The organism is Bradyrhizobium sp. STM 3566 (assembly GCF_045571445.1).
GTDB classification, from domain to species: Bacteria; Pseudomonadota; Alphaproteobacteria; order Rhizobiales; family Xanthobacteraceae; genus Bradyrhizobium; species Bradyrhizobium vignae.
Genome location: NZ_CP120692.1, coordinates 5,939,785 through 5,997,455 on the forward strand (window position 1 = coordinate 5,939,785; position 57,671 = coordinate 5,997,455).

The 57,671-nt window shown below is 59.1% G+C and carries 49 protein-coding genes and 6 pseudogenes (2 of these 55 only partly in view); 17 read left to right on the plus strand and 38 right to left on the minus strand.

The window, feature by feature from the left end; genetic code table 11:
• Positions 1-603 carry the 5' portion of a sigma-70 family RNA polymerase sigma factor gene (locus P6U27_RS28630; RefSeq protein WP_407192910.1) on the minus strand. It extends 15 nt beyond the left edge of the window, so only the first 603 of its 618 coding nucleotides appear in the window; the start codon lies at positions 601-603; its stop codon lies beyond the left edge, outside the window.
• A 701-nt stretch (positions 604-1,304) separates the two neighbouring features.
• Between P6U27_RS28630 and P6U27_RS28635 the strand changes: the two genes are divergently transcribed.
• The 5 genes from P6U27_RS28635 (at position 1,305) to P6U27_RS28655 (ending at position 7,157) form a co-directional block, all read left to right on the plus strand.
• The gene (locus tag P6U27_RS28635) at positions 1,305-1,502 is read left to right on the plus strand and encodes a hypothetical protein (protein ID WP_244607743.1); all 198 of its coding nucleotides are present in this window, start codon (positions 1,305-1,307) and stop codon (positions 1,500-1,502) included.
• 130 nt (positions 1,503-1,632) lie between these two features.
• Positions 1,633-2,883 (plus strand): HlyD family efflux transporter periplasmic adaptor subunit, encoded by a 1,251-nt coding sequence (locus P6U27_RS28640; RefSeq protein ID WP_122404967.1) that lies wholly within the window; start codon positions 1,633-1,635, stop codon positions 2,881-2,883.
• Positions 2,884-2,886: 3 nt separating this feature from the next.
• Positions 2,887-5,283, plus strand: coding sequence for a peptidase domain-containing ABC transporter (locus tag P6U27_RS28645; RefSeq protein WP_407192911.1), 2,397 nt, complete (start codon positions 2,887-2,889; stop codon positions 5,281-5,283).
• A 459-nt stretch (positions 5,284-5,742) separates the two neighbouring features.
• Positions 5,743-6,015 (plus strand): hypothetical protein, encoded by a 273-nt coding sequence (locus tag P6U27_RS28650; RefSeq protein ID WP_122404969.1) that lies wholly within the window; start codon positions 5,743-5,745, stop codon positions 6,013-6,015.
• Between the two features lie 986 nt (positions 6,016-7,001).
• Entirely contained in the window at positions 7,002-7,157 is a 156-nt protein-coding gene (locus P6U27_RS28655) for a hypothetical protein (protein WP_160118875.1), read from the plus strand.
• A gap of 1,576 nt (positions 7,158-8,733) precedes the next feature.
• Here P6U27_RS28655 and P6U27_RS28660 read toward each other — a convergent pair.
• The 10 genes from P6U27_RS28660 to P6U27_RS28705 all read right to left on the minus strand — a co-directional run bounded on the left by P6U27_RS28660 (position 8,734) and on the right by P6U27_RS28705 (position 14,893).
• Entirely contained in the window at positions 8,734-9,126 is a 393-nt protein-coding gene (locus P6U27_RS28660) for a hypothetical protein (protein WP_407192912.1), read from the minus strand.
• Between the two features lie 960 nt (positions 9,127-10,086).
• Positions 10,087-10,248 (minus strand): hypothetical protein, encoded by a 162-nt coding sequence (locus tag P6U27_RS28665; RefSeq protein ID WP_407192913.1) that lies wholly within the window; start codon positions 10,246-10,248, stop codon positions 10,087-10,089.
• 836 nt (positions 10,249-11,084) lie between these two features.
• Positions 11,085-11,345 (minus strand): hypothetical protein, encoded by a 261-nt coding sequence (locus tag P6U27_RS28670; RefSeq protein WP_160118877.1) that lies wholly within the window; start codon positions 11,343-11,345, stop codon positions 11,085-11,087.
• Between the two features lie 191 nt (positions 11,346-11,536).
• A complete protein-coding gene (locus P6U27_RS28675) occupies positions 11,537-11,830 on the minus strand; it encodes a hypothetical protein (protein ID WP_129145641.1) in 294 nt (97 codons plus the stop codon).
• 86 nt (positions 11,831-11,916) lie between these two features.
• A complete protein-coding gene (locus tag P6U27_RS28680; protein WP_245163417.1) occupies positions 11,917-12,012 on the minus strand; it encodes a hypothetical protein in 96 nt (31 codons plus the stop codon).
• A gap of 83 nt (positions 12,013-12,095) precedes the next feature.
• A complete protein-coding gene (locus tag P6U27_RS28685; RefSeq protein ID WP_407192914.1) occupies positions 12,096-12,308 on the minus strand; it encodes a GcrA family cell cycle regulator in 213 nt (70 codons plus the stop codon).
• 38 nt (positions 12,309-12,346) lie between these two features.
• Positions 12,347-12,571 carry a PilZ domain-containing protein gene (locus P6U27_RS28690; RefSeq protein ID WP_407192915.1) on the minus strand — a complete coding sequence of 75 codons (225 nt, stop codon included), beginning with the start codon at positions 12,569-12,571 and terminating at the stop codon, positions 12,347-12,349.
• A 663-nt stretch (positions 12,572-13,234) separates the two neighbouring features.
• Complete coding sequence (locus tag P6U27_RS28695) at positions 13,235-13,696, minus strand: hypothetical protein (protein ID WP_407192916.1); 462 nt, start codon at positions 13,694-13,696, stop codon at positions 13,235-13,237.
• Positions 13,693-14,241: a hypothetical protein gene (locus tag P6U27_RS28700; protein ID WP_407192917.1), complete on the minus strand. Its 549-nt coding sequence runs from the start codon at positions 14,239-14,241 to the stop codon at positions 13,693-13,695. The genes P6U27_RS28695 and P6U27_RS28700 overlap by 4 nt, the downstream gene beginning before the upstream one ends.
• Positions 14,234-14,893 carry a hypothetical protein gene (locus P6U27_RS28705; RefSeq protein ID WP_407192918.1) on the minus strand — a complete coding sequence of 220 codons (660 nt, stop codon included), beginning with the start codon at positions 14,891-14,893 and terminating at the stop codon, positions 14,234-14,236. The genes P6U27_RS28700 and P6U27_RS28705 overlap by 8 nt, the downstream gene beginning before the upstream one ends.
• Positions 14,894-15,912: 1,019 nt before the next feature.
• Here P6U27_RS28705 and P6U27_RS28710 point away from each other — a divergent pair.
• From P6U27_RS28710 to P6U27_RS28725, 4 genes are all read left to right on the plus strand, one after another.
• The gene (locus tag P6U27_RS28710; RefSeq protein WP_407192919.1) at positions 15,913-16,725 is read left to right on the plus strand and encodes a YqaJ viral recombinase family protein; all 813 of its coding nucleotides are present in this window, start codon (positions 15,913-15,915) and stop codon (positions 16,723-16,725) included.
• Positions 16,726-16,795: 70 nt separating this feature from the next.
• Positions 16,796-17,020, plus strand: coding sequence for a hypothetical protein (locus P6U27_RS28715; RefSeq protein WP_407192920.1), 225 nt, complete (start codon positions 16,796-16,798; stop codon positions 17,018-17,020).
• Between the two features lie 23 nt (positions 17,021-17,043).
• Complete coding sequence (locus P6U27_RS28720) at positions 17,044-18,225, plus strand: ERF family protein (RefSeq protein ID WP_407192921.1); 1,182 nt, start codon at positions 17,044-17,046, stop codon at positions 18,223-18,225.
• 159 nt (positions 18,226-18,384) lie between these two features.
• The gene (locus P6U27_RS28725) at positions 18,385-18,672 is read left to right on the plus strand and encodes a hypothetical protein (RefSeq protein ID WP_407192922.1); all 288 of its coding nucleotides are present in this window, start codon (positions 18,385-18,387) and stop codon (positions 18,670-18,672) included.
• Positions 18,673-18,807: 135 nt separating this feature from the next.
• Here P6U27_RS28725 and P6U27_RS28730 read toward each other — a convergent pair whose 3' ends face one another.
• From P6U27_RS28730 to tnpB (P6U27_RS28785), 12 genes and pseudogenes are all read right to left on the minus strand, one after another.
• Positions 18,808-19,353, minus strand: a complete 546-nt coding sequence (locus tag P6U27_RS28730; protein ID WP_407192923.1) for a hypothetical protein — start codon at positions 19,351-19,353, stop codon at positions 18,808-18,810.
• Positions 19,354-20,388: 1,035 nt separating this feature from the next.
• Complete coding sequence (locus tag P6U27_RS28735; RefSeq protein WP_407192924.1) at positions 20,389-20,640, minus strand: hypothetical protein; 252 nt, start codon at positions 20,638-20,640, stop codon at positions 20,389-20,391.
• Positions 20,637-21,748 (minus strand): annotated as a pseudogene (gene tnpC / locus P6U27_RS28740) (IS66 family transposase); the annotation flags it as partial. The pseudogene tnpC and the gene P6U27_RS28735, both read right to left, overlap by 4 nt.
• Before the next feature lie 67 nt (positions 21,749-21,815).
• Positions 21,816-22,679, minus strand: coding sequence for an IS21-like element helper ATPase IstB (istB, locus tag P6U27_RS28745; protein ID WP_407120139.1), 864 nt, complete (start codon positions 22,677-22,679; stop codon positions 21,816-21,818).
• Positions 22,676-23,935: an IS21 family transposase gene (gene istA, locus P6U27_RS28750; protein ID WP_407192925.1), complete on the minus strand. Its 1,260-nt coding sequence runs from the start codon at positions 23,933-23,935 to the stop codon at positions 22,676-22,678. The genes istB and istA overlap by 4 nt, the downstream gene beginning before the upstream one ends.
• Before the next feature lie 147 nt (positions 23,936-24,082).
• Positions 24,083-24,619: pseudogene (locus tag P6U27_RS28755) on the minus strand (IS66 family transposase zinc-finger binding domain-containing protein); the annotation flags it as partial.
• Positions 24,620-24,673: 54 nt separating this feature from the next.
• A complete protein-coding gene (gene tnpB, locus P6U27_RS28760) occupies positions 24,674-24,955 on the minus strand; it encodes an IS66 family insertion sequence element accessory protein TnpB (protein ID WP_407192926.1) in 282 nt (93 codons plus the stop codon).
• Between the two features lie 61 nt (positions 24,956-25,016).
• A complete protein-coding gene (gene tnpA / locus P6U27_RS28765) occupies positions 25,017-25,370 on the minus strand; it encodes an IS66-like element accessory protein TnpA (protein ID WP_407192927.1) in 354 nt (117 codons plus the stop codon).
• Between the two features lie 940 nt (positions 25,371-26,310).
• Positions 26,311-26,715 carry a hypothetical protein gene (locus P6U27_RS28770; protein ID WP_407192928.1) on the minus strand — a complete coding sequence of 135 codons (405 nt, stop codon included), beginning with the start codon at positions 26,713-26,715 and terminating at the stop codon, positions 26,311-26,313.
• Between the two features lie 1,036 nt (positions 26,716-27,751).
• Positions 27,752-27,919 (minus strand): transposase domain-containing protein, encoded by a 168-nt coding sequence (locus P6U27_RS28775; RefSeq protein ID WP_407192929.1) that lies wholly within the window; start codon positions 27,917-27,919, stop codon positions 27,752-27,754.
• A gap of 7 nt (positions 27,920-27,926) precedes the next feature.
• Positions 27,927-28,135, minus strand: a pseudogene (locus tag P6U27_RS28780) (integrase core domain-containing protein); the annotation flags it as partial.
• Positions 28,136-28,189: 54 nt separating this feature from the next.
• Positions 28,190-28,444, minus strand: coding sequence for an IS66 family insertion sequence element accessory protein TnpB (gene tnpB / locus P6U27_RS28785; RefSeq protein ID WP_407192930.1), 255 nt, complete (start codon positions 28,442-28,444; stop codon positions 28,190-28,192).
• Between the two features lie 1,604 nt (positions 28,445-30,048).
• On the opposite strand from tnpB (P6U27_RS28785), the pseudogene P6U27_RS28790 reads away from it, so the two are divergent.
• Positions 30,049-30,213 (plus strand): annotated as a pseudogene (locus P6U27_RS28790) (putative HNHc nuclease); the annotation flags it as partial.
• Positions 30,214-30,873: 660 nt separating this feature from the next.
• Here the strand turns inward: P6U27_RS28790 and P6U27_RS28795 are convergent.
• Positions 30,874-31,614: pseudogene (locus tag P6U27_RS28795) on the minus strand (GDP-L-fucose synthase family protein); the annotation flags it as partial.
• A gap of 69 nt (positions 31,615-31,683) precedes the next feature.
• Between P6U27_RS28795 and P6U27_RS28800 the strand changes: the two are divergent.
• Positions 31,684-31,887, plus strand: a pseudogene (locus tag P6U27_RS28800) (NAD-dependent epimerase/dehydratase family protein); the annotation flags it as partial.
• A 652-nt stretch (positions 31,888-32,539) separates the two neighbouring features.
• On the opposite strand, the gene P6U27_RS28805 reads toward P6U27_RS28800, so the two are convergent.
• Entirely contained in the window at positions 32,540-33,472 is a 933-nt protein-coding gene (locus P6U27_RS28805; RefSeq protein ID WP_407192931.1) for an ABC transporter substrate-binding protein, read from the minus strand.
• A 372-nt stretch (positions 33,473-33,844) separates the two neighbouring features.
• On the opposite strand from P6U27_RS28805, the gene P6U27_RS28810 reads away from it, so the two are divergent.
• From P6U27_RS28810 to P6U27_RS28820, 3 genes are all read left to right on the plus strand, one after another.
• Positions 33,845-35,287, plus strand: a complete 1,443-nt coding sequence (locus tag P6U27_RS28810; RefSeq protein WP_407192932.1) for an undecaprenyl-phosphate glucose phosphotransferase — start codon at positions 33,845-33,847, stop codon at positions 35,285-35,287.
• Between the two features lie 27 nt (positions 35,288-35,314).
• On the plus strand, positions 35,315-36,277 hold the full coding sequence (locus P6U27_RS28815) for an NAD-dependent epimerase/dehydratase family protein (protein WP_407192933.1): 963 nt from the start codon (positions 35,315-35,317) through the stop codon (positions 36,275-36,277).
• A gap of 338 nt (positions 36,278-36,615) precedes the next feature.
• Complete coding sequence (locus P6U27_RS28820) at positions 36,616-37,629, plus strand: acyltransferase family protein (protein ID WP_407192934.1); 1,014 nt, start codon at positions 36,616-36,618, stop codon at positions 37,627-37,629.
• Positions 37,630-37,793: 164 nt separating this feature from the next.
• On the opposite strand, the gene P6U27_RS28825 is transcribed toward P6U27_RS28820, so the two are convergent.
• The 12 genes from P6U27_RS28825 to P6U27_RS28880 form a co-directional block, all read right to left on the minus strand.
• Positions 37,794-39,920, minus strand: coding sequence for an Ig-like domain-containing protein (locus tag P6U27_RS28825; protein ID WP_407192935.1), 2,127 nt, complete (start codon positions 39,918-39,920; stop codon positions 37,794-37,796).
• A gap of 298 nt (positions 39,921-40,218) precedes the next feature.
• Positions 40,219-41,430, minus strand: a complete 1,212-nt coding sequence (locus tag P6U27_RS28830) for a glycosyltransferase (protein ID WP_407192936.1) — start codon at positions 41,428-41,430, stop codon at positions 40,219-40,221.
• Between the two features lies 1 nt (position 41,431).
• Positions 41,432-42,667 (minus strand): lipopolysaccharide biosynthesis protein, encoded by a 1,236-nt coding sequence (locus P6U27_RS28835; protein WP_407192937.1) that lies wholly within the window; start codon positions 42,665-42,667, stop codon positions 41,432-41,434.
• 236 nt (positions 42,668-42,903) lie between these two features.
• Positions 42,904-44,379, minus strand: coding sequence for an O-antigen ligase family protein (locus P6U27_RS28840; protein ID WP_407192938.1), 1,476 nt, complete (start codon positions 44,377-44,379; stop codon positions 42,904-42,906).
• A complete protein-coding gene (locus P6U27_RS28845) occupies positions 44,369-45,658 on the minus strand; it encodes a cellulase family glycosylhydrolase (protein WP_407192939.1) in 1,290 nt (429 codons plus the stop codon). Before P6U27_RS28845 ends, P6U27_RS28840 begins: the two co-directional genes overlap by 11 nt.
• Positions 45,659-45,694: 36 nt before the next feature.
• Positions 45,695-46,741, minus strand: coding sequence for a glycosyltransferase family 2 protein (locus P6U27_RS28850; protein ID WP_407192940.1), 1,047 nt, complete (start codon positions 46,739-46,741; stop codon positions 45,695-45,697).
• A gap of 317 nt (positions 46,742-47,058) precedes the next feature.
• Entirely contained in the window at positions 47,059-47,868 is an 810-nt protein-coding gene (locus tag P6U27_RS28855) for a hypothetical protein (RefSeq protein ID WP_407194549.1), read from the minus strand.
• Positions 47,816-50,077, minus strand: coding sequence for a polysaccharide biosynthesis tyrosine autokinase (locus P6U27_RS28860; RefSeq protein ID WP_407192941.1), 2,262 nt, complete (start codon positions 50,075-50,077; stop codon positions 47,816-47,818). Before P6U27_RS28860 ends, P6U27_RS28855 begins: the two co-directional genes overlap by 53 nt.
• Before the next feature lie 255 nt (positions 50,078-50,332).
• Positions 50,333-50,941, minus strand: coding sequence for a hypothetical protein (locus tag P6U27_RS28865; protein WP_407192942.1), 609 nt, complete (start codon positions 50,939-50,941; stop codon positions 50,333-50,335).
• Positions 50,942-51,051: 110 nt separating this feature from the next.
• Entirely contained in the window at positions 51,052-52,539 is a 1,488-nt protein-coding gene (locus tag P6U27_RS28870; protein ID WP_407192943.1) for an O-antigen ligase family protein, read from the minus strand.
• Between the two features lie 29 nt (positions 52,540-52,568).
• The gene (locus tag P6U27_RS28875; RefSeq protein ID WP_407192944.1) at positions 52,569-53,144 is read right to left on the minus strand and encodes a hypothetical protein; all 576 of its coding nucleotides are present in this window, start codon (positions 53,142-53,144) and stop codon (positions 52,569-52,571) included.
• A 170-nt stretch (positions 53,145-53,314) separates the two neighbouring features.
• Positions 53,315-54,517 (minus strand): polysaccharide biosynthesis/export family protein, encoded by a 1,203-nt coding sequence (locus P6U27_RS28880; protein WP_407121654.1) that lies wholly within the window; start codon positions 54,515-54,517, stop codon positions 53,315-53,317.
• Between the two features lie 278 nt (positions 54,518-54,795).
• Here P6U27_RS28880 and P6U27_RS28885 point away from each other — a divergent pair, with 278 nt between their 5' ends.
• The 3 genes from P6U27_RS28885 to P6U27_RS28895 all read left to right on the plus strand — a co-directional run bounded on the left by P6U27_RS28885 (position 54,796) and on the right by P6U27_RS28895 (position 57,124).
• Positions 54,796-55,368, plus strand: coding sequence for a hypothetical protein (locus P6U27_RS28885; RefSeq protein WP_407192945.1), 573 nt, complete (start codon positions 54,796-54,798; stop codon positions 55,366-55,368).
• Between the two features lie 76 nt (positions 55,369-55,444).
• Positions 55,445-55,720: a hypothetical protein gene (locus P6U27_RS28890; RefSeq protein ID WP_407192946.1), complete on the plus strand. Its 276-nt coding sequence runs from the start codon at positions 55,445-55,447 to the stop codon at positions 55,718-55,720.
• Positions 55,721-55,978: 258 nt separating this feature from the next.
• Positions 55,979-57,124 carry a hypothetical protein gene (locus P6U27_RS28895; protein ID WP_407192947.1) on the plus strand — a complete coding sequence of 382 codons (1,146 nt, stop codon included), beginning with the start codon at positions 55,979-55,981 and terminating at the stop codon, positions 57,122-57,124.
• An 11-nt stretch (positions 57,125-57,135) separates the two neighbouring features.
• On the opposite strand, the gene P6U27_RS28900 is transcribed toward P6U27_RS28895, so the two are convergent.
• On the minus strand, positions 57,136-57,671 hold the 3' portion of the coding sequence (locus P6U27_RS28900) for a transglutaminase-like cysteine peptidase (RefSeq protein WP_407192948.1). It continues 91 nt past the right edge of the window; the window shows 536 of its 627 coding nt (coding positions 92-627); its start codon lies off the right edge, out of view; its stop codon occupies positions 57,136-57,138.

The following is a 57,671-nucleotide window of genomic DNA, read 5'->3' on the forward strand; positions in this document are numbered from 1 at the left end:
GCGCATGGCCACGAGCTCTCTCCGGATCCACGCCTTGACGGTTCCGACGGGAACCCGCAGACATTCGGAAATCTCCTCGTGCGTGCGCCCGTCGACGATCGCCAGAAGCAGGCTCGCGCGACGCTGTGGCTCAAGCTGGTCGAGCATGGTTCGCAGCGTCATGCTGTCTGGGATACAGGACGCAGGGTTCGGAGTGGTCTGTTCGCGCGCGCAGATGGCATTCAATGCATCATCCTCGAGCGCGAGTTCGCGCCCGGCGTTCTGCCGCATCTTGAGCGCTGTGTTGCGGACGATCGTGTAAATCCAGCCCCGGGCGGATCCTCGCGCAGGATCGAAGTCTTTCGCACATCGGAGAATCTGCGCGAATGCGTCGTGGATGACGTCCTCGGAACGCGATCTGTCGTGCACGATCCGGTGCGCCATCGCGCGCAGCTGTTCCTTCTCCCGGGCGTAGATCTTGCCGACGGCCGACTGCGATCCGGAGGCGCACTCCAGCAGAGCGGTTTCGTAATTAAGCGCCGTCTCGCAATTTGAATAACCCTCGTGCCGCGCTGCGGCGGAGCGAGGCGTTCCCTTCGTCACATCGGCGCATGGATGGGGCATGGTCGAAGTAACCCCTCACAAAGCAGATTCGCGACTGCTTTCACCTGCAGGACTGCCCGTGGCATTTAATGCCCTGCATTTAAAATTAATTTAAATGACCTGTTTTAAAAAAATACGAAATCGACCGTCGGCGAACTCAAGTCAACAGCATCAACTTCGTTCCCGACGTTTTCAAACTTTTCCCGACCGCCAAATGGCCAACGGTCGTCACCGGCGCAGGCGGGTAATGCGTCGTGCGCGTCAGCCAGGCAAGTCGCTGTGCGAAGCGACGTTATCCCTTTCGTCGACTTCGAAAATGGAGGCTTCAAAAACGGTCGCTAAGTCGCATTCATAACTTTAGCGCACACATCTCCGACTACGTCTAAGACCTTTGCGCAGCGATCATGCAGCCAAAAGGCTAAGGCGGTTCTTGGACCGAACTCCGCTATAGCGTCCCAGCGCGCGTTCGTTCGAAACGCGTCGCATCTCCGTCACGCCGTCAAGAAGATCCGAACGTCCAATTCGTTATGACGAAACCGCACCGTCACCCGCTTTGACTCACCTCGCATAAGACGTTGCAAAATCAGGATGCGGCAAAGCGTCAAACGCGTGCCGCTCACAAAATTTGCGCGGCCGTGCATCCAAATTGGCGTCTTGCACCTAGTGATGACGTGGCAACAGTTACATCAATGTTCCGCCACTTACATCGAAAGGAGGCCAACATGCTAGAGATGACCAATCTTGCTCACCCTATCGAACTGTCAGATGAGGAGCTCGACCTCGTGGCCGCCGGCACCGGCGGCTGTGGGTGCCATGATGGATCACTGATCCGAACTGGCGACATCAATGTCCTCAGCGGAAACCAAGTTCAGGTGGGCCTGCTGTCCAAGCAGTCCCAGTCCCAAATCTTTGTTGGGTAAAGCCAAGATGCGTCGGCGAACCGCTTCTCCATAAGGGGAAGCGGTTCTCCGGTATCGACCCGCAGTCTTGCTGCGGCGGAACGCTACTCCGCGCAGCGCTGATGAGTAAGAGCACAGCAAGGCGCGCCCCATGGCGACTCGGCCAGCTCTATTTCGCAAGGAAGCCGTCGACTTTTTGCATCAGCGCCACAGCTGGGGTGAGGTCGTATTGCTGCAGCCGCTATCGAGCACGCTCCTTAGCTGGAGCCTGGTGGGGCTCGTCATACTCATTCTGTGCTTTCTCTCCATCGCGCAATACGCGCGCAAGGAGACCGTCTCCGGGTATCTCACGCCGACCTCCGGCACAGCCAAGATTTTCGTGCCACAACAGGGCTTCGTTAAAGCGATACAAGTGAAGGAAGGGCAAGAGGTTGCGGAGGGTGACCCGCTCCTGACCGTAGTCACTTCCCAAATCACCGCCAGTGGCGATGACGTCAATGCCACCGTCCTTGCAGTTCTGACGCAGCAACGCAATGTGGTCGAGCGACAGATCGATGCGGAAGATCGACGAACCGCCTCGGAACAGGATCGCCTCGCTTCCACGATCAAGGGGATTGAAGGAGAGATTGCCCAGCTCGAGGACCAGCGGAACATCCAAAACGAGCGGCTGAAGCTTTCCGAGAGCTTCGTATCAACGGGCGCTAAGCTAACCGCGAGCGGCGCATTGCCAACGATTGAGCTCAAGCGCCGCGAGCAGGCCGCCCTTGAGCAAAAGCAGAGCGTGGTCTCGCTGGATCAGCAGATCACCGCACGGCGCACCCAATTGACAGACGCTCGGCATACACTCGAGCAACTCCCCACCGTCGCCGCAGAGCGGATCCGAGGACTGCGTAATGAACTCTCCTCGATCGAACAGCGCGCGGCCGAGGTGAACGGGCGGCAGGCTTACGTTATCAGGGCGCCAACGAGTGGCCGCGTGTCCACGCTGCAGGCGACTGTTGGCCAGATCGCCGATCCAAGGCATATGCAGCTCGAAATCATTCCCCTTGATGCGCACTTGCAGGCGGAGCTGTTCTTTCCGACACGCGCGTTTGGCTTTGTGCGCCCCGGCCAGCAGGTTAGAATACTTTATGAGGCATTTCCTTATCAGAAATTCGGCACCTACCGCGGCAGCGTGACAAAGGTCTCCCACACGATTCTGACCGGCAACGAAACGACCGGGCCGATCACCCTCAAGGAACCAGCTTACCGTGTGACGGCGGCTCTCGAGCGGCCCGACATCGACGCCTATGGCCGCAAGATGCCGCTTCAGCCGGACATGCTGCTGAGGGCCGACGTGATCCTTGAGCAACGGTCCCTGATGAGGTGGCTGCTCGATCCGGTGTTGAGCGCGAGGATGTAGCGCATGCAGGGACTTTTGAATTTCAGCGGACGCAGATCCCTCCCAGTCATCCGGCAGACGGAGGCGACGGAGTGCGGGCTCGCATGCCTCGCCATGGTAGCATCTTATCATGGTCATCGAACTGACCTGAACAGCCTGCGGCGCCGGCATCCGGTGTCCCTGAAGGGCGTCACTCTTCGCGACCTCATGCAGATTGCAGCTCACCTCGGGCTGGCATGTCGGCCGCTGCGAATCGAGATCGACCACCTCTGCCAATTACGTGTGCCGGCCATTCTGCATTGGGACATGGCTCATTTCGTTGTTCTGAAAGCATACAGGAGGAAAGGGATCGTGGTGCACGATCCGGCAGCCGGCGAAAAATGGCTCCCCCTCACTGAAGCGTCTAGACACCTCACCGGGGTCGCGCTCGAACTCTCGCCCACTGAAAAGTTCTGTCGCACGGATGAAAGAGTGCGGCTGCCGTTCTCGGTGTTCTGGAGCGGAATGAACGGAGGCAATTATGCTCTCGCCCAAATATTAGTTCTGTCGGTAGTCATCGAAATTCTTCTACTCGCCGCCCCTTTCTATATGCAACTCACCGTTGACGAGGTCATCGCCAGAGGAGATGTCGATCTGCTGGTCGTACTCGGGCTAGGATTCGCGCTCCTTCTCCTGATACGGGTCGCGTCGACCGCGACCCGCTCGTTCATCATTCTTGTTCTGCAGAACACGTTGAGCTTTCAAATCGGCGCGCGGCTGTTTCATCATTTGGTGCGCTTACCACTCTCATTCTTCGAAAAGCGGCACATCGGCGACATCCTGTCTCGCTTCAACTCGATCGAACCCATCCGCAACGTGCTCGCGGAGGGATTGATCACGGGGCTGATCGACGGTCTCATGTCGGTGTTGATGCTGGCGTTGATGTTCACCTACAGCGTCCAGCTCGGACTTGTCGTCCTGCTGGCGTTCGCGTTGTATGCCGCCCTGCGGCTCGCTCTCTTCGGCATGTTCCGACAACGGAGCGAAGCCGCCATTCACAGCAAGGCAGACGAGAACTCCACCTTCATCGAAACCGTGCGAGCGGTGCAAAGCCTAAAGTTGCTCAACCGAGAGAACGAGCGGGAGGGCCAGTGGCTGAACCGCTATGCTGCGTATATTAATGCCAACGTGCGGCTAGGGCGGGCGAGGATCAGCTTCAAAGCCATGAACGACACGATATTTGGCTTGGAGAACGTGATCACGATCTACCTTGCCGCTCGTCTCGCACTGGACAACCTCATCACGGTTGGCATGATATTCGCGTTCGTCAGCTACAAGCTGCAGTTCGCTGAGCGGACAGCGCTGTTGATCGAGAAGCTGGTGGATGTCCGCATTCTCGGACTGCACCTGGAGCGTCTTGCCGACATTGCGCTCACCCCGCTCGAGCGGGGGCACGACCTGGACCCGTCCTATGTCCGACAGATTCGCGGCGCGATCGAACTGCGTAACGTGTGCTTCCGGTATGCAGAAGGAGAGCCTCTGATTCTCAACAACGTCAATCTGTGCGTTGCTCCCGGACAATTCGTGACGATCATGGGACCCTCGGGCTGCGGCAAGTCAACTCTTGTCAAGATTATGCTTGGGCTGCTCGAGCCGACAAGCGGAGAGGTTCTGATCGACGGCCTTCCGCTGAGCCAGATCGGAGCGCGCGTCTATCGCGAGCAAATTGGCGCGGTGATGCAGGAGGATCAATTGCTGTCGGGGTCGATTGCCGACAATATCTGCTTCTTTGATACGACATTCGATCTGCAGGGGATGATCGAGTGCGCGCGGATTGCCGGGATCCACGACGACATCATGGCAATGCCGATGAGCTACAACAGCCTCATCGGCGACATGGGAAGCTCGTTATCCAGCGGGCAGAAGCAGCGAGTACTACTTGCGCGTGCGCTCTATAGGCGACCGAAGATCCTGTTTCTGGACGAAGGCACGGCACATCTCGACACCGAGAAGGAGAAGGAAATCAATGCGAATCTTCGGCATCTAAACATGACGCGGGTGAGCGTGGCGCACCGACCCGAGATCACCCACGGAGCGGATATGTTCATCCGTCTTGGCGCGGCGGCGAAGCCATTTCGGGTCGGAACGACAAGCGACAGACCAGCAGCGGCGCCTGAGCGAGATGTCGGGGCCGCCGAGTTTGCCGCCGAAGGTGCGAAATCGACCGAGACCGCGCACGCTCACGATGCCTGCCCCGGGGGTGCCACGGACGATTGCACGAAGCGCGATCCTGGCTCGAGGGACGCCAACGACGACTGCCATCCACGCAAGGACTACGGCCGGCCGTCGAAAGACGACTGCAATCTCAAGCCGTCCGGCGACTGCGGCAAAGCCGATAACCCGGGTGAAGCGCTGGCCAAGATCGACTTCTCACGATGCTGATTTCGGTTCGCGCCGTCCGGATCTCGGGTGACGTCGCTTCGATGTCGTCCCACGACGGGCTCGGATGTGGCATCGGCCGGCCAAACGCGAGACTGATTAATCCGCCTGAGGGTCAAATTCCGGGAGGGCAATCGAGAGAAGGGCCGTGGCCACATAAGATGAGGCTCGCGCGCACCAAGTCGGAGCCCGCCAGGCGCGGGCTCGCCATTGAAGGTCACCAGCACAGTCCGCTTATTGAGTTGGGCTGCGAAAGGCGCTCCGTCGCAGCTTCAGCATGCGGCTGCGCATGGCCAAATTTGCGCGACGGTGCGTCCAGATTGTCGGCTTCCGACTAGAAACAACATGGCAACCGCTACAGCAGGTTCGTTCGCAGGGTGGCCGAAAGCAGGCAGGATGCCCACCACGTACATCGACCAAGAAGCGAGCGATGCCTGGGCTTCTCCGATTGGAGGGTGAACGATGGACGTGCATGACGAGACAACCGATGATCTAATCGGCGAAGGGACCATCATCATAGACGGGCGCAACGAGAGAGTCTCTTACTGGCTCACCGTTTCTCCTGAGGGTGATCCCGTACTTGCTGAGGGCTCAATCTCGGGATCGGAACGACTCATAAGAAGCCTTACTAACGCAAGAAATGTCAAGCTTGCTCTGGGCGACGGGCCGGTTGTCACCCTCGAATGCGAAGGCGGCTCAGGCGAAGAGCAGTGGGTCAAGGCTCTGACCGGCTGAGAATCACAAGACTGGTATTTGGCTCGCCATAACAGGGCGTTCCGGCGAGTCCTATATTAGACCGGCCTAAGACCGAGGCCGAAGCAGCCCGTTGAGACACGCGTTCCAGTGCAATGATTGACCGAAAGCAGCTCCAGGATATGTCCATTGACGAGTTGTGGGAGCTGCACCAGGACGTCGATTCAGTGCTGGCCGCGAGGATAGCCGCTAAGAAGGAACTCCTCGAAAGCAGGCTCGAGCAACTTCGCGACCAAGGGCAGCAACCAGGAAAGGGCTCAGCCGATTCCTCTGAAAGCTAACGTGGAGGCGCCTTCAAGACGGCGAGCGTGCCGACCTCAGCGCGCCCTTGTCTAGTGCGTTCGTATCCAGGCTTGGCACTCCGCGCAAACGTGTGAAGTTGTCTTTTTTGCTTTCGTCATCGACCATTTCCCTTTGTCGAAATCGGGCAGCCGGCGCTACAGGGATTTGCCGACAGCCAAATCGCGCAGGGCCTAACCTACCTTGTGAATACCAATGCCGCCGGCGATCGCCGGTGGCTCTGTTCAACTGGTGTTCCGGTCGAAGGCCGTGTTCGGTGCGTCAGGTCTGTCGCTTCTCTATTTGCCAAAGTGTTCGAGCCTCGTTGCAAGCCTCGCCTGTCTCACCTCAGCCAAGCCGCGAGCAACGCACTCAACGGTATTTGCTATATGTGGTGGGATGCGTTTCCGAGCTTGGCTCTTGCCGAATGGATCGTGCTGCGCCTAAACGGCTCAGAGATCGGGCCGAAGAGTGCGCGGGACTGGCCGAGATCATGAAGGCCGAGATGGCCCGCGACAGCTACTGAAAGCTCGCTGAGGCTCACGAAGCTTGTGGCGAACAACGACGAATCAATTCGAGAATAAAGTAACGGGGGAGTCGGCACCTCTTTCACTCCATCTCGGCGGGAAAAAGTGGCACCGTTTTTTATTTCGCGCTAGCCTTGTGCCATACGCGAGTCGGGGGGATTCATGGAACGGAAGCCTTTCGAGAGCATGGCTCTTGAAGAGCTCTGGCAACTTCACACCCTCGTCAATGATGTTCTGGCCGGGAGGCTTTTGGCGAAGAAGGAAGAGCTAGAGCGCCGACTGGAGCTCCTCAAGCGCGAAGACAAAGCTCCCCATTAAGGCCTCGCAATCCGCTCGCCGGTTCGCCTGGCAGGACTAGCTGCTTGAGGGAACCTTGATTGCTGGCGCGAACCGCTCGGAGAATGTTGCGGCCTTTGCATCCCGTGCTGCGGAAAGGGCAGCCGAAATAAACGTCGAGCATCCGATGGTTGCGAGCACTAGGAGAGCCGCACCGAAAATCAGGCTACGCATTGAGCCTCCCGCAACGGGCGTTACCAGCACAGCATCGGATTGCGTTGTTTCAGCTTCGCTTCGTTGGCGGCCTCAAATGGCTTCATACACGCGGCCGTGAATGCGCTCCATAACCTCTCAGGCGATTTGAGCGCTCACCCTCATCGTCCCGCGCGGCGACCCTGGCGCGCTCCTGCTGCTCCACAGTCGCGAGAAGGTCGAGCTGGCGGAAAGCAGGTCCTGGTCGTGCATAAACTTTACGCCGTTCTGCTTTCTGCCGGCGCTTGGACACCTTACGCACGGATCGAGAATACGCGGTTGACAGGATGCTGCAGTGTTCCCTCCGGGAACAAATCGACCTGGCTGGGACGCGGTAGTCGTCGTTTAAATTTGTTAAGGACTAGGTTCGCCGAAAAGGGAAGACTTCGAGCGGGTGCCCAACGGCGGCGCCAAAGAAGAATAGTTGGGGGCGTCCATGAGCACCCGCGGTCGAGCGGTGATACCTGCTGCTGCAATTCGCGAACGTCTTCAGAGCATCGTTTCTGCACTGGTTGAATTAGAGGAAATCCGAGCCCGAGTTCTCGCGGCTGAACAGAGCGATAAACCAATAAGGCCCAAGCCGAAGAAGCGCCCCCGCCGAGGCAAGCCCACTAGCAGGAAGCGCTAGCCGCGTCGCCCATGGCTTGCGACCGCGGCGGGCGGCCAGGAGCGATCCTGCCTGCTCTCAGTTCGACTGTTGGTCTTGCGTGCCATCGTTCCCACGACCTGTTGCCAGCTCGTCCCCACGGGCAGAAATATGCCATGGACTCGGATTCACAAATTTGAATCCCAAGCGGACGATTTCTTGGGATGAAGCTGTGTTTGCCGACCAGACAGCGGCAGACCTCTCGGTCCCAGCTCCGTTTTTCGATCCGGAAAAACCTCCAGGCTGGGGCCGATGTGGTCTACTCCGGAAGCGAGCCTTTTCCTCCCAGCAGCCGCGCATAGTGCAGCTCGAGCCAACGTCCGGCCCGTACACGCCGGCCGATGATGGGCCTGCTCATCGATCTATCGCAATGGTCTCCTCGGAGGGATGGTCCTCCCAGGAAGCTTGCGATGGGCACGGATTACATGGCGGAAGCTGCCCGGCATCGGCACGTAGCCGAGGAGTACCGAACCCTAGCGTTTGGTACGTCAGATGAGGGCTGCGTGGGATGTACCTTAGACTTGCAGACAATTACGATCTGCTCGTTGCAACGAAGATAGGATTGCCAGCAATCGCAAGCTCGTAAACTAGAGGTCGCTCCATTGCGACTTTATGCCGACTTGGCATTGGCCCATCTCGGATTTCTAGGCCCTTATGCTCGAGTGGTACCGACCTCGGCAGATGCCCACACTTCGACTGCTGTTGGAGCTTGAGCGGACATCAGCCGGCAAGCCGATCATGAGTACGTAGGCCCAGTTTTGGGCTATGCGGCGCCTCTGTCTGAGTCGCGATGATGCACTCAACGCCGGCGGGCGCAACCATGGCCCGCGGATCGTAGGCGCATCCACACCGAGCCGATTGGGTGTAGGCCGACAGGCGCGGGTCGATCCCGGAATGCGCCTCGCAGAAGCGATCGATGATGTGGCTGACCTTCTCCCTGTAGTCGCGGTGCCAGTGTCCAAGGCCGTGTAGAGCACTTTCCTGACAGGCGATCGATTTAAGCTGAAGGATGCGGTCCATGGTTTGCAGGGCGCAATCGTGGAGCGTTGGCAGGTCGAGATCATCGGCAATGTTAGCAATCAGCTCTACATCCTGGTGTAGCAAACGACGCACAAGAGCACTTCCATCGGGGCTGATCTACGACCTTAATCGGTATAAGCGCGTGGTCGCTCGGTTTCTGCAGTCTCGTTTGAGGGCAAGCAACGTCGCGCCCGTTCGATCTGTGCGTCAGTAGCGCCATGATTGCGTGCGTACATCTCGGCCACTTGTGCCGAATATTTCGCGACGTAGTATCTGACCTCGCTGCACGAGATGCGCCCCGTGGGCCTGTGGTGACGCGAAGCGAAGGCTTCGGACCCCAGCGGAATCAGCAACAAAGCAACAATAGCCCCGGCCCGTATGATCATTCTCGCCGCCCCCATCTATTTGTCTGGTTGGTTAGGAGAGAGCAGGCCTGAATCGCGCGCGCGACGCAAATTAACAATCGTGCACCGATCCAAAGAGCTGTGCGACTGTGGCTCCGACGCTTCGGTGCTGGGCGGGTACCGGATAATGAGGTCGCAGTCGAGCGATCTGGCGTGAGCTTCCTAGAAAGCGGAAGTGGCAAGTTCGATCATCGCACTGCACGGCTCTACGAGCTCGCAAGAGCTATCTCCGACGAACCACTCTCCTTCGACGACTGGCTTTAGAGATACGGCCAGTCCTCGCAATCGTTCTCGCCTGCGCGGCTCGGAGGCGACGCCGGAGGGTCTGCAGTTCTCGAAAAAGTGCGACCAGTCGCTCGACCCGCTCGCCCAGAATAGTCGAATAGTTGTAAACTCGACCTCGATTACTCATTGCTGCCCAAACCATGATTGTTGAAAGCAATAGGTGGTCGACAACGGGAAAAATATGCAATCCAAGGTAGGAACATACAACCCATAAATGATGACAGTATTAAAATGGGCCATGCCAAGGTCCCGTTGTGACAGCGCGTTCCTTTCACTTGCCTTTCGGGTCGTTTTCGTCCCGCAAGTTCGGCCTGTTCGGCAACGCTACCGGCTTGGTCCCGCAGCATCACGCGCGCCCCGTCTCTCAGGCTAATTTTCGCTCGCTGGTTAACTGGTGCGGATCGAGCGCCGCATCATGAAAACACCGAAGCCAAAGCAACGGGCCGAGCAGGAGATCGGACGATTGGTCAGGCTCGCCCGGCAGGGATTTGGCACGTCGAAGATAGCCGCCGAACTCGGCCGCCATGCTGGATCGGTGAGGCGCATGGCACGAACGTTGGGACTGCCGTTGAAGAAGTAGTCCCCGCGAGCGGTGTTGAGCGCAGCGCGGCGGACCTACAGCCCAAAGCCTCGGCCAATCTCCCGCGCAAGCTTGAGCGCGGCGTCGGTATGGCGGCCATAGAAGAACGCTCGATCAAGCTGCGAAAAGATACCCATTCCCAAACAGCGCTGTGGCAGCGCCTCTAAACATAGTTATGGACCGGGTTGAACGAACAGCAAAAGTTCAAAAACGGCCCCAGCCGCAGGTCGGGAGAAACAGCCGGGGCCGGCATTCCCATTCCAATGTGCCGCAATCGGCGGTAATCGGCACGTTCCTAGCAAGCCACGTGAAAGCTAATGAACTGTTTCGAAGGACCGAATTAGGAGCGAGGCGCCTGATCTCACAAACGCGCACTTCGCAACGCAACATAGCGGCAACGGCCCGTCGCCCCCCGGAGTGGCATACTTCTCCTCGTGGGTGTGGATAAAACCCGGCGGCTCGCGTAGCATCGGCAAGGGTTCAACGTCTCACCGGGATCAGACAAATGAGCCGTTTCCTGCTGTGCAGCGTAGCCGCTGTCTGCCTCGCCGGAGGTTTGGTTTGCCATTCGTCCAAAGCGAATGCTGTCTTTTGGCGCGGCATCACCGCGCCAACTGACATCGATATTCATGGGTGGCCGATCATCAAAGAGCCCCCGCCGAGCCCATGCCAGTGGATACGGGTGAGCGGTGGCTACTGGGTCCGACAGTGCGTTTACTAGGCCAGCATTAGCCCATCGCTCAATTCAAACTTAAGGCCAAGGCGCACGTCGTGCGGTGGTGTTACTCCTCCTCTGTGCGGCGTAGGAGGGTGTCGAAAGATGACGGTAGATTTGCTATCGCATGCTCCAGCTCAGTAGCGATGGCCCGATAGCGCACGATCAGTCGCGCATATACGTCGCGCTTAGCCTGATTTTTTGCAACAATCTGAAGTCGCTCGCATTCAGCAATTTGCGCGCGCAGCAGGTCTAGTTGGGCTTGCATTTCCTTCATGCGCCGAGTTGATATTTCTGCGACATTGGCGTCAATGCAGAAAGTACCCACAAGCGAAGGTCCGCCAGTTGGATGCTAGTCTATCGCACCTCGGAGCCGGACGAACTCTAAGAACCCTAAAGGCCCGTTCGCCGGTGCAGCCTGACATTCGATGCGAAGATGAATAACGACCCGCTGGAACGTCTTGGTGCCATCGCGGGTCAGGGCATGCTTAGCTCCTTGGTGTTGCGCTGGCGTGGCGCTCACGTGCGAGTGAAGATCACGCGATCGGACTCCAAGCGAAAATCGCAGCGGTGCTCTTCGTAAGCCGCGAATTCGGAAAGCGCGAGTATGCCCGCGCTGTCCCATTCATCGAAGGCAACATCGCTGGTTGAGTAGAGTTGGGCCGCCTCGCTCTTGCTAATCCATCCGCTCGCGCCGACGGGTAAGCTTTGAAGAGCCACAGATAATGCAGCTTCGGAGCTGGCATCGAGATGCAACGGCCAGGAGGGGGCGATTACCTTGCTTTGCCGAAACCGAGACTTAAACCAATCCATCAAATTAGCTCCCGAGCAATCGGGCCTGAAGTGCTTCGGCGGCGCGTTGATCCGCGTCAGCGTTTGAAAGAAAGTGCCCGTAGACGTCAAATACCCTTGATCGAGCTATGCCCCATTAGGCGCTGGATCTGCTTCGGGTTGTGGCCGTTTTCGATCCAGAGGGAAGCACAGGCATGGCGCAACGCATGCCGTATTATCCTGCCACAATCGTCTGCGGTGCACCAGCGTCGTCCAGCACCGACTTAGCAGCCTGGCTCGGGCTTGACTAACCGGCCCATTGCGGGAAAACGCGCCCGCTGGTGCGGCTTACGCGACCTTCCTGTTTACGGAAGCGCTGCAATCGACCGTAAACCGCCAAACGAGTGCGGCCTAACTGCCGGCCGATCTCGGTTGCAGTCATACCGCTTTCGATGAGCGCACGGAGATGCGCCTCTTCCTCGGGCGACCACGGACGTATTTCCAGTCTATTGTTGGACATCGCCGATTCCTCCCAGCGACAGCACAGATCATGCCTGCTCACGCAAGGTTGCCAGAGTTCTCGAACGCAACGCCGATCAGATTGCCACTCGACCAGATCAATCGGCAACTTCGAATGCTGCGATCTTTTTCAAGCATCAGCTTGAATGTGGAGTTCACGTATCGCTTCGACGGAAGCTCGATTGCTGCGCCTTGATCCGACATGTTGACCACGCGACAACGCAAACTGGCGCCGTCGCCGAACACGTAGGCGACCTCGTCCACCTCGATGCGCTCACGCTTTCGACGCTCGATCATTCTGTGCTGCCCGCAACGAACTCATTCGTCCAATGTGCATCGCGTCTGTAGCAGCCTGAGTTGTCGCGCGATCTGCCTTGCCAGGTTGGATCGCGCCTTGGCGAGCCTGCTTCTCTCCTCAACCATGTCGTGTCCGTCCTGTTCAAGCACCTCAATCAAGATGGTTTGGTTTTCAATGCTGAGTTGCTTGGCTGCAATGTCTCGCGAGATACTTGTCAATTCATCGTCGCAATGTGAGGTCATGGGCGATCCCACGGCGGGCCTGTCGGCGAGTAAAGCTACATCCTACGTCGCCGATCCTGCGAAAACGTTACCCGAGCCGTTCGGCTCGGTGGCTGCAAGCGGGGCCAGATACCGGCTTAGGCGCATCCTGTTACCTCAGCATCACCTCCGACTTCGACCGCGCCCCGTGCTGGTTGGACCGAAGGTCGCCGCACTCCGAACAGTCCTTCATCGCAGATTTCGTTCGGGCTCATGGATCGGCATCGTTGGCGGTTGATGATTGACGGACAGCCAATGGGCATCTTGAGCGCGGGCTCCCGTTTGGAAGATTACTTTGATTCTCCTCAACAAAATTGGCTTCGTTCTGCAGAATTCGCCTCACTTGCCAGTGGCGCCGCAAACAAACGACTACTCGCCTCTGCCGAACAGGCAAAGGCGGATCGATCTGTCGCGCCTCGCCTGGGCACGACGGACGTACCGCTCGACCATTTTCAGTTCGTGAACAGCCCCAACCCGGCCGTCGTCGTCTGATAGCGATCCCGGGCCTAACGCCGAATCGCATCCGGGTGCCGGTCCGCACAATTGACTCATCAGCGTGCGTGCCGCCGCCCGGGCCGTGCTCAAGTCAATTTCGGCTTGCGCAATCAAGCGGGCGTGCGCCAGGCTGATCTGACCGGGCATCAAGTTGCTGAGTTGCCGAGCGAGTTCGTCAATACGCTGACCGCGATCAGATCCGATCTCCGTTCGAGCGGCGAGACCATGGCGATAGGCATTGAGACTGGCCCGTGCCTTGCCCGCCCGAGATTTTGGGCCGGTACTGCGCTGCGCGTTGGCGCGATTGGCGGCACGTTGCCGGTCACTTGTCATCATTCTGGCTCCGGCAAGCGCAACACGGATTCAACGGCATGCTTCGGCGACGACAGCGCTTGTCCCTGCGTCTGCATACGGCGGTAAAACGCGAGTCCGGCGAGCGCCCTCTCGCGGCGCGCGACCTTTGATGCTTGTAACTGCTCGAGCACGAGCAATGTCGGCAAGGAATCGAGTACCGCCTCTGCCTCCAGGCTGAATTCACTCAAACCCGCCTCGTTGAGGACGGCCGCCACTTCGGCCCTTGCTTTCGGGTCGCCACGTGACCAGCGCTCCACCAGAGCCACACGGTCGGCGTCGTTGGCTTCGTGATGTTCTGCAAGGAAGTTGTAAAGTGCCTGACGCTGACGCGCCGCAATGACGTGAGAGGTGGCGCGCTGCAAGATTGTGGTCTGCCGATCGCTGTGCGCCAAATCCTCGGCGTACATTTCCTCGATCCGGTCGCGCGGCTTGAGGGCGGCCTTGACCTGACGGTCGTCCGCGTCGGGGTGGGCGCCCCGGAGCGCTCCTTCATTGATCGAATCTGCACCGCGCGCCAGTTTAGACATCTTTGACCTCCAACAGGGCAGCCAACAATTGATTGCAGAGTCGCGAAGGCCCCTGTTCATGGAAGCTCTTGCGCTCCGGCAAGGAGATGCGCCGCTTGGCGGCTTTCAGGCGTGTCAATCGATCGAGCGCCCGGTCGAACATCGCATCGCATTCGCGTTCGAATTCCAGCTCGCGCGCTAGCACGTCGTCGTTGAGAAACTCAGCGGCCATCATCATCCGGACCTCCTCGCAAGGCGGCGCCAGTGCAGGCAGAAACTTCTTCTCGACTTCGCGGCGTAGAGCCTTGATCCATGCTTTGGTCGTCCTGAACTTATATCTCGGGCAATGTCTGCTGAGGTGACCCGTCACATGGCTGCGCAGAGACGCGAGCGCTATCTCCACATCGTGCTCCTCATGCGCGCGGTCCAGCATCTCGACGAATACCTGCAGCCCCTGAGATTCGTCATACGCCGCATGCCTGGGGTCGAACCGCGCGGAGCTCATGCGGGTTTTGAGCAGCCGCTGGTAGCGGTACTTGCGCCAGATGCACTGCGTCATCGTTAGCACGCAGTCCTCTTCGTCCGCCCCGCAGGGCATGTGCTCGTCGGTCAATCGCGTCAACAAAACCGCAAATTCAAGCGGATCTTCGCCTTCCAGAAACAAGAAATCCATTTACCTTTTCTCCACTGACCAGCATCGCTGAACTGACACAATTGGCTTGTCACCCCGCGCGAAGACGGTCGACAGATGCGCAAACGCCGCGCCGGTCCACGCGCTCAATCGGCGTACGGGGATGTTCTATTCAGCGAAAATTTCGGCCCGAAAAGTTCTGAACTTGCGGGGCGATTCCGATGCAACAGTATCGTTTTGAGAACCTGGTCGAATAGATCATGGGATGGCGGCTGCTTGCGGGACATTGGGCTTCTCCATGAGGAAGTTCCGCGTATCACCGGCCAGTTCAAGTGCTTCGTCTTAACAAGTTGTCTATGCGTCGCCGCGTCCGCGGTTTCGGATCGTTTTCAACAGAAATGTGTGTGGCGGGCATGCATGGCCAACCTCATACAGGTCCGAGATAGATCACCGCGATGCTTCAAACACCGCTAACTACGTCATGATGACGTTTGACAGTCGATCTCGCGCTTCTGGAATATGCGGAAACTGGGTTCGCTGATCGGCTGGCGAGATCGCATGCTGATCTACTGCCGCGATTGCGGCTGCGGAGGATTGGAGCCGCGGCAAGAAGTCATCGATGCCGAAGACCAGTTTCTTACCGGTGAGCTTGCCACCACCAAAGAGCAATCATCTAAACTCAGTTTTGCAGAATGCGATCGGGATCGCGACCTCCCAAAGTCCAACCGCGTGATCGCGCACTATCGGCGCGGCCTGTCGTTGGGCGCTTTCCGGAGGCGAACGCCTGGACCTCCTCCATTCGCGTCGATGAACTCGACGCCGGCGGTCTCTAGCGCTTGCCGAAGGGCGTGCTCGTTCGCCGGGGTAACCGGGATCTCTCCATCAATGATCTCTACTCGGCGGATAGTCGCCACGCCGACTTTTGAGGCCTTAGCCAGGTCGAGCGCACTCCACCTGAGTAGGGCGCGAGCTGCGCGTATTTGAGCACTAAAAAGTCTCATGCGCGCCCTTGACGTTTTTATATGATATTGTATAAATCATACAACTAGAGGAGCTATCCGATGGATTTCCGAGCTAAAGGAATATCTGATTCAGTTAATCGCCGCTCGTTCATCGGCGGCTCCGATGCTCGGATCATCATGGGCAGTGATGCCGCGGCCCTCCTGAGGCTCTGGCAGGAAAAACGCGGCGAGGCTGACCCAGCGGACTTATCCGGCGATCTCATCGTCCAGCTCGGCACCGCGACGGAGCCCCTCAATCGAGCCTGGTACCAGCGGCAAACCGGCCACACGATCGAACATATTCAGCGACGGGTTTTGCACCCGGTCCACCGCTGGATGGGCGCGACCCTCGATGGGCGGGTGCACCAAACCGGTGATGTCTTCGAAAGCAAGTTTGCGCTGCCCTGGAATTTCTCCGAGGAAGGAGCGGCGGAAAAGCATATGGCGCAGCTGCAGCACAACATGTGGGTGGTCGCCGCCGGCGCCGCAGTGCTTTCGATCATCACCGGTGGCGGCAAATGGCTCGAGATCAAGGTCCATGCCGACCCGCTGTACCAGCATCTGTTGCTAACCGCCGAGAAGAAGTTCTGGCGCTGCGTGCAAACCGGCGAGCCGCCGCAGCTGTTTGGCATTGAGCCGCCCCGGCCGCGGCTGGCGGCGGTCCGGGTGGTCGACATGACGGGCTCCAACGCCTGGGCGGAAATGGCGGCGCTCTATCGACAAACCCGCGCCGCGGCGCTGGAGCACGAACGGGCGAAAACCGAGCTCAAGGCGCTGGTGCCGGAAGACGCCAAGGAGGCGAGCGGCCACGGTTTGCGCGCCAAGCGCTCCAAGGCGGGCGCGATCACCTTCGAGCTGGTCGATATCGCATAGGTGGCCTTCCCCAAGCCCAACGACCGGCCGTCGCTTGCACGCCGCTCGCACAGTTCGGAAGGCTCTGCCGATGCAGCCGCCCTTTGACTTCATTCATCTCGATCCCTCGCGTGATCCGCCGGAGACGTACCAGGAGGCGTTCGAGTTATGCGAGGAGCTCTGGGCCAAACTGCGCGGCTTCAAGTCCAGCTGCGGGCAGGACCACATTCTTCTCAATCTGATCTGTCATCTGGAGCACCAGCTGGTCGTCGCCGGACTCATCTTGGCAATTCAGCTGGAGCTCCTTGATGGCTGAACAGCCGAACACAGGAGACAGCGATGCAGCGATACAGCGCGAGTATCTGTCACATCGCCGGCGCGTTGGCCAAGGCGCAGGCTGAGCTTGAAAACCCGGAAAGATCCTTGACGGCTACGATCGTGTCACCCTTCCCGCGCGAAGAGAGCCGCACCTTCCGCTATGCCTCCCTCGCCAGCGGCCTTGAGATCGTGCGCAAGTGCCTCACCCGACACGAGATCGCCACCGTGCAGGCCACTGCCATTGATCGCGAGAGCGGGCTAATCAAGCTGACAACCACCCTGCTCCACTCCTCCGGCGAATGGATTGCGTCGGACTGGCCGGTGTGCCCGGTCAGCGAAACCGCCGCGCCACACAGGATGGGGGCTGCGCTGACCTATGCCCGGCGGTATGCACTGTTCACGCTAGTCGGTATTGCTGGCGAGGATGATCTGGATGCACCGGACGCCGTCGCGACGGCTGCCGACCTCATCGAACCGAAGATTCTGCCGGGACCGAGAGCAAAACCGGTCAAGGATGTACTGAACAGGTCACCTGTGCTCAACGAGACCTTGTCGGCCGAGCTGCGGGAGCGCTTGTTGAGCCAGCTCGGCGAGGTTGCCGACGACGAAGGTCTCCTCACTTGGGCCAAGACCAGCCTTCCACTCAAGAGCACCCTCGTGGAAGCGGACGCGCGACTGGTCGAGGCGGCCTACCGGAAGAGGTTCGAGGCAGCGGGCAATCCCGAGCCCAACCCGGCTCAACACGAAGACGCATTGTCTGGCGAACAGCTGCCGGTCAAACCGCAGGTCGTTGGCGAGGCGAGCGAAGCTCGCGCCTCCGAGGCTGAAACGCAACAAACTGGCCTTGCTTTCCCGAAGGAGCCTCCAGGCAAACGCAGCAAGGCGCATCTGCTGTTCATTCGAGAACAGCCCTGCCTTGTCTGCAAGCGAATCCCATCCGATGCCCACCACATTAAGTTCGCGCAACCGAGAGCACTGGGGCGCAAGGTCAGCGACGAGTTTACGGTCCCGCTCTGTCGACTTCACCACCAGGCTTTGCATCGGCACGGCAACGAAAGGGCCTGGTGGGCGAACCTGCAGATCGCGCCACTGCCGCTCGCGCAGGAGCTGTGGGCGGCGAGCCCGGTCCATGGTCGGGCCGACAGCGCGGTCGGTGCCGCAGCCGTCCTCGCCAACCTGGGCGCGGAGGCCGCATCCCGATGAACGGCCCCTTCCAAACCGCGTGCGAGCTGACCGCCACGGCGCTGCCGGCTGAGTTTGCCGCCCTGGCGCCGCCGCCCCTGCTGCTGCCCGGCGAACAGCTCGCACATTACAACGCGCTGCGGCAGGCCATCTTGGGACCTTGCGCTGCGGCGCATCGATATGATCGGAATCGATCCCGACTTCGAAGACCGGGCCGAGTCCTACACGCAGCAAAATGCACTGAGCTGGCGGACTGACCCGATCGCTGCCACCGAGATCGAGGCGCGCCTCGCCACCCATGGCTTCGATCAAGACGCCGTCACCACCGAAGTCTACGTCCAAGCGCGCGAGGTCCTGGTCCTGTTCGAAGGCCTGCTCAGCGCCGCACAAACGAAACGCTTGTTGCTCCTCCGCGAGATCAGGAACCAACGTCTCGGAAGTGGACTACCGATACGCCAGCCGCGGTGAAAGATCTGATCGCCGAGCTCTGAAATCCGGGCATGCACTCAAGGATAGCTTCATTCCGACTACGGAGGCCCGAAGCGAGGTGCGAAGCAACAGCAGAGTAGCAGCATCGCACCCGCAATCTTCGGCTCCGCCTAATCAATGAGGCCGTTGCTTGCACACAGCGTCCGTCTCTAGGGCATCTGCCAGCATTTCCAGCCAATGCGCGGCTTCCCGGACTTCCTCCGGAGCAGGTCGCTCACCCGGCTCGACCCGCCAGTACAGCGCCACGCTACTCGTCGACAGCGATGCGACCTCAATCACTGCTTGCACCGCTCCAATTGCCTCATGCAGCCCCCGTGTGTCACCTGGTAGAGGTTGCGGCATGCATTGTCGTTGGTCTCGCTCGCTCGCGATCACTTTGAACGGAGGAGCCAACTGCTTCGTTTCAGTCGAACCAGGATAATACGACGAAGCAAGGCGGAAGGTTTCATAAGTAACTTCCACATTCACCGTCCTCGCCGAATTGGCAACTGGTGTCGCAGGCTGCGAAACTGGCGCACTCGCCGACAAATGATTGTCGAAAGTCGCGCCATCAGGGACTGTCGCCTGATTTGGGCGAGCGGCAACTGCATTGGCGTAAGGTTCGTAGACTGATGAGGGTGGCGGCCCAAGGCAACTCCCGGCTGTCTTGAGATCGATCACGACCTCTCAGCCGCCGATGCTTACGAGCAGCTGTGCCGAGGGCGAGCGTCCAGTTGGGCGCCGTTTGATTCAAGCCACCTGATGTCTGCCGCTATTCCTCATCTTCTGCGTGGTAGCGCAAACGAGCCAGAATCTGCAAACTTAAGGCATTAGAACAACGGTCCTTTCAGCCTATTCACAACGATAAATCGTTAGAGGACATTCTCCGACGCGTTCGCGAGCAACCATCACTGCATTCGTCCCTACCGAGCTCGGAAAACTGAGCGACAATTCTCTCCTTCATTCCTACGAGAATATTCGACGGGAGATCGAAGCCGACCAAGCCCTTGGTCTCCGCTATCGACTTACCGGGGACGCAGCGAGACAGCGCGCAGAGGCGCTCCGCGCCGAAATGGTCCGCCGCGGCATGCGCTTCAACCCCATTGTCTGGCCGTGATGGGTACTCATTGCGGAAGGTTGGCCTGCCGAAGCATTGACCGTTCGACAAAGTCGCTGGCAGCTGGTAGTCAACTGGGTTGGCCAACGCTACGAAGCAAGGATGTACGTCCAATTCTGGCCCAAACGCCTCGAAGGTTGCAAGTTCGTTCGGCCAACGATCGCGGACGGTGGGTCACGGCTAAGCGCTTACACTTGCAGCCCATAGGGACGCCAATTTTGTGAGTTCGCAGGTCCCCAAATTCGCCCGGACAACCGACCACGGTCGCGCTCCCGACGGCGCATGTCGCGGTCAAATTCAACATTTGGCTCGGATCGACCTTCGGCTGGACAAATCGGCGCAGGCACGCCAGCTTGCGCCGGCGGACCACCCGGATCGAGTAGCTGACCGGCCAAGTCCACCTCACCACCTTGCTCGCTCATGCCTCTGGAGACGTCGTGACAGGGCCACCGGCTGCCACCGAGCCTCAGACCGTGCCGGGTCCGAAGGGAAAACCCCGAGGCGCCCTAAACCGCCCTCCTCGCGAAGGCTCCGCTGAACCTCTGGAGCGGATGCTAGGCGAGCTGTACGCATCCGGCGTAGGCCGCAGGCTGGTTGGATCATTTCCGTTGCCAACGTGTGAGCAGCTTCGGGTTTTCTTTGTAGAACCTGATGAGCGCGATCAGGTTTTCGATGCCAAAGTCGGTGAACGCCTGCACACCATCTTCGCCGACGCCATAGACCCAGATCAGGCCGTCCTCGATCTCCATTTCGATGGCAATGTCGCGCAGCCAGTCTTCGTCTTCACCGAGGTCCTTTGCGACCTGGGCGAGGGTGGTGACGTGATGAACCTTGTTGACGTGCGTGGTCATGCCGCTCGAGCAGGGAATGCTGATGCCGGCGTCCAATTCCAGGGCAGAAGCACGTCCAGCCGGTGAGCTGGGTGGGCGGCGATGCGGGCAAGGATATCCGTGAGCCAGGCCTGCGGATCGACGCCGTTCATCTTTGCCGTGGCGATGAGGCTGTACATAGCTGCGGCGCGCCGCCCTCCGCGATCAGAGCCGCAGAACAGCCAGGACTTCCGGCCAAGAGCAATGCCTCGCAAGCCCCTTTCGGCGGCATTGTTGGAGAGGCACACGCGGCCGTCCTGAAGGAACAGCGTAAAGCTCGCCCATCGCTTCAGGATATAGTTGAAGGCCTTGGCCAGGTCGTGCCCCCGAGACAGCTTGGCAAGCTGCTCCCGCATATAGACCTGGAGGTCCTCGACCAGGGGCCGGCTCAGCGTCTGCCGCACTCAAGGCGCTCCTCGGCGCTCTTGCCGTTGATGGAGCGCTCGATCTCGAACAGTGCATCGATCCTCCGCACGACCTCGATCGCGATGGGAGAGAGCGGGATTTCCTTCTTGCCGCCGGCCTTGCGGCGGGCATTCTCTTCGATGTCAGCCATGGCAAAGAACGGGCGCCGTCCATGCGACCAGCAGGCAGCCTCCCGGATCGGGCCTGGCTGGCGTCCCGCCAGATAGAGCTGGTTATATCCGTCATAGGCGTCGGCCTGCAGGATGCCGGCATAGCCCGCCAGATGCGCCTGGGGATGCTCGCCCTTGCGGTCTCGTGAGTAATAGAACATCGCCGCCGGCGGGTCCGTGCCCCCAAACGGCCGGTCGTCCCGGACATAGATCCAACATCGTCCCGTATCGGTTTTACCCTTGGCCAGCACCGGCACGGTCGTATCATCGGCATGAAGGCGCTCGGCCCGCATGACATGGGCTTCCAGCAGGCGCAGCAGGGGATCCAGCGAGGCACAGACCGCGTCGACGGCATCGGCCATGGTCGACAGTGCGATCGGCACGCCTTCCAGTTCGTAGCGCTCGGCCTGCCGGTTCAAAGGCTGGTGCTGACCGAACTTCTCGAACATGATCATGGCCAACAGGCTCGGGCCAGCCCATCCGCGGGGCACGGCATGGAACGGCGCCGGCGCCTGGTGTCAACGGCGCACGGAATCTCCTCAGAAGTGGCGCCGCAAAATTCCCCAGTTGGCGGGATGGCGATCAGCCGTCGACGTGATCAGCACCTCCGTCTTTTGGTGGACGGCCCCGCCGTTTCAGGGTCGGGGGAATGGGGTTCGCGGTTGCCTGCGTTTTGTGTCGGATCGTCTCGGGGACGAGATCAGCATGTTCGCGTAGGCGATAGCTCGAGCCCTCGATTTGGATGACGACGGCGTGGTGAAGCAGGCGATCGAGCAGCGCGGTAGCGACGACGGAATCGCCGAAGATCTCTCCCCACTCGGCGAAGCCGCGGTTCGAGGTTAGGATCATAGCGCCTTTTTCATATCGGGCGTTGACGAGCTGGAAGAACAAGTTGCCGCCACCGGGGGTGACCGGGAGGTAGCCGATTTCATCGACGATGAGCAGCGCGAACCGGCAGTAGTAGCGGATCCGCTCGCGCAGAGCGCCGTCACGTTCGGCCTTGGCGAGCGAGGCGACGATATCGGCGAGGGAGCTGAAGTAGACGCTGCGCCCTGCCTTAACGGCCTCCACGCCGAGAGCGAGGCTCAAATGGGTCTTGCCGGTTCCTGGTGGCCCAATGAGATGGACCGCCTCGGCCCGATTAATGAACTGCAATCCGGCGAGCGCCAGGACGCGGTTTTTGTCGAGCGACGGTTGGAAGGCGAAGTCGAAGCCGGCGAGCGTCTTGATGGCCGACAACTTGGCCATTTGAACCGCCATTTTGATGCGACGGTTCTCGCGCATCGTGAGTTCTTCGGTGAGCAAGGCATCGATGGCGTCGAGGGCGCTAATTTCGCCGCGTTCGAGGCCGCGCAGGGTGACATCGAGGATTTCCAGGGCGCGCGGCATCTTCAGACTGACCAGGTTGGTCTTGACGCGCTCGATGACGGAGGAAGCACTCATCATACGATCTCCTGGGCTGCCAGGCGGCGACCGACGGCCGCGTAGAAGTCAAGCGAGCGACGAACGGCGTGGTCACCGGCGCGCGTGAGGGTGACGGGTTCTGCACTGCCTGGACGGCGTCGGCCGAAGCTGGCGAGCTTGCGATGTGCCGGATCGAGCCGCTTCTGGCCCCGACCTTCGAGCGGGGCATGACTTGCCACCAGCACGCTGCCCTCGAAGATGCGGATTTCGTCGGCGAGGACGTGGACGTCGAAGACCCGCCGCCGCCTCGTATCAGGCACGCTGTACAGATTGCCGCCGACGCTCACCATGCCTTCGTGCGAGGCCCGTCGCTCCAGATGCAACACCGCCCGGTAGGGCGCGCTCGGCAAGGCTTGCAGTGCCGCCTTTTCCTCGGCGAAGGCCTCATTGACGACCCGATGGGTCGTGGCATGCACCCGCGGATTGGCGACGGTATCCAGCCAATGGCGGAGCTGGCCGTTGAGGTCGTCCAGATTGCGGAAGACCCCGCCGAGGAAGAAGTCCTCGCGGATGTAGCGGAATGGCCGCTCGACCTTGCCTTTTGTCTTGGGCCGATAAGGCCGGCAAGCGCGCGGCTGGAAGCCATAATGGCGAGCGAGATCGATCAGCGCGCGGTTGTAGACCACGAGCCCCTCGGCGTCCTGGCCAAGGACAGCGGTCTTCATGCGGTCGTAGAGGATCTCGCGCGGAGCGCCGCCGATCGCTTCCAGAGCGGCGATATGGCAGCGAAGCACTGTTTGCAGGTCCTGATGGACAACGAACCGCGCCCAGATCAGTCGTGAGTAGCCGAGCACCATCGAGAACAGCCAGACGATGCGCTTGACTCCTGGCTCATCGACAAACTGGACCTCGAACCTGGCGAAGTCGACTTGCGCCTGCTCACCTGCTGGAGTTTCAAAACGCACTTCGAAGGCTGCCGGCTGGGCAGGCCGCAGCTCGCGCACGCGATCGCGTACGATGCTGTAGCCGCCGACGAAGCCGCGTTCCTTGAGCTCACGCCACAGCCGCACGGCGGTGAGCGCAGGATAGGCAGCCAGCCGCTCACGCAAATAAGCTTCGAAGTGGTCGACAATTCCGGGCCGCACCGCTCGCTTTTTGTAGACCGGCGGCTCCAATCCTTTGGCGATGTAGGCCCTGACTGTCTTTCGATCGACACCAAGTTGCCGGGCGATAGCGCTGACCGACAGACCTTGGCGATGCGAATCCAGGATCATGACAAGTTCCCCAAGTTTGAGCACCGCGCCCTCCCTTCCGCCTGCAGGAGGAACGTCGGCGATTCGACGCGACGGCCGACCGGCCAGGGCATGCCCTGGCCGGTCGGCCGTCGCGAAAACTGGGGAATTTTCAAATGCCATAAGTGGGGAGAATTACTCCGCCACTCACACCTGGCTGATCTTCTCGCAGTCGCGACAGGAGAACTTCTCGCGGACCGTCTCGATCACCTTCCACTGGCGCGGCACCACTTCCAGCGTCAGCGTCACGTCCTCGCCAAGCTTGCGTAGGCGACTGCTGCCGCAGCATTCACAAGCCGTAGGTCCGTCGATCACCACTCGTTGGCGCGGTAAATGCTCAGGGAAGGTCTGGCGTTCGCCGCGCTTACGCGTGAATCCCCGCACCGTCGTCCTGGCCACCGCCCGTTCCGCCGCGAGCTCGTCCTCCCTGGCGTCGACTTCCAGCTCCTCGAACGTCAGCGCCAATTGCTCGATCAGCCGCGCCGAACGCTCCGACCGCTGGCCGTAGATCTGATGCCTCAGCTTGGCGATCAGCAGCTTCTGCTGCGCGATCATCGCCTCGTCTTCCGACGCTTTCGCGCGGGCGACCGCGAGTTCGGCGGCGATCTCCAAACCCTTCGCGCGCTCGATTGCCAGCGCCTTCCTCAGCGCGGCAATGTCATCCGGAACAGCGTCGCGGTCGGCATCCATGCGTTGGACACGTTGGGACTCCCCAAAATGTCAGCAGCCGCAGATTTTCCTGGATCAGCCCGCGCTCTGCGGTCGCCAGCTCAGTTGCGGATTCCGCCAGTCGATCCCTTCCAGCATGTACGCCATCTGCGCCGCCGAGATCGATACCGCGCCGTCCGACGCCGAAGGCCAGATGAACTTGCCGCGATCCAGGCGCTTGGCGTAGAGCGACATGCCCAGCCCGTCATGCCAGAGGATCTTGACCAGATCGCCGCGGTGACCCCGGAAGATGTAGAGATCGCCAGCATGAGGATCGCGCTTCAGGCTCTCCTGGACCGCAAGCGCCAGGCTTTGCATCCGCGGCGCATGTCGGTGTGGCCTGTGGCGATCCAGACCCTGACGCCGCTCGGGATCGGGATCATCGCCGCCGCAGGAGCTCAAGAACCCGCTGCAGCGCCTTCGTGTCCACGTCCCGGTCAACGCGCACGCGACAGCCGCCGCCAAGCTCGATCTCGATAATACCGGCCCTTGCACGTTGCGCAGGCGGTGAAGACATCGGTTGTGGCGCGCCAGTCGAGATCGGAGCCGCCGCAGGCGTGATCTCAACCGGAACAAGCACCGGTGCGGCATCCCCGCTCAACTTGCCCTCGCGCGCCAACCGGCGCCACGTGAACAATTGGCTGGTCGACAGCCCGTTACGTCGAGCCGTCACCGACACCAGACGTGGCCCGTCATAGCTCTCGGTGACGATCCGCTGCTTTCCAATGTCCAACGGCGTCGAGCGCCCGTCGAGACGACTTCAAGTCGGGAAACCTTCGGCATAGGCATATGGTCAGTCATACGCCTATGTCTTCATCCTCCATCAAACCGCACAAGGCGGTCCTCACCGGAGCGATACGGCGAGCTTGCTCTTCAGGAGGATAGCGAAGGGCTGCTCGCCTGGGCCAAGATCAGCCTGTTCCTGAAGAACACTTTGCTGGAGGCGGACGCGCGCGTTCTCGAGGCCTCCTACCAGAAGAGGTTCGAGAAAGCCGCCCTTTCCGACATCAAGCCAACGGCCCGTGTCAGCGGTCGAACCGCCTGCGCCTGAGGAATATCCTTTCGAGATATCCAGCGAGGTTCACACACCTGCCAACGCCTGTCGCGGAGAGCAGGTCGGCCTCGCCTTCCCAAAAGAGCCGCCTCGGAAAGGAAGCAAGGATCACTTCGCCTTCATCCGCAGACAGGATTGTCTGGTCTGCCACCCCTAATGCACATCACCTGAAGTTTGCTCAACCGCGCACTTTGGGACGTAAAGTCAGCGACGAGTTTCCCTCCATTCCGCCAAAACTTCTAGAACGTCACTCGAGAAATAATGCCGCTTCCCATGCGGCACGATAGGCCCTGGAGCGAGGCACGTTGCTGGTCTGCTTTGAGCTACAGCTCGCTGACCTGGTGGAGAACTCGGCACAAGTCGAGACGGCCCACGATCACCACTACGATACCGCTGCAGCCGTTCAGACTACCTGATGGCATCGCTCTTGCTCATACGCTCTATAGCACTTTGAAAAGCTTGGCGATGTTTCAAAATGAACTATCGGTTGCGTCAAAAGAGTACGCTCTTATTCGGGACAGCAGCGCGACCCGCCGCTCGCTCACCGCGAGGCCATTCGCGGATATCGGCGAGAACGAGACGCTGGCGCCGCAAGGATCCGAATTTGATCCATATAGCGCTAGCGGTTCTCATCGTGGACATCTTGCTCGCGCTCGCCGCCTGGACAGCCGTGGATCTCATCCTCAGATAGATCCGCTCCCTTGAGCAAGTGAAGTGACGCCACCCAGTATGCAAGCTGGCAGACTACAAGACAAAGAACGCTGACAGCTACACCCTCGAGAAATCGAAATCCGAAGAAGTGGAGAACCAAGGCTGAGAAAATAGCGATGAGGACTGACAAGAGACCAATCGCCCAGATCCGATAAAACAAACCGGTCAACAATCCCAGAATCGTGCTTGCTAGAAGCAAGGTCAGAATGATGGTCACATTACGGTACTCGATTGGCGTAAAGGCGCTCTGCTCGCTTCGCCGATCAGCGATGCTCAATTGGCGAACTCGTTGATTTGCGCCGAGTGCGATCATCCTCTCGCAGATGGGGGCGCTCGAACAAGAACTTGTAAGGCCCGAGCCGCAACAACGATTGGATATTCTTAACCATGAAACTGCAACTAAAAATTGATCGGATAGTCACCAGCACGCCAGTCGTTGAGAATGCCATGACCTCACATTGCCGAAGACGAACTAGCTACTCTGACGCGATAGATTTCATCCACGCAATTTTATATCGAAAACGAAGCTATCCTGATTAAGGGGCTCGAACGTGATGGGCACGACATGGCTGAGCAAAGAAAACGTCTCGCCAAGGAACGATCAGATTTAGCGACGCAGATCGCGCAACAATCTGGTCTGTTAGAGACAAAGCGAGACGGCGCGAATCCTGGCCGTAATGAGTGACAAACCGTCGAAAGTCGAAGGTGGCGCCTACGTCTTTGCGACGGCGCCAGCCTACGCTGCCGCGTGGTCAACGTGTCCGAACAAGGGCTATAATCGAGCTTTCAGTGAGCAGTACGTAAACTCCTCATTCAAATTGGTACTCGAGAAAAAGGCATCCCAAGTTGTCCCCTAGTCTGTGACAATCTTATCTGAGTCAGTTTGAGGAGCGGGCCCGAGCGCATTTTGAGCTAGCGGGGCGAAGTCGATTGTTGATGACAAATCTAGGGTATTTGCCTAATTTTTCCCTCGGGAGACTGGGTAGGGGGACGGGATGGAGCTGTTTAGATCCGACAAGATTGGCGAAATCGAAAGCCGACCAAATAGAAAGTGTAGATTCTGCGGAAGAACGCTCCGCCTGCTAAAGGTAGTGCATTTCCCAGATAGGGAAAAGACCCTGCGCTCATTTGAATGCGAGTGCGGCGACCGCACATGGGACGATTAAATCTCACGTGCTTTTTAATTTGGGTTTTAGTCGTATGCTGTTGTTCAAAGTTCCGGTCTGGTTTACCCACACACGCAAGTTGAATTTGTCCTGACCAGATTGCCCAGCTGCGATCCTCAGGATGTGCTCCTTGGGGAGTCTTGGGCTAGAAGGCGTTCAGTTGATAAGCGCTTAGCCGTGACCCTATTGAGGCTGGCTTGACGTTTTGCGGAATCGCCACGGCATGAGATCATCGCTCGTGCTATGGGGATGACCGTCGATGATCGCCTCGAGTGTTTCAGCGATGTAGGCAGCCGGGTTGACGCTGTTGAGCTTGCAGGTAGCGACTATCGAGGCCAGCTGACCTGCCACTGCATTTTCATCCAGCGGCAGTTAGAGTCTTGAGGTTTTGTACGCCAAGTGGCGCGGATGGAGCAACGGACGATCGGCGGAGCTGGTCGGGGTTGCGCAGCCGATCGTCCGTTGCGGTGAGGTGAGCGGCGTAGGCCGCGGGGGTCAGGTATTTCAGCGACGAGTGGGGACGCTGGAGATTGTAGTCGGCGACCCAGTGGCGATCTTGGCGCGGGCGTCAGTCCCCACAGCAGGATCGAAGACCTCATGCCGTGGCGATTCCGCAAAGCGTCAAGCCCGCATCAATAGGGTGACGGCTAAGCGCTTACCAGCGACCTGCGGGTGCCGTGCTTCTTCCGGGCGCAGCAACCTCCAATCCAGCCCCTCGAACAAGGCCGCGAACATCGCCGGGGACATCCGTATCACGCCGTCCGCGATCGTTGGCCAAACGAACTTGCAACCTTCGAGGCGCTTCTGAACCAACACCAGGCCCGTTCGGTCCCACACCAAAATCTTGATTCGGTCCGCTCGTTTCGATCGGAACACGAAGGCTGCCCCGCTGAACGATTGAGACGAAGCATCTTCTGCACTTTCGGCGCAAGCCCATCGTGGCCACAGCGGAAGTCGATCGGCCGCGTTGCAACGGAAATCTTCAGATCTGCACCGCCGCGATCATCGTGACGCTCGCAGCGCGCGGATCACCCGAGACAGCTGCTCGGCATCTATGGCCGTATCCGTCCGCAGAACGACATCACCGATCGCGATCTCAAACTTAATCGCCGGAACGTGACGATCCTCCAACGCACCTTCCACAACTAGCGGCGCGAATGTCGGATGCGACGCCTCGCACGGCGGCAACACGCCTCGTTGTCGAAGCCGCCCTAGCCAATCGTAGATCTGCCAGCGCCTCGCTCCGTGCTTGCGCGCCACCTCGGCACCGGGCAACAGACTCTCGGCGACGATCCGAGCTCTCTCAGCTTCCGAACGCACGCGGCGCCCCGATGGTCCTTCGAGAACTTCCAACCGGCTCACCGCCCCCGCCGACGGGCCGTCTAAATGGACGTCCTTTTTGCACAGCTATCCCGATCCCGAACCAAGGGCACCGGCTAAGCGCTTACGATTAACCATCCATTAACCAGTTTCCACCAAGTTCCCCCTGCGGAACCGGGTGCTCTTGTGCCGCTTGCATGTAGGCCCCGAATGTCTCGGCGATTTCTCATGACAGCCTTTAGTGCCGCCTGTTTGCTCACAGGCTGCGCAACTGCGCCATCAACGCCGAGCTGTGCGATTGCCTGGGATGGATTGGGCCGCAATCCCAATCTACCTTACACGGCGAGGCGCGTGACCAGTTCTCCGATTGCATACGAACACAACAAGGAACGAGAGAGAGTATTACTCGCCCTTCGCCCTTATTCAGAGGCGTGGTGGGCCGTACACGACGAGATTGAAGTGGAAAACGATCGGCAGCTCAGCAGGAAGTTGGTGATCTGTCATGGCTGTCTTCATCCGCCATCCGATTCAACTGGATCAATTTCCAGACAACAATCAACCAAGTGAGGCGGCACGTCGGCCTGCTCGAACGATCCCCCGCAAGGGAGCCGCCAAACCGAAGAACGACATTTCGACAAAGGCCCGACAACTGACGCGCCTAGTTGTCGAGCGTGCGCCCTTGCCGCTAACCTTCAGGCATCTTCCTCGTTAAGCCCAATTGAGAGGTCGATCAAAGCTATGCAACAAACACACTCACGATCATAAGCTTATCGACTCCGCCGGCATAGTGGACGAACCTACTCGTCTGCCTCGACGGTCAGATACGGCTTGCGCCATAACCCTTGAAAAGCAACTTGTCGTGCTCAGCTGTTGAGGTTGTATACACATGGAAGTCGGCGATCGTATCGTGTCCGCGAAGATATCGTTGCCTCCGCCTCCAAACAAGCAATCGTCGCCTCCTGCCATCAACAATGTCATTGCCACTTGACCCTACCATTCGATTTGCGAGATCGTTCCCGGTTCCTGTCAAGCTCCCCTGCATCAGGGTTAGATTCTCGACATTTGACGGGAGCGTATCTGAACCGTGTCGACACCTTCGCCCGGGTTCTCGATGATCTTGCAGCACCGACGACATAGGTGTCGTCCCCGACGCCTCCGATAAGGATCACCTCGCTTTTATACGCAACCAAGGCTGTCTAGTTTGTCAGAAGACACCTGCTGATGCGCATCACCTGAAGTTTGCTCAACCACGCACATTGCGACGCAAAGTCAGCGACAAGTTTACCGTGCCGCTTTGCCGATCCCATCATCAATCCCTGCATCGAGCTCTCCTAGTAGATGCGGCGCTACCGGATACTGCGGCATCGGATCCTGAACACCTACCGCCAAAAAGCCATCGAGATGACGCTTCGCCGCGTCGACCTTACCGGAATCGCCCCAGATTTTCAGGACGTCGGCGAATCTATTCCATCAATAACGCCCCGGGTTGGCAAATAGACGGCGCCGCTGCGCTGGATATCGAAGCGCGTCTTCGATCGTACGGCTTCGATCAACATTCTATCAGCATGGAGGTGTACGCTCGGTCGCGTAAGATCCTCGCCTTATTTGAATCGCTCCTGAGCGGAGCACAGCTTGGACGCCTGATGCTGATAAAAGAAAACAATACTCGCGGAATCCAGCCAGAGACGGCGCCCAAACCACAATGCGCATCGAACCGCTTCGCAACAGAGCGGGCCAACCTGAAGAAAGCTTTTCCCATGACACCGATTGGCGACGATGAGCTGGGAAGCTACATATCGAAGAAACTATACGAGTTTCTCACCAACTGAGAGAAGCAGAGATGCGCGAGCCTCACCCTTGCTTGCGCCGACGCGGCAAACACCGAGACACTATCAAGGCAGATCGCCTTCGAAGTCACCCGCCTTCAAGATGCGATCGCGATCCTTCGGACGGCTTGCGATGAATAAAGCGGGAGTAACCGCGCTTCACCCAAGCGACAGATATGCCGCGTACGCCTGCTTCAGACCGTCCGCGAGGGAGGTCTTCGCGCGCCAGCCGAGCCCCTCGAGGCGGCTGACATCGAGTAGCTTGCGCGGCGTGCCGTCTGGCCTCGTGGTGTCGAAAGCGATCTCACCTTTGTAGTCGACAATGTCTGCGACGAGTCGAGCGAACTCAGCAATGGCGATGTCCTCGCCGGTGCCGATGTTGACCAGTTCGGCGCCGGAATACATCTTCATCAGGTGCACACAGGCATCCGCCATGTCGTCGACATAGAGGAACTCGCGCCGGGGCGTGCCGGTGCCCCACACCACGACGTTCGTTGCGCCCGAGAGCTTCGCCTCGTGGAAGCGCCGGATCAACGCGGCGACCACGTGACTCATTTCAGGGTAATAATTATCGCCGGGACCGTAGAGATTGGTCGGCATCACGCTGATGAAATCGCAACCGTATTGACTGCGATAGGCCTCCACCATCTTGATGCCGGCGATCTTGGCGATCGCGTAGGGTTCGTTGGTCGGCTCCAGCGGGCCCGAGAGCACGTAATCTTCGCGGAGCGGCTGAGGCGCCAGCTTCGGATAGATGCAGGATGAGCCGAGAAACATCAGCTTCTCCGCACCATTTTGATGCGCGGCGTGAACCACGTTTGCGGCAATCGCAATGTTATCGTAAATGAACTCGGCCCGTAGCGTATCATTGGCCACGATGCCACCGACCTTGGCGGCAGCGTACCTTCGCCCAGCTCGTGGAGGAAATGGTAGCAAGCGATCTAGCCGAAGCAAAACGGGACGCCGGACGTGGCAAGCATACCGTTTGAGCTCAAGGGTAAAAGCGTCTATGTCGCCGGTCATCGCGGCATGGTCGGCAGTGCGCTTGTGCGCCGGCTCGCCCGAGAGGACGTCAGGCTCGTGACAGCCGACCGGCGCGAGCTGGATCTCTGCAACCAGGCCGCCGTGTTCGACTGGTTTGCACGGATGCGGCCGCAGGTGATCTTCCTCGCACCGATCGAGCCTTAGCAGTTCACCGCTCCAGCCGCGGTGCGCCCGCATTGGGAGAAGAACGCTTCGATTATAGTGTGCAAACGCACATCGAATTCCTTGGTCTGCCAAGGGTGTGGAGATCTGCAACCCTCAACAAATTCTCTGCCGCACTAGCCGTTGCGCTTGACGGCTAGGGAAAGGACGAGCGAGCGCGAGTGAGAAGGCCGGGTTGCTAATAGGCCCGACGCAACACCGGACCAACAGGCGCGCAGACCCGGTCCATATACCAGCCATAGGGCGTCTCGACCCGCACCAACGGGCAGTGGCGCCGCGGCACATACCGATAAGGATACGGCTGCGCCCAAAACGTAACAGGCGTCGCTTGGCTCTCATCTGTATGCAGGGCCGCCGGCGCGGGCATCTGCATTGCGGCGCTCGCCCCGCTCGCTGCGCACAGGGAAACGGCCGCGACCAAAAGGCCAGCTCGCATCGATGTCTTAAGCATCCCAAAAGCTCCTCGCCCGCCGGACTTGGGCCGTCACGTCACGGAGCCCCCGCGACTGACCGAAATAGTGAACCGAATTTACCAAGGCCACGGGCAGAAAAGCAACTGATGCCGAGGGGGGCCCGCCCAGTCTGAGTCAACATGGCGCACGAGTGTGGCTTCTCGGTCCTATTTCTCAACGCCCAAGACGCCGGGGGCGGCTCGGTCAGGTGAACGGCGGTACGCATCCCGCAAGAACCGGTAGTTGACCGTCTGAGCTATAGGCACGTCTTCCTGGCCGAGCTTCGCAAAAATGAGGATATCCCGCAGCGTCCGCCAGCGACTTTCGTCGTAGTCGCCAATGCGGCCGCCCGTCGGCAACACCAGCTCGCGCTGCTGCTGTAGGTCGAATCTCAGCCGCTCGAAGTTCAGCCCGGCGGGGCCGGTGCCAGCGAGAACGGGCACGCTCTTTGCGTAGTCGGCATAAACGAATTGCCAACCCCGAATGAGGCCCTGGAGGACGTCGGCAATCACGGACGGCTGCTCGAGGATGAGATCATTGCTGGCAAAGTAGACCTGACCTGGGACATGGATGCCGTAGTCCTGCGGTTTGATGACGTTCAGCTTCACGAAGGTCGCGCTGGAAGGATCGGGCTGCTCGTCGATGGCGGCAATGATCGCATCCACCTCCCCAGCCCTCAAAGCCTCGAAGCTGTCGCGGTCTGGGACCTTGGTGATCTGGCTTCGGGGAAGCCCGAGCTGCGCCATCATGGCGTCGAAAACGACGCCCCCCTCGGTCGCTCTGCGGTATCCGACCCGTTTTCCGACCAGATCAGCCGGCCGCCGCAAGCCCGAGCTTTCGAGCGTGAAAATCGCGACCGAGGTATCCAGGAAGCTTGCAGCGAAGGCAGTTACGGGCACGCCGCGCCAGCTTGCCAGCAGGAAGTTTTGGCCGCTCGTCACGCCGATGGCATGTCCGCGTGCAATGGTTTGGACGAACTCAGGCTCTTCGGGCTGAGCCGACACCTCAATACGGGGGGAGAAATAGCCCTGCCTCGATGCAGCGAGTTCGCCGGCAAACCGAGCACTATATCGCCCGTCAAGGAGGAGCTTGACTGGCACAGCTTTAGCAGCTGTCGGCGTTCGTGTGGGGATCGCTTCAGGACCAAGAAGGAGAAGCAGGGTACCCCCCAAAGCGATGGCGGCAAGAGCAGTAGCAAGGTACCGCCTCCATCTCCGTCGGGTCCGCTTCCGGGCCGGGGTTGGCAACAAGAACTTCCTAACGGTCTGTAAACTTGACATATCACTTGAGGCGAGATGAGCTACAATCCGCCTTGGGGGTAAGGTTAATTTTTCCTTCACCTTGTTTTAACAGCGCTTTTGACCGATAGCACGGCTTATTCGGGTAATAAATTCCGCGTGAATGGATTTCGCAGGATGACAGTTATTACGACTCGACCAGTGCCCGCTCCTGATTCTGCGACGGGAATTCCCGTGGCCGAGCAAATCGCTTCAACATCCACAAGCTTTTCGCCAAGCTGGCTGCGCCCTGCGGTTGTTGAACGCTCAATGGCCGTAGTTGATGCGGCGTTGATCGTGGTCAGTGGGATTGGCTGCGCTGTCGGCTATCTCTTGTTGACCGCGGGCCTCGCTGGCAAAGCAGACGTCTATGCGGCGGCTAGTGTCCTGGTTGCTGTCAATTTTGTCCTTCTGAACGTAGTGCAGCAGGGCTATCGACTCCGAACCATCACTGACCTGCCACGCACATTGCGAATGACAACCGCGACGTGGACCGCTCTGTTTGGTGCGCTGATAGCGATCGCCTTTACGATGAAGGTCAGCGAGGAGTTCTCGCGAGGAACCACGATCTCGTTCTACCTGGTCGGCCTTGCCGCCCTGCTCGCCTGGAAGACCGTGGCGGCGCGGTGGACTGCGAATTCCTTGCGCAACGGCGCCTTCGCCAACGGAAGAGCGATCATGATCGCCGAGTTCGGCCTTGCAACCTCGTCCAATGCGGTCGACGAACTCGGCCAGCACGGCTATCGCCTGATGCGAATCATGGAGATCCCTGGAAGGCAGCTGGCTTCCCCGCTATTGCTCTCCTCGCTCGCACCGCGCTTCGAAGAGCTGATCGCCTATGCGCGCGAGAACCGGGTCGAGCACATCTTCCTGCTTATGAATTGGAGCCGGCAGCATGCGATCGAGAGCATTCTGGACGTGCTGAAGATCCTGCCGCTTCCCGTGCATCTGGTGCCGGACGCCACCACGGCCCGCTTTTTGCGCTATCCGCTGGTCGGCACCGGCAACACCTTCGCGGCCGAGCTGCGCCGCGCCCCGCTTACCTCTCGCGAGCGCGCAGTCAAGCGCGCGCTGGACCTTACCGGAGCAAGTCTTGCGCTTCTAGTGTTCGCGCCGGTGATGCTGGTGACCGCGATCCTGATCAAGCTGACCTCGCAAGGCCCGGTGTTCTTCCGCCAGACGCGCCACGGCTTTGGCGGGCGCGCGTTCAGGATCTTCAAATTCCGCACCATGCGTGTGCTCGAGGACGGGCCGACGATTCAGCAGGCGCAGAAGAATGATCCGCGCGTCACGCCGATTGGCAAGTGGTTGCGCAAGACCTCGATTGACGAGCTGCCGCAGCTCCTCAACGTGCTCAAGGGCGACATGTCGCTGGTCGGCCCCCGCCCGCACGCGGCCGCCCACAACACCGAATACGAGCAGATCATCGGCAACTATGCCTTCCGCCACCACGTCAAACCCGGCATCACCGGCTGGGCGCAAGTTAATGGTTACCGCGGAGAAATCCGCGCGATCGAGCTTATGCAGAAGAGAGTGGAGCTTGACATCTGGTATATCAATAACTGGGCCGTCAGACTTGATCTTAAGATCCTACTTCTGACTGTAGCCACAAGTTTGCGCGATCCGAATGCATATTGAATGAGAGATGTCGAGGCTGAGGGACTAATGGAAAAAGGCATTTTGATCTTTGGCGGCTCCGGTTTCGTCGGAACCCATCTGCTGCGTCGTTTACGGCAGACCTCCACGGCCAAAATTATGAGCGTCGATTTGCGAGCGCCTGCCGCGCCTGTCTCTGGCGTCGAGTACAAGATCGGCGATGTACGCGACCTGAGCAATTTTGATACATCCGGCGAGATAGCAACCATCTACAACCTTGCCGCCGTACACCGTACGCCCGGGCACCCCGATCACGAGTATTATGAGACCAACGTCGGCGGAGCCGTAGAGATCGCGGCACTCGCCAGACGCAAGCACGTGCTGCAGATCGTCTTCACGAGTTCGATCTCTGTTTACGGCCCTGGTGAAGACTCGAAGCTGGAAGAGACGCCCCCTGCGCCCAGCTCAAGTTACGGCAGATCGAAGCTCCTGGCCGAACAGGTGTTTCGAGGCTGGATGATGGAAAATCAAGATCGCAAGTTAGTCATCACGCGCCCCGCGGTTGTTTTCGGGCCAGGAGAAAACGGAAATTTCACTCGATTAGCTACTCTACTGCAAAAAGGCTTCTTTGTTTATCCGGGCCGGCGCGACACGATCAAGGGCTGCTTCTATGTCGAAGACCTGATCAATGCCATCGAATTTGCTCGTTCGTGCCCGGAGCGTTTCGTCTTGTTCAATGCGTGTTACCCAGATCGCTATACGATTGAGGACATCGTTACGGCATTCCGGACTACTCACTTTCCGAATGCGCGAGAGCTTCTGCTTCCCGAAGCTGCGGTGAAAGCTGCAGCGGCGATTCTCAAGCCGTTCTCGGCTGTCGGCGTTGGCATTCATCCTGATCGCGTGATGAAGCTCGTCAAGTCTACCAATGTCGTTCCTGGTTGGCTGCAATCCAAAGATCAAGCGCCACGCGGACAGCTGCAATCGGCTTTACGCCGTTGGCGAAATGATTCTTCCGGATGCTTTAACTAACGCTCATACCCCGATTATTAGTGAGATTGCTTGCCCCTACCAAAGACTGCAACTTGTATTTGTAATAAGAAGCCGCAATACCATCGTAAATGAGACATCAGTTCTGAGACATTGATTTTGGTATTTTGCCCGCACACGAGACTTCGTGAAATCCAACCATCGTTGGACGAAAACGTTGCGATAGCCCATGCTCGTTATTGACCGCCACCGACTTTATTTCCTGACGATTAATCAGAGTCGTCGCAGCAGCTTGAGTTTAACCCTTGTGACGCCATCCGCTTGCTAATCCAGCTCGCATTAGGTGCGGACCTTGATTGCTGTTTTGCCGGAGTTTTTTTGTGACGAGATTTCATAGTTTCGACGGTATGCGAGGGTTGGCGGCGATTGCTGTGTGCGTCTACCACGCAACCAGCTCTCAGATCATGCCCGGCGGATACCTTGCCGTCGATTTCTTCTTCATCCTGAGTGGATTTGTCCTCGCCAGGGCGTATGAATTCGACCTGAAAACGAAGCGTTACGGTGTCGGCTCGTTTATGTTGATGCGCTGGCTTCGCCTGTACCCAATGTTCTTCCTCGGCTTGGTTCTGGCATCTGCGAAGGCAGCGGCGTTTGCTGTTTACGGTCGCGAAGCGAGTCTAACGTGGACACAGTTGTTACTAGCCTTGCCGTCCGAATTGTTAATGCTGCCCTCTCCGGTCAACGGCCATGATCTGTATCCCCTCAACGGTCCTTCCTGGTCCTTATTTTTCGAACTCCTTATCAACCTTGTTTTTGCCGCATGGCTTTTCCGACAAGGCACCCGTACGCTGTTAGCCATAGCGGCATGCGCCTCGGTGTTTCTGGTGACATCTGCGATGGCTAGGGGGTCTTTGGATGGTGGCTGGACCTGGCCCTTCATTTGGATGGGGGCAGCGCGTGTCACTTTCGGGTTCATCGTTGGTGTCTTGATAAGCCGTTCCTCGTTGAAGGCCAAGCCATCTACTTTTGCGTGTGCACTCGGAGCGTTGGCTTTGGTCGCGGTCTTGGCAGTTCCGGTCTCGGAATCGTTGCGCCCTCTATATGACTGTGCTGCCGTTCTTATCGGGTTCCCCTTCCTTGTCATATGGGGGGCGAGCTTGCAGCCACCGACTCGGATCCAAACTGCGTGCGCAGCGCTCGGCGCGCTCTCCTACCCGCTCTACGCCACACATTTACCGTTGGTGGTGTTTGCAAGGATCGCTGTGTATTTTGCGGTTCCTATCGCTATATGGCTTCCGGTTTTTTGCCTTGCCATATGCGCCCTCGCTCTTTGGCTCGGGCGCACGGTAGACCCGCGGCTGCGCCGCCTGCTCAACGCATGGCGACCGACGTAGCGATCTCCCGCGCCTGTTTCTTGGCAGCTTCTTGGTCAAGACAACTGCCGACTAAGCGGCGGCTCAAGGCGAGCGGTTCGCGCCGAAGTTGGGGAGGCCGAGTCAGCGCACTTCCTCCGTTCGCCCTATCTGACCAGGGGAACACGGCCGATCGCCGAACAGCGTCAGATGAAGCTGAAGTCGGACGCATGAAGGTTCGACAGCGCGGCGTGATTCAAGGTCAGGACGTCCGACTTGTCGATGGTAATGACCACGTTGCTTCCCACCTGTTGGGCGTCGGCTAAAAGGTGGGCAAAATCCGGCACCATCGCGCGGCTGATGTCAATGTGGTCCCCCTGCATTGTGGCGGTGCTTGGGGTGAAATCATTAATAACCTGCTTACCGAAGCCCATGTTGAAGACGAAAGTATCTGCCCCGGCGCCCCCGGTCAGTTTGTCCCCGCTACGGCCGATTAGCACGTCGGCGCCCGTTCCGCCAGTTAGAGTCTGGTTGGCCTGGTTAGAGTAGAGGGTAACGCCAGGAGCGCTCCCTGTGTTTCCGGCTGCGTCGGTCGCGGTCTCTGTGAAGCTGTGTACAGCCGACTTGGACAGCTGGCTTGTCAAGCTCCACGAGCCGTTCGAGGAGAAGGTCGTCCCTATCAGCTGGCCGTTGTCGTATACCGAAATGGTCGAGTCGGTTGTGCTGATGCCGCTGATCGTGACCGAGTTCAATCCGGTCGGCACAACGTTGACGATATCCGGGACCGACGCAATGGTGTCGACTATGAAGTTAAGACCGGCGCTGGCCGCGCTCATTTGGCCAGATCCATTCGAGGCGACGGCCGTCATTTGGTGAGAACCGTCCGGCAATGCGCCCAAGACAAAGCTCCAGACACCATTGGCATCCGCAGCGGTAGAACCCAAGGCGAGCGAATTGTCGTAAACTGTCACCACGGCGCCAGCTTGGGCGATCCCGGTAATCGCCTGTTGCGCCGTGTTGTGCACCGCATTGACATATCCGTTCACGATGCTGGGATCACTCAGGGCCTGGGGCGCAGTCGGCGGAGCAGGCGGTGTCGTGGTAGATTGCTCGATCTCGATGATGATCGGATCGGCCGATAAGCCAACGGTTATGCTGCTCACGTTGGAAACGGTCTGAATGGCGGTAGTCCCTTTAATGGGGTCGAAAATCTTGATGCTTGAGACCGCGCTGGGCAAGCTGATCGTTACCTCCGATGTTGGCGGCGTCACGACGCTGGTGCCGTTGTAAAGTGTGGCATTGCCATTCCAGAGAACGATGTCGAAAGCACCGCTCGACTTTTCCAGCAGCATCGACGACGCAGTGCTCGGCAAACCGGTGATGTTATAGGCAAGAGTTCCAGGCGATGTGAGCGGCGGACCTTTGTCTTCGAGAATATGCGTCAGGTTGCTAATGTCTATGGCGGCCGGTTTCGGAGTGCCGTCAGCGTTGAAGAGGCCGAAGTGCTGCTCTTGGTCACTCGACGCGTTAGGCTCATCCATTAGCTCGTATAGGAACGTGATGGCGGCTCCCGCCTTGTAACCGTCCAGCAGCGCATTGGTGTCGATGATGCCCTGGGTATAGGCATCAGCCACGCCTCCGCCCCAGGTCGATGTGTTGAAGCCCGAACTGGAGACGCCGGTTTCAGTGATGTAGACGGGCTTGCCGGGATTGGACGCCTGCGCGGCTGCGACCCAGGCATTGATACCGTCCTGCAACTGCTGGCCGATGCCTCCATAGACATGGACGTTGGAGGCGTCTGCAAATGTCCCAAAGGAAGAGATCGCGAGTGTGCTGCACTCGGAGGCGGCGATCACGCTGACGCCGGCCATCAGCGGGTCTGCTCGCATCGCCGCCTGCAACGCGGCGTCGTCGGCCGCGCCCCAGCTCAGATTCCCGTAAGAGGAAATTCCGTTGAGATAGTAGGTGTTGGTCGTGTATTCATTCGACCCTTCCAGCGCAATGATGCTGCCGGGCACGGCCATTTCGAGAGCATCTGCGCGTACAAGGTCGGCTGCCGCATTCACCTGGCTCGCCTGATCCGCGTAGAAGGAATTTGACTCGAGAAGAACAAAACGGACTCCGGTCTCGGCCAGCGCGATATACGTCGAAAGCGCGGTGGCGGGCGGGATGCCGTCACGGACATTCGAAATGCCAAGATAGGATAACTCGCTCAGGATGTGAGTCGGATCGTACGACGCAAGGTGAGTGGCGATGCCAATCGAATCGATAAAGCTTGTCGCGCTCGTTGCGGAATTGACTTCATAGTCCGCAGTGGAAGCTGAACTGGACATCTCTGGCGCTCCTCAAACTGGACGCGCCCACCGTAGATGGCAGAAGCGCATATCAGTTTAAGGAAACCGAGCGCTCTTTAACGGATGTGCTTAATGGACTTTCGCAATCATTCGCCCGCGGCACCTCGATTTGCTCTGCTCGGGCGCGCCGGCACGCTCCTTGATGAAATCGGAAGGCAATGCGCGCTCGTAAGGGCCCGGAGTTTTTTGGTTAACCTTGTTCTGGGCTTAATCCAGTTTGAGGTTCGGCCTGCGTCGGACGAGTAGCGCGGAGCTAGGGCGCGCCAGCTTGAGCTTTCTATGGGCTGCGGTCCGTCCCATCGAGGGAGCGATGCAGAATGCTTCCCGAGCCTTCTACTTCACTTCGAGATGTAGTCACGGCTTCTTGCGAGTAAGACTCACGAGTTCCCAAGAGATCAAAATAGAGTTGCTTTGTCCGATCAGCCATTGATCTGGCCGTGTAGTGCATCCTAAACCGTTGATGCGCGTTTTGAGCGAAACTTCGCAATTCCTCAGTGCTAGTGGCACGTATCGCATTCGCGATATCCAGCGGTTGCAAGCTCTTCAGCAGGCGTCCGGTCGCTCCGTCCTCGACAAGCTCCGGAAGTCCTCCTACTGAGGAGGAGAATATCGGAAGGCCCGCTCGCATCGCTTCGATCGCGATCATGGGCAATCCCTCCCACCGAGAAGGCATCAGGAGCAGGTCAGCCGTTGCTAAGCTCTCCTCGACCTGTGACCGAGTTCTCCAACCGAGGAGTTCGACATTCTCGGGAATTTCTAGAACGGTAGTGGCATCGGTAACGAAGTCACCGATCGCAAAGCCCTGAGCCAAGTCGCCAAGCTCGGACATGACGTCGAGAAACACGTCAAATCCCTTTTGTCGATCGAAACGACCCACGAAAAGAATTTTGACCGGCCTCTCAAGGCCTGACGCCGAGTTCGCTGACGGCACCGCCTCGTCCGCGATGCCATTTAGAATCACAACACATTTCGAAACAGGAATGCCGACTGAAGCAGCCGCTTCGAGCTCGGAGGAAGATACGCATACGACACCGTCGCACAAGCGCGACAATGCCGCCTCAAGCCACGCATATAGCCGGTTCGCCTTTGTGTCCCGCAGGAACGCCCAACCATGGGGACAATACACAATGATTGGACGGCGCCTCAGCAGGAAAGCAACTGGACGCACAAGAAGTCCAGCAAACGTAGAGTGGACATGAACGATATCGGGCTTAAAGCTTTGAATCAGCGCGCCCGCGGCAAAGGGGACTCTAATGAGAGACCGTATCGATCGTCCAACGTATGGGTACGACTTGATGACAAGCTTTGGATCAGCCAGCTTCGATAGAGCCTCGTCATTTATATCGGGACCGAAGACCACAATTTGAGAGATTGCAGAATCTTTGATTTGCTCCGCGATCAATTCCTGCAAATGCGCAAGAACCCCTCCCAACGGTGCTTCCGTGAAGTGCGCGACCTTCAAGTTAAGATTGTCTGATTTTGACGTCACTTTAACCGCCCTTACACCGTTTCATCCTGAGAAGGTCGCGCGTGATAACAAAAGAAGCGGGAACTATAAAAAAGGCACACAGGCCGAAGCTATTCCCCCAGAACAACCCAATTCCCCCCAAGGCTTTTGCCAAAACGACCTTAGCTACTAAACAGCATATCCCGGACAAACTCGCCAGTTTCAGTTGCACAGGCAGCAGCGATGGCACGCTCATGAGCGACGTGAGCACCGCGTTCACGGCGAAAACCGGAATCCAGATCGCAACACCAACGATCAGATCATTTGGAAGTGATATCGCGCCACGCGTCCAAAGACGCGTTACATCATCTCCAAACAGGAGAGTCACCGTCGAAACAGAACCCGCTATAAGCAACGCCAATGAAAAAGCGGATACCAAGATTCCGCACGCGCCACGCGCGTTTTGCTCCGCGGTTGCAGCTCGAAACTGAGGCCAAAACGGAGTCAGGCCAATCGAAAGTAACGTCTGGACCGCGATCGCCATTTTCTGCGCAACCCCGAATCGTGCCGCCTGCTCGGCATCCAAGAGATGTAGCGCCAAGACAGAATCGAAGGAAAAGCTGATGGCACTGATCGCGTTTACGAGGAGGAACGGAGCGCCAGATTTTAGCACTGTTGCCAGCTTCCCCGCACTTGTCAGCGAAAGACTCGGCTTCAGGTCGGGGCGACGCCGAAGCAATAGAGTGCCATTAAGGCAATGAACAACTAGAGGCACCGCGCAGAAAGAAGCCACTACGGCGGCGATACCTGCATTGAACTGGAGGCTGACAACGATCGCGCAAAACGTAGCAAGGGAGGCAAATGCGTCCCAAGTGCTTTGAATCGCGGTTTCACCTAGACCAAGTCTGATTTTCCAAACAAGGCTCAGCGGCGACACGATACAAAGTGTCAGACACGTCACAAAGAATGCTTCCCAAGCTCCAGTACCTTGAAAATGAACGAAGCTACTACCCGTCCGATTCGAAAAGAACGTCAGACATACCACCGTCGTGCTGACGACTGAGAACAACGTAAGAGCCAAAAGCGCATTTGAAAGGTATGTTCTCGCGGTATTGTAGGCTCCCTTCGAGACTGCGATGTGATTGACTAGACCCGATCCAATTCCCAAATCAATGAAGGAAAAAGCGCCCATCAAGGAACTCGCGGCGAGCCACACGGCGAATTGCTCGGCGCCCAGGTGACTCAGCAGGATCGGCACGAGAGCCAGCGTGGATGCCATTTGAATGACCCGCGCTGCCAACCCAGCCGCGGCGCCAAACAATGGATGCGATCGCAATCTGCTCCAAACTTCCGCGCGCTCATTCACGGGAGCTGCAACCGAATACAAGGCATAATCCGATTACCGCCCTGAGCCAGCTTATCCGCATCAGGTTCAGACGATGCGTCAGCCAATGTGTCTCAGATCCTCTACGGAATCGGTTACTGTGATAGGCTAGTGCCATCCCATTTTCCCGATCAGCTGCGTGACGACATGAGATAGATTTTGCTCGGAATTGGACGTGTGGATGGTCGGAGGGCGCCGCCAGCAAGTTGTCTCACCCGTGCACTGAAGGCTGCGCCTGCACCGAGGGCGATCCAGATCATCGGGGTTCGAAACGTATCCGTGGTCAGCCCGGTTACGATAACATCGGCACAGTTCATGATGATCGGGTATGCAACCACCGGCACATTCCGACCTAAATTCGCATAGATCAACCCCGCCCCGCGCACCGAAACCATAAGCGCGATCCAGATTGCGATCCATCCGAAAAGGCCGACAAAACCAAGTTCAGCGGCAAGTCTGGCGTAAAGCGAGTACGTGTTGGGCCAGGGCGCATCGGGATATTGGAGGGAAGCTTTGACCTCCGAACTGACGAACCCCCAGTCAGGCATGTATGACATAGCCTTGAATGCGAACTGCCCCAACCCAATCCCCAATATCGGGTTCTCAGAAAACATCTTGATAGATGTAACTTGGTAGGCCAAACGAGAGAGATCGGAAACAGAAGTCCCCACGGCGGCCTCGCGAATGACGTCGTCGAAGCCCGCCGCGTAAAATATGATCACTGCAACCGCTGCAAACAGCAGTAAGGCCCCACTAAAGGCCGCCGACTTGGGTACACGTCCATCGGGGGGCAGGAACAGGAATTTCAGTAGACCGAAAGTGACAACGTTGGTTGCCAAGAGCAACCATCCCGTCCGGGCCTGAGAACCAACAATCAAGGCTGTGAATGCCAAGAGCAAGAAAATATGGAGAGCCTTCCTAATGCCCCGAGTCATGAATGTGGCAGCGAAAAGCCATGGCCATGCAAGTCCAGCAAAGTTCCCGAACGATGGAGGCTCGAACGAAACGGTACGAAGGCGCTTATCCCATCCCTCGATAAGCTTCACATTCAAGGTGCCGTCCCACGATTGAATGGTATGATCCGAGCCCGCGTGCAGAACGGAGTTCACAGTTTGATAGAGTGGAAGACTCACCCCGGCTCGATCGAGAGCCTCGAGCGAGCCGAAGCCGACGCACAGTGCCGCGCTGATACAAATGGGCAGTATCAGACGCGCATACCATCGCCCCAAAACCACTGCACGAGTCAACAATGCGAGGGCGACGCCGTAAATTACCACGGTTGCGGAGGTGACCAATTTCGCAAGCCCATCGCGGCCATGAAACCTCGCGGCGCTGATTTCAGTCGCATTCCAGAGGGCCGAAATCACTATAACGATTACGATGGCGGCACCGGTTCGCCAGATGAGGGGCGCGCCTGGACGCTCGACAAGCTCACCAGTTACGGTAGTGCCAACAGCGTTGATCCCATATAGCCCCATGGCCAACGCAAAGAAATAGAAAGAACTCTCGTTGCCGAGTTCTCCGAAGGATCTAAGTCCTGCGATCGCGTCGAAGGGAATCGCGATCACGGCCAACGCGAAGATCAAGTCAGTCAGTTTAACGGGCATGACCATGTCCGTCATCTTCGGCCCGGTCGCCAGGAACGATCACAGGGTAGTTGCTTAGGACGACCGCCTTTCCGGCTATTTTGGCAACGGCGGTTCGAGCAGAGTCGGACCTCAGCCAGGCAACGATCTGACTTGTTTTCCCTTCCTCGAACAAAAGAAGCTGCACCTGAGGGTCCACGGTTTGCAGTCGGCGAACGAACCTCATATTCGTTAATCGCCGAACTAATCCGTCATCCGGCTCAACCTTGAAAATACCCTGCGCCGTCTGAAGTCCAAAATGAGACTCGGGATTGGCAGGCTCGTCCCTCGAGTCCTTCCATTCGTACCATACGGTTGCCCGAACGCCACTGGCGACGTTCGCAAGATAGGCGCGAGCCAAATATGCTTGCTGGGTTGCACGGCCGACGGCCGAAGTGGGATAGCCCCATTCAGTGCACAGCATGGGCACGTCACGCCATCGATCGGACAGGCGCTCAAGGAGTGCGCGACTGGCCAGGTTCTCAGCTTCGACGCTCTCCGGATCCGGCCGCCGTCCGCGGCTTATGCGATAACTATGCATACTCAAACCATCAAGACACCCTGCCGCCTCGGACTTCGCCAGGGCCCCATAGAACGCGGGCGCCCGAATCGGCAGGCTGGCAGTTGCCGGCGCAAGCACCATTGCCTTGGAAGCAGCCATCTTGATTGCGTTGCAAGTCGTTGCGGCGAGTTGCGCATAGGCATCTGGTTTTGGTTTGGGCGGCCAGAATATTGGTAAGTCCGGCTCATTCCAGACCTCCCACGTGACTGACTCGTCAACGTACCGCTTCGCGGCTGCGGCAGCGAAGCGGCTGAAGGCCGCTATCGCAGCCTCACTCTCTGGTGGTGCCGCAATTTTCCTTTCTCGCACTCCCGGATCTGCCGGCAATTCCAGCCAGCGGCTATAAAGATGGTTTCCGGTCGCCAGAATCACTATGGAGGAAAGACCCGAATGTCTGACCTTCTCGAAAAACGCGTCGGTCGCCGCCCAGTCGAATTCTCCTGGATTTTTCTCGATCGCTTCCCACGACATACCCCATCGTACAAAGCTGAAGCCAAAATTCCGGATACGTTCCAAGTCAGCAGCGTCAATCTGCCATACCTGCACGTGAACACCCAAGCCTGAGGGGAGACCTTTGGCCATCACACCCCAATTGGCCGCTAACTCAAAGAGCAGCAGAAGAAGCCCCAGCAGCCATCTCCTCCTACGCAACAAGCTCTTGTGTGGGATGAATCGGCTATTGTAAGGAGTTTCGACCATTGTCGGACGCTCGGCTAGCCACGAATGCTGATAACCTCAAACCATGGACATCCAATCGCTGTCTGTGCGCATCAAGCCGCTGTCAACCAAATCACGACTCGAGCTGTAACGGACACTTTCCGCGCCTAGGAGCGACAAGTTTGGATTTGCTGCCAGGAGTTCACCGTACCGGCGGTATTCGATTGAGCCGCCGTAGTGTTCTCCGTGTGCGACGGCGTCCTCGATACGTTTGCCGAAATCCTGGAAGTACTTGAAATGCAGCAGAGCGCCTGTGACCGGCGACAGTCTAACCGCGTTAAGCCGGTGGCTGTTGACGAACGCGTTTCCTCTCCGCCATTTGACGAGCGGTACCTTATATGCCTGCGTTGCGACGACTGGAGCTCGCTGCTGGCACAAAAATCCAGCTTTATGTGCGACAGACAAAGCCCGCCTGGCCAATTTTGGCTTGAGACGCGGCCATAGTTCCGGTGTATTCTGATCTTCGAAACAAAGTCGCAGACGTGGCCCACCAATGTGCTCGAATGGCGGGAAAGCAGACGGGAAGCCGTATCGCCGCACGACAACATAGCTAGCGTCATGGTAAGAGCATGTCTCTCTAAAGTCTTCTCCTTGCCGATAGTTCACCTCGCGAATTGGAAGCGAGCTGTACATGTCGAGGAGAAGGGCATACACAGCCTCATAACCGGACCGATCCAGCCAATTGCAGAAGTGCTGCAATCCTGCATTTTCGCAACCAGGAAAGACAAACAATTCGTCGGCGTCAGCGAGAAGAATCCAGTGTGATACGCCATAAGCATCCAGCAAGGAGTTCAGCCAGCTGACACCGGCGCGGCTCTTCCCGTACGACCCCTCCGTGAAAAAGACATGACAATCTGATTGATCGAGCAGGAACTTCCCCGACCCATCGTTGGATCCATTGTCGATTACAAAGAATCGGGACACGCCGAGTTGGCGATAATAGTTGAGAAAGTAGGGTAGACGTAACATTTCATCGCGCAGCACCGCGAAGAGGCGGATTTCACTTCTATCATGGGGGATGTCTCTTCGATCTTGCCGAACGAGTTCAGGATGGAGCTTATTCATATTGTCCCGTTAAAATCGGTAGCTGTGGGCGTGAGGACCCGCTAGGCAATTCATCTGCTGGCCAATTGCGATTGTACAAGCACCACCCGACCTTTGAGCGCGCGCTCAGGGTGACGAGAATGCCCGGACTTCCCTCTGATCACGAAAGATGTGATATCAATTGAGCTTCCACTATTGGCTCCGCATTGCCTATCCGGCCTCGCCGCTGGTTGTCCATAGCTGGACCAAGATGCATTCGTTTAATCATTAATGCTGGCGCATTGGACTGGACCGGATCATTTGGCAAGTGCGCGTGAATGAATATGGAAACGTAGTAATTAGCGCCAGTATCTCTCGTCCTGTTCAATCCCAGGTATACTCACCCTCACTCCGTCGCGTGCCAATCTCTTGGCGAAGATCTCGCGCGACGCAACATCCAATTGCTTCAGGCTCTCCAACAAACGCTCGCGCTCAACCCAACCTACGCTGGTCAAATTGATTGCGGCTTCCTCAATGAAGCCGTTATTGATGAGAGCTGCAAATTCAGCGAGGACTTCTTGTTGACGAGATTTGCTTAGCAGCGAGAAGATCGCAAGCGCCAATCGATTGCGTCGGAGCACGACCCAGCCCTCGTTCGGTCCCGACGCATAGGACCGATCCAGATAGCCGATAATGTCAAAGTCGAAACCGCTGCGCCTCGTCACAACCGAATAGAGCATCAGCCAAAGAAATGAGTCGGCTGGGTTGACCTGTAGCGCCAACCGCAATTCGCCCTCACTCGCTTCCATCGCGCGATCGCCCTCGTCAGGGTTCTTTCGGTGCAGCGCTTCTTCGGCGGTACGCAGCGTTACCAGCGCGAGTGCAGATTGAAGCTCAGGTTGCACTACAGCCGGTCGGGAATTCGCATTCAAGCGGATCAGCATGTCCCCCAAAACACCAGGTCTGAACCGGTCATCAGCCATTATCTGTAACGACACCTCGCGAATAGGTGCCGTCAACCAGAAGGAGGGAACGGCAGCCAACGGCCAAAGCGTACCGACAACCGCTACAAACAGCAGCATGACGCGCACGAATGCCTTCGGCACTGCGCGACAGTTAATCCACGTACCCATACCTTGCGTAGTATTTCTGGTAGTATTGGCGACCATGATAGGCTTCGTAGCGCGCAAGTAGCCTTGTCTCGGCCTTGTTCAGGACGGCTCCCAACAGCTTGCCCTGGATTTCCGGCGCCCCGCGCAGATTGTGGCGCGCCACGTCCGTATTCGTCTTTCCCCACTCCACCACAAACAGGTAGGAATCGACGAAGGGCGAGGTGACACGCGCGTCGACCACAGGCGCCATCGGCGGCATGTCCAGCACAACGTACTCGAATTTCGAGCGCAATAACGTGACAAGATTGTGCATCGCTTTAGACGCGAGGATCTCGTTCGTGTGTAGGAGCTTCGAGGGCGTTACCGCCGGCAGTATCGAGAGCTTGGTCTCAGGATCGACTACTAACGTATCCTCCAGCCGCGCGCTCTGCGCGACAACATCGACCAAGCCGACACGCGCGTCCGGCACCAGCGCGCGCGACAACGAGGGGTTGCGCAGGTCAGCATCAATCAGAATCACCCGGGCGCCACCGTGTGCCATGAGCTGGGCGAGGTTGGCGGAAACCGTGCTCTTTCCCTCGTTCGGAAGAGTTGAAGTGACCGCCAGCACACGATTCTGCCGCACCATTGAGTTGAGATCCAGGGCCACCTTGAGGGTTCGCACGGCCTCGGAGTAGCGGGACAAAGGATTTTCGACGACATAGCGCAAGAGGTCCGGATCGGGGTTGCCCGACTTGTCGGTAGACCTGTCCGTAAGCGAGCCAGGAAGCAGCGACAGCGGCCGCGCGGCGGAGCTGCCCACAGCGGGGAGGATCGCGAGGCAGCTTGTGCCTAGGATTTCCTCGACTTGCTGGGTCGTACGGAAGACCTGGTCGGTGAGCTCGCGGGCCATGGCGACACCAAAGCTCAGCATCAGGCCACTGAAGAGCCCTACCGCCAAGACTATCAGAGGCTTCGGATAGCTCTTCTTCAGCGGCATCGTCGCTGCGCTGATAACGCGCGCTTCAGTGATCGGGAACGACTGCTGCTGCACACTCTCCATATAGCGCTGCAGAAAATTGTCGTACATCGATTGGTAGGACTGGGCGGTGCTCTCGAGTTCTCGCAACCGGATCTGCGCCTGGTTGGTGAGCTGTGATTCAGAGACAGCCGCATTCAGGCTGGTCTTGATGCTCTCCTCGCGGGTGACTGCGATATCATAATCGCTCTTGTACGATTCCTGGATGCGCTTGAGCTCGTCCGTGATGTTCTTTCTGATCTCGTCCATCTGCCGCCTAAGGTTTACCGCGGCAAGATGCTCGTGGCCATACTTCGACGCCCAAATGGCCTCTTTGGACGCCATATCGACATATTGAGCACGCAACTTCACGATCGTCTCGTTCTTCAGCGCATCGGCAACAGAGGCATCCGGGATCTCCTGCTTGAGGATGCTGTTCATGCGGTCGAGCCGCGCCTTAGTTTCTGCGGTCGCCGCATGCGCCAGCACGAGCTGACTGTTCACTTCGGCGAGCTGCTGCTCGTTTATCAGCCGCCCGCCGGTATTGACAATGTGGTTCGCAATCTTGAAATCCACGACCGCTTTCTGCGCACCGGTCGCCTGGGCGCGCAGCTCCTTTATGCGGTCCTGCAGCCAGACACTGGCGCGGCGGGTTGCCTGGTACTTCGCCTCGAGCTGGTCCACGATATAGGCGTCCGCGATAGCATTGGCGATCTTCGCCGCTTTCGCTGGATCGCGCGAGGTGAAGCCAATCTCCATCACATAGGTGGTGCCAAGGCGCTTGATCACCCGATTCCTAGCGAAGTGCTCCAGTGCCTTTCGGGTTAATTCGAATTCTGAAGCAGGGCTGCTCGAGAAAACTAGTCTCGCAACGGCGCCAAGCAGGGCGCCACCAGTACCGGTGAATTCGGGATCGTCGATCAGGTGAAGGTCACGGATGACCGCAAGGCTGATGTTTTCGGATTTGAGGATTTCGACCTGCGTTTCCACGGTCGAGGAATCGATCGCGACATCCCCGAGCATGGACTGCTGCTGGAACAGCTGCACCTTCCGCGTGTCAATCACCATTGATGCGGTCGAGGTGTATTGTGGAATGGCCGTAAAGAGATATACCAGCGCAACGATCACGCAGGCCGACAGGATCGCGATCATCGTCGGGAACTGGCGACGGATTATACTGAGATACGAGGCTACCGAGCGGGATTGTAAGCCTTGCATCTCAACGAATTCGCGATTGATCTCCGCGGCCGGCTTGTTCAGCTGCAACATCTATCGATTCCTGAAGATCAATCCGCGAATGCTTGAATGATTGTAAGCCTTGGAACAGAGCCCCAGCGCTTCGGACCCATCTCCTGCCCAGGACCAAACTAATGATAGCACAGCGCTCGCTGAATTGAACGTCGTAGACGGGCGCAGTGGGGCATCTACGTGCTATTTCGTTTAAACCTTAATGACGCCAGAGCAGAGCGGCGCACTAAAGCGCCGCTCTCACGACGATCAAGTGAGGCAACTCGGAAATCCGGCTCAGCGAGGGCTTACGCTACTCGTAGTGCTTGCAACAGAACCGCCACTAATGCCTGTCCCGGAGTTTGGTGTCGAGGAGTTGCCAAAGGTGGCCGTGCTGCCGTTGTTGCCGCCGTTCGCAAATCCGCCGGCCCCCGTGGGGCCGCCCGCGCCGCTGCCACCGCCGCCGCCGATCGCGGCGGTCACGACGTCACCAGTCGCGGCCTGATAGGCGGCAATCACGTCGGGATTGCCGGTGCTAGCGATGGCGGTTTGGATCTCATTGCCATAGGCCTGGTCCTGCTGCGCGGCCATGCGAGCGACCTGGGCGAGGCCGGCGACGATCGCGCGCATCTGGTCCGTGGTGGTCGCGGGATCCTTGAGCAGCGCGATCAGGCCCGGCAGCGTGGTCGGATCGGAGGCGCCGAGGTCGCGCACCCGCGAGATCAGCTGCGGGCCTCCGGTCGGATATTGCTGCAGCAGGCTGTTGGGGGCGGCCTTGAAGTCGGAAATCACGGTGGCCGGCAGCTGGCGCTGCGGCGGGTAAATGGCAGCGCTCGCGGCCGATGAGATCGTCGCGGCAAGGGCCGCGGCCGCAGCCATGCGAAGCGCAAATCTAATAACGCTCATAAATTTAACCTCCAAAGATCATGCCCTAATGTCTTGCAGGAACCTATCCGAAGAGAAAAGGACTGTCCATTTATTCTAAAGACTTCGTAAACGGCGCAACTGCTTCAAATCTAGATACTTTTGTGAAGCTCACGCCGCGCCCGCGGGGCTGGCGCCGCGGTTGCGGAGTGGCCCTCGGATCGCGGTGCGGTGGCAGCGGCATCCGCCGTGGCACGCCCCTCCCGGCTTGAGAAGGACTGCGAAAGGCCCGCGCCGAAAAGCGCAAAGAACGGAATGCTGTAGCCGGGCACCTGCAACGTGAAGTCAAGGCACGAATGCAGCAGCGACAGAGTTGCGGTCGCCGCCGCCGCGAGCGGGATGATGGCATCGCGCCGGCGGGTGAACACGCCTCGCGCCAGCACCAGCAGCATGATGACCCAGCCCAGCGCCACCAAGAGCGCCATGGGAATCCCCACCTCGGAGGCAAGCTCCAGCGGGGTCGAATGCGCCGCGTCCCAGACGCCGCGAATCGAGATGTTGGGGCTGCGGTACGGCGGGAACGCCCATTGGAAGGTGCCCATTCCGGTGCCGAACCAGGGGTTGTCGGCGATGATCCGAAGTGTCGATTTCCAGGCCTCGACGCGGCCCTCGTCGACCAGGCCCTGGCTGTCGAAGCGGCTCGAGACCTGTCCGCCGAGCAGTTGCAAGAGGCCGAGCGCGACCGCAATGCCGGAGCCGAGCGAAATCCAGATGCCGGTGCGCGGCGGCAGGTCCTTGCGCAGGAACAGCGTGAACGCGATGATCATCGCGAGCAGCGACAGGCCGACGCCGGCGCGCGAGATCGTCATGAACATCGCCATCAGGCAGATCAACAGGCAGGTGAGCTGCGGCAGGATTTCTTTCGGCGGGATCGCGCGCAAGTCCAGCGACAGCCGCCGCCATTCGATGTGCCGCTCCGGCAGGCGGCGGCGGACGTCCTCCAGGACCAGCAGCATCCAGATCACCGCAGCCGAGCCGAAATAGGCCGCCGCCGTGTTGCGGTTGATGAAGGTGCCGGTGACGCTGCCGAGATACGCCGTCTTGTCCCGCCACAGGATCATGGTGGGCTCGATCACGAACGAGGCCACGCCATAAAGCGCGTAAGCCGCGCCCGAGATCGCGATCACCCAGAGCAGGCGGCGCGCGCGCATCCGATCGGCGCCGATTGTGATGCCGAGCACGATGGCGAGGATGTTGGCGAGCGGCGCACCGAGCGCGAAGAACGCCTCGTTCTTCACGATGGACGCAGAGGGGGCAATCGGCACGCCGAGCAGATCCGAAGCCTGCTTCCAGATCGGCTGGAACGGCGCGACCCAGGGATGGTCGGAGAGCTGCTCATGCAGCACGAAGGCATAGGCGGCAACGATCACGCCGATTCCGGCGAGGAGCCACAGATGCGGAAGGCGCAGATCGCGCGTCGACGCGAAGATCACCGCGATGCCGAGACACAGGCACCAGAACGCGATCGACAGATCATTGGTCGAGCCGAACGGAAACGGCGCGCCGGCGGCCACGAAGAACAGGATGAAGGCCGCGGGCAAGCTCCATGACCAGCGAATCTTGGGAAGCCAAAGGCGCATCGTTGTTCTTGCAGGCTTTGCTGCTGGGCCTAGAGGAAGCAATCAATCGGATAGATCTTCAGATCGACGTTGAGGCGGCTGTTCCGGCTCTGCGCCCGGAACGCGTAGAATAGTCCAAAACTATCACTTCCCGGATCGAGTTTTATTCCGGGGGTTAATTCGTCGGGCGGGACCAGAACGCCGATGTGCCGGTTGATGGCGGAAATCTCGGTCCGCCCCTCGCCTTCGGCAAAATGCCCGCCGAGCTGGGTCACCGTGACCTTCGGCAGGCCGCGACGCTGATGGCAGACGTCCTCCTCCCAGAGCTTGGTCTGCTGCACCAGCGGCTTGCCCGGACCCTCGGGCACGACGATGTCGGGGAAGGATGGGCGCAGCATGCCGAAAAACTTGCTCTCCTTGGAGTTCGCCGAGAGGCGGACGGTGAAGGACAGCTCGCCCCGGGCCCCCTTGAGGCGCGACAAGATCGGAGCATCGGGCTCGGCGGAAACCATCACATCGATGCGGTGGCGGACGCCCATCTCAGCGCCGAGCACCGGCCCGACCGGTGCGAGGGCGAAGGCGAGCGGGACGAGAGCCAGAAGACGGCAAAATCTTCGAAAGCGCATGAAGCCCGTTGCAGGACCGCGGGGTGATCGATGACCGGCACGCCGTGCCGAGCGGCGCCTTGATCGACATCCCGGCTTCGTCGGCGCAGCAGAACCGCTTTCATTGCTAAACGAAAATGGCACCGGGACAAAGCCCGGTGCCATCGTCTTTGGTCGGTCAAGTCGGCGTCTTACGGCGCCAGCTTGACGTTGTTGCGGAAGATCAGCGTGTCGTTGGCGAGGTTCACGGCATCCGAGCCGGTCGCCATGATCACCCGCAGGTAGTTCAGGAACTTGGCAACTTCGACGTTGCGCGAGTTCGAGACGTAGATGATATCGCCGTTCTTCATCATGACCTTGGTGGCGAGGAAGAAGCCGCCGGGATCGCGGAAGTTCACGTTGAAGATGACCGGGATCGTCTCGGAGGTGTACTTGCTCACGTCGATGCCGAGCTGGGCCGCAACATCGCGCGGCTCGCGGCGATAGAGATACACCGCGGCAGGATCGGCCTGACCATCGAGGAGACCACCGGCCTTGCCGACGGCTTCGCCGAGATTGATGCGCCAAGCATCGAAGTTGAACTCGCCGCTCTGGCCGCTGGCGCCGAACGCCAGGAACTTCTGCTGCTCGCGATAGACGTAGATGCTGTCGTCCGGGCGCACATAGACGTTGTTCTCAGGCGCCATCACGAGATTTTCGAACGGCACCGTGGCCCGACGTCCGCCACGCTCCAGCATGACCCAGGTCTCGAAGCCCTGGCCCTTGATGCCGCCGGCGCGGGTGATCGCGTCGAGCACGCGATCCTTGGCACCCGCCGCGCTCGCCGGATAACGCGCCGGCGAGTTGACTTCGCCGAGCACGCTGATGAGCTGGGTCCGCTGCGAGGACATCGCCACGACCGCCTGCGGCTCGATCGCGCGGTTGCCGATCTTCTCGATGATCGCGCGCTGGATCTCCACCGCCGTGCGGCCCGCAGCCTTGATCTGGCCGGCATAGGGCACGGTGATGAAGCCGTCGTTGTCGACCGACTGATCCGGGATCGTCACATAGTTACCCGGACGGACGCCGGCTTCCGCCGGGATGAACAGGCCGCCTGCCGCAGCTTCGAAGATGGTGACGCTGACGACGTCGCCGATGCCGAACACGATGCTGGCCGGCGGACGGCGGTCGGTGAACACGCCGGCGAGCCCCTTGGGCTCATGGGTGTGCAGGATCTTCACGGTCGCCGGATTGAGCGGCACCAGCTCGTAGGCCGGCGCGTTTTCGGTCTGGATCTTGTTGTTGACGTCGTCCGTCAGCGGTCCCGAGCCGGGATTGGTCGAGCAGGCCCCGAGCGCCAGAGCGGCGGCCAGAAACGCAGGCTTCAACACATAGTTCTTGGCAATAGATGACATGAATCGCGCCCGAGGGTCCCCAATTGACGTAAATTGGTACGGCCTAGCGGGTGGGTGCGACAAGTGTTCCCGGTGGTTAACGGAGCGATCCGTTGGCTACTGTTGCGTGCGGGCCACTGTTTGGGGCCTAGTTTAACCCTTTGTGACCATTTGTTGTATTTCGTGTGCCCGGTTGGCGGGCAATCCGCCCCAGTCAGGGAATCGATGTGTCGAGTGCGCGGCTTCTTGGGCTCGCGTCCGTCTGCTATGGCTGGGTCCGTTAAGAGTAGGAATCCGCCGTGTCTGGTCTTCTTCTGATGCCGCTGCTGGCAGGTTCGCTCCTTGGCAGCGCGGACCGCCTCTTGGAACGGGCCGATCCCTGCGCCAGCAGGGCGCGATCGTCGTGCCAGGGTGCACCCATCATTGCCGTGGCCACCCCGTCCCCCTCCTCCGTTTGGAAGTTCACCCGGACGCAAGGGACCAAGGATGGCGAGAGCTTCGCCGCGATCATGAAGACGGCGGACACGACCCAATCCGACCCGGACTTCGCGGGCCTGATCGTCCGCTGCGCACCGAAGGGCAAGATCGACGTGCTGGTGGCCTTGATCCGGCCCTTCCCGCCCCGCAGCCACCCCAAGGTCACGATCGCCGCGAGCGGCGGCGGCACGCTGACGGTCGAAGCCAGCATGGCGGCCGCAGGCGCTGCCGTGCTGCTGCCCGACGAGGTCTCCGCCTTTGCCGCCGGCAAGTGGCAGACGACGCCCTCGCTGTCCGTGGTCGTGAGGGAGAGCGACAGCGAGATCAAGGGTACGGTAGCCCTGAACGGGCTGCGGGAGGCGTACAATTCGCTGCAGGCAAATTGCAGCCAATAGGCCGAATTTAGCCATACAACTTAAGGGTCTTTTTAGGGTGGGGAACCTAGGGTCCGGAGCACGGAGAGTGTTTCGGATGACCGCGTTTTTGATTTTCAGCTTTTTGGTGGGTGCGGTGCTGGGCCAACGCTTTCGGGTCCTGGTGCTGCTGCCGTTGACCTTCGTCATGGTGCTCGCGGCCGTCCCGGTCGGCCTGCTGGCCGATCTCACGGCGCTCGAGAACCTCAAAAGCGTGGTGTTCGCAGCCATCTCCCTGCAGGGCGGCTACCTCTTCGGGGCAGGCGCACGCTTTGGCCTAGCTGCTGCGCGCGCCGGCCGCGTGTTCCCCCGACCCGTCAAAACTCTGCGCTGATGACGCCGCGCTGAAGCTTTCGCGCGCGAATGGCTGGAGCCGAGCTGTTCGCCTGGGCAGACCTTCGCTTGAAAACCCATCGCTCGCTTGTATGGTGACCTGACCGTTTCAGGATTCCGCATCGAGCGCCGTTTGTCCCTCGCTTATTTTGCCCTCATCGTTTCCATCGTTTCCGCTTCCGCTCTCGAAATCGCCGGCGCCAAAATCGGTGTACAGCTGGGGACGATGGCCGCAGCGCTAAGCTTGCTGGCCGCCGCCATGAGCACGCGAAAGGCCGATTACGAGCACTACGTCCGCGCGACGTCCTGGGGCCGCTGGATTCTGCTCGCCGTTCCGCTGTGCATCGCGGGCCAGCTCGCCCCGCTTCCGCTGAGCTTTGCGCACCCCATCTGGGCCAGCGCTCACGACGTGCTCGGCGGCCTGTCGCTCGGGCCGATCACGGCCGATATCGGCCTGACGGTGAACGCGCTGCTGCTGGCGCTTGCTGCGGTCTCGTTGCTCAGCGTCGCGATCCTGGTGGTCCGTAACCGCGGCCGTGCCGAGCTGGTCCTGTTCGTGCTGAGCGGACTAACCGCAGTCTCCGCCTTGATGTTGGACCTGCATCGGGTCTCGCCGGCGCTTGCCGGAGCCGCGCCCCATGACCTCACGACGACCCTGGCCGGCCTCGGCTTCATGCTCAATCTGGCGGTCATGCAGCTCGCGGCTGAACGGGCGGAGACCCATCACTCGCTGCTTCGCTCGGTCGCGATCGGTCTCTGCGGTCTCGTCGGGGCCTTGGTCAGCGCCGCCGCGATCTTGGGGTTTTCAGGCACGAACAGCGCGATTGCAGCGGGCTTTGGCGTCGTGGTGATCCTGCTGATCCTCGTCATCCGCAGGCTGGACCTGTCGCCATTGGCCGCGAGCGCATTGTCGCTGGCAGCCCTGATCGGCGCATCGATCGTGCTGACCTTCCTGTTCGAGAAGAGCTCCGGACCGATCCTCCTGCGGCTCGTCCCGGAGATGGGGACCGAGACCAAGGCCGCCCTCGAGCGCATGCTGGCCGATACACGCTGGCTCGGCGCCGGCGCCGGGACCTTTGCTGCGATGGGCAGGATCTATCAGAGCGATGCCGGCGCGGTTTTGACCGCACCCTCGGCGGCCACTTCCGTCTTTGCGGGGACGGGATGGATCGGCCTCGCTGCCATGATCGCGGTGAGCCTGATCGCCTTGGTCCGCCTGTTCTTCGGTGCCCTGCAGCGCGGACGCGACTCGTTCTTTCCGGCGGCAGCCGCCGCTTGTGTTCTCTTCGCGCTCGTCCAGAGCTTCGCTGGGCCCGGATTGCTGCACCCGGCAGCAATCCTGTGTCTTTCGGTGATCGTGGGATTGGGACTGTCGCAGAGCGTCAGCCAATCCTCATCACGATAGAGCGCGGGTGATCAAACCGCGCGATCGCCGAGCGAGGCCCAGTAGTTCGGGTTCTTGGGCGACTGGATGCGGACCCAGCGATATGGCTTCTTCGACCAGGGCATGATGTGGCCGGAGAGATTGTCCAGCACGAGATCGCCGGAGAAGGTGCGCACCACGACCACGAGGTGATGCTCGCCCCAGGTCGTCACGACTTCGCTCAGCAGCACCGATCTGGCCGGAAAGCCCTTGGCGATCAAATCGTGGCGTTTTGTCACAGCATAGTCGTTGCAATCGCCGCTCGCCGGATGCAGCAGCCACTTCTCGCCGCGCAGCCCTTCCAGGTTGGGCTCGGGACGGATCGTAGCATTGACCCGCTGGTTGACCTCTTGCATCTGTGCCATGCGCTCGGCCGTGAGCTTCAGGCGTCCGCCCCGGAAGACGATCTGCTGCGGCCGCGGCTTGCACTCGTTCTTGTAATTCAGGCAGAACATTGTGAACGCCATCGGCGCCAGCGTCGGCTGGTCGAACTTGATGTATTGGATGGCACCGCGCAGCCCCATGGGCG

Coding starts and splice junctions, on each gene's coding strand:
- P6U27_RS28635 (WP_244607743.1), top strand. CDS start 1,305: ATGCTAGAGATGACCAATCTTGCTCACCCTATCGAACTGTCAGATGAG.
- P6U27_RS28640 (WP_122404967.1), top strand. CDS start 1,633: ATGGCGACTCGGCCAGCTCTATTTCGCAAGGAAGCCGTCGACTTTTTG.
- P6U27_RS28645 (WP_407192911.1), top strand. CDS start 2,887: ATGCAGGGACTTTTGAATTTCAGCGGACGCAGATCCCTCCCAGTCATC.
- P6U27_RS28650 (WP_122404969.1), top strand. CDS start 5,743: ATGGACGTGCATGACGAGACAACCGATGATCTAATCGGCGAAGGGACC.
- P6U27_RS28655 (WP_160118875.1), top strand. CDS start 7,002: ATGGAACGGAAGCCTTTCGAGAGCATGGCTCTTGAAGAGCTCTGGCAA.
- P6U27_RS28665 (WP_407192913.1), bottom strand. CDS start 10,248: ATGGCGGCCGAGTTCGGCGGCTATCTTCGACGTGCCAAATCCCTGCCG.
- P6U27_RS28675 (WP_129145641.1), bottom strand. CDS start 11,830: ATGGATTGGTTTAAGTCTCGGTTTCGGCAAAGCAAGGTAATCGCCCCC.
- P6U27_RS28685 (WP_407192914.1), bottom strand. CDS start 12,308: ATGTCCAACAATAGACTGGAAATACGTCCGTGGTCGCCCGAGGAAGAG.
- P6U27_RS28695 (WP_407192916.1), bottom strand. CDS start 13,696: ATGATGACAAGTGACCGGCAACGTGCCGCCAATCGCGCCAACGCGCAG.
- P6U27_RS28700 (WP_407192917.1), bottom strand. CDS start 14,241: ATGTCTAAACTGGCGCGCGGTGCAGATTCGATCAATGAAGGAGCGCTC.
- P6U27_RS28705 (WP_407192918.1), bottom strand. CDS start 14,893: ATGGATTTCTTGTTTCTGGAAGGCGAAGATCCGCTTGAATTTGCGGTT.
- P6U27_RS28710 (WP_407192919.1), top strand. CDS start 15,913: ATGGATTTCCGAGCTAAAGGAATATCTGATTCAGTTAATCGCCGCTCG.
- P6U27_RS28715 (WP_407192920.1), top strand. CDS start 16,796: ATGCAGCCGCCCTTTGACTTCATTCATCTCGATCCCTCGCGTGATCCG.
- P6U27_RS28720 (WP_407192921.1), top strand. CDS start 17,044: ATGCAGCGATACAGCGCGAGTATCTGTCACATCGCCGGCGCGTTGGCC.
- P6U27_RS28725 (WP_407192922.1), top strand. CDS start 18,385: ATGATCGGAATCGATCCCGACTTCGAAGACCGGGCCGAGTCCTACACG.
- P6U27_RS28735 (WP_407192924.1), bottom strand. CDS start 20,640: ATGACCACGCACGTCAACAAGGTTCATCACGTCACCACCCTCGCCCAG.
- istB (WP_407120139.1), bottom strand. CDS start 22,679: ATGATGAGTGCTTCCTCCGTCATCGAGCGCGTCAAGACCAACCTGGTC.
- tnpB (WP_407192926.1), bottom strand. CDS start 24,955: ATGCAAAGCCTGGCGCTTGCGGTCCAGGAGAGCCTGAAGCGCGATCCT.
- P6U27_RS28770 (WP_407192928.1), bottom strand. CDS start 26,715: ATGATCGCACTCGGCGCAAATCAACGAGTTCGCCAATTGAGCATCGCT.
- P6U27_RS28815 (WP_407192933.1), top strand. CDS start 35,315: ATGGAAAAAGGCATTTTGATCTTTGGCGGCTCCGGTTTCGTCGGAACC.
- P6U27_RS28825 (WP_407192935.1), bottom strand. CDS start 39,920: ATGTCCAGTTCAGCTTCCACTGCGGACTATGAAGTCAATTCCGCAACG.
- P6U27_RS28835 (WP_407192937.1), bottom strand. CDS start 42,667: ATGGCATCCACGCTGGCTCTCGTGCCGATCCTGCTGAGTCACCTGGGC.
- P6U27_RS28840 (WP_407192938.1), bottom strand. CDS start 44,379: ATGCCCGTTAAACTGACTGACTTGATCTTCGCGTTGGCCGTGATCGCG.
- P6U27_RS28845 (WP_407192939.1), bottom strand. CDS start 45,658: ATGGTCGAAACTCCTTACAATAGCCGATTCATCCCACACAAGAGCTTG.
- P6U27_RS28850 (WP_407192940.1), bottom strand. CDS start 46,741: ATGAATAAGCTCCATCCTGAACTCGTTCGGCAAGATCGAAGAGACATC.
- P6U27_RS28855 (WP_407194549.1), bottom strand. CDS start 47,868: ATGGTCGCCAATACTACCAGAAATACTACGCAAGGTATGGGTACGTGG.
- P6U27_RS28860 (WP_407192941.1), bottom strand. CDS start 50,077: ATGTTGCAGCTGAACAAGCCGGCCGCGGAGATCAATCGCGAATTCGTT.
- P6U27_RS28865 (WP_407192942.1), bottom strand. CDS start 50,941: ATGAGCGTTATTAGATTTGCGCTTCGCATGGCTGCGGCCGCGGCCCTT.
- P6U27_RS28870 (WP_407192943.1), bottom strand. CDS start 52,539: ATGCGCCTTTGGCTTCCCAAGATTCGCTGGTCATGGAGCTTGCCCGCG.
- P6U27_RS28875 (WP_407192944.1), bottom strand. CDS start 53,144: ATGCGCTTTCGAAGATTTTGCCGTCTTCTGGCTCTCGTCCCGCTCGCC.
- P6U27_RS28880 (WP_407121654.1), bottom strand. CDS start 54,517: ATGTCATCTATTGCCAAGAACTATGTGTTGAAGCCTGCGTTTCTGGCC.
- P6U27_RS28890 (WP_407192946.1), top strand. CDS start 55,445: ATGACCGCGTTTTTGATTTTCAGCTTTTTGGTGGGTGCGGTGCTGGGC.
- P6U27_RS28895 (WP_407192947.1), top strand. CDS start 55,979: ATGAGCACGCGAAAGGCCGATTACGAGCACTACGTCCGCGCGACGTCC.